The organism is Streptomyces sp. NPDC058619 (assembly GCF_042717785.1).
Classification (GTDB): domain Bacteria; phylum Actinomycetota; class Actinomycetes; order Streptomycetales; family Streptomycetaceae; genus Streptomyces.
In genome coordinates, this window is the sequence record NZ_JBHXQN010000007.1 from 57,672 (window position 1) to 115,006 (window position 57,335).

Below are 57,335 nucleotides of genomic sequence, written 5' to 3' on the forward strand. Positions count from 1 at the left end.
TCTTACCTCCGTCCGCGGTGGCCGGCGCTGCCGACCCCTGCGGTCCCGGCTCGAACGCGATCGTGTGCGAGAACTCCAAACCGGGCACCCCGATGTCCGACTGGTTCGCGCCCAGCGCCTACGGCGACATCAAGGGCTTCAGCGCCCAGATGAGCGTTCAGGCGGGCGAAACAGTCCAGTTCAAGGTCCAGTCGCCGACCGCGTACAAGGTCTCGGTCTACCGGCTGGGCCACTACGGGGGCGACGGGGCGCGGATGCTGTCGACCGCGGCGCAGGCGGCCCAGACGTATCCGGCGAACTTCGCGCCGGGCGCGAACCCGGGCAGCTGCACCACCAAGCCGTCCACGGGCCTGGTCGACTGCGGCAACTGGCCGGTGACCGCGACGTGGAGCGTGCCGGCCGACGCCGTGTCCGGCCTGTACGTGGCCAACTTCGACCAGGCGGACGGCAACGGCGTGATGCCCTATCCGTTCGTGGTCCGCAACGACGCCAGCCACTCCGACATCCTGGTGCAGACCGCCGACCAGACCTGGCAGGCGTACAACAACTACGGCGGCCAGGACCTGTACGACGGCGGCGGGCCCGCCCCTGACGGCCGGGCGTACGAGGTCAGCTACAACCGGCCGATGGACATCGGCGGGGAGAACGGGATCTACGGGTCCGAGTTCCAGATGATCGCCTGGCTGGAGCGCAACGGCTACGACGTCAGCTACATGTCCGGCATCGACATGTCGACCCGTGGGGCCGCGCAGCTGGGCAACCACAAGGTGTTCATGTCCTCGGGGCACGACGAGTACTGGACGCAGGACCAGTTCACGAACGCGCTGAACGCGCGCCGTGCCGGACAGCACCAGACGTACTTCGCCGGCAACGAGGTCTTCTGGAAGACGCGCCTGGCGCCGAGCATCGACGGTGCCGACACCGCCAACCGGACGCTTGTCTGCTACAAGGAGACCAAGCTGTCCTTCCCGCAGCCGAACGGCATCCCCGACCCGAGCGGAATCTGGACGGGTACGTTCATGGACCCGGCCAGCGCGACCGACGGGCGGCCGTTCCAGCCGCAGAACCAGCTGACGGGCTCGCTGTTCAGCGTGAACGGCTACCGCAGTGACGCGATCACCGTGCCGGGCGCCTTCGCGAAGATGCGGCTGTGGCGGGGCACGACCGTCGCGGACCTCACCCCCACCCAGACGGCCACGTTCCCGGCCGGCACGCTCGGCTACGAGTGGGACAGCGACGTGGAGGACGGGCACCGGCCGCCGGGCCAGATCCAGATGTCGTCCACCACGGTGGACATCAACGACGGCAAGCTCCTCCTGGACTACGGCAACACGTACGGCAACGGCACCGCGACGCACAGCCTGGTCGCCTTCCGCGACCCGACCTCCCGCGCGCTGGTGTTCGGGTCGGGCACGGTGCAGTGGTCCTGGGGCCTGACGAACATGCCGACCGGCAATCCGGACGACGCGGTGGTCACCGCCGACAAGCGCATGCAGCAGGCCACGGTGAACGTGTTCGCCGACATGGGCGTCCAGCCCAAGTCGCTGCAGGGCGACCTGGTCGCCGCGACCGCCTCCACGGACACCACGGGCCCGGTCATCACGGTGACGAGCCCGGCGGCGAACGCCACCGTGCCGGCGCTGCGTCCCGTGACCGTCACCGGCACCGCCGGTGACAGCGGCGGCGGCGTGGTGGCCCGGGTGGAGGTCTCCACCGACGGCGGGACCACCTGGAAGGCCACCACGGGCATCGCGTCCTGGAGCTACAAGTGGACCCCGACCGTCCCCGGACCCGCGCAGATCAAGGTGCGCGCGGTGGACGACAGCGTCAACACGGGCACCACGACCACCGTGCCGCTGACCGTGGGCCCCCAGCAGTGCCCGTGCACCGTCTGGCCGGCCGCGGCCGTACCCGGCACGGTCAACGCCGGTGACGGCAGCGCGGTCGAGCTCGGGGTGAAGATCCGCTCGTCGGCGCCCGGCTCGATCACCGGGGTCCGCTTCTACAAGTCCCCCGCCAACACCGGCACCCACACCGGCAGCCTGTGGAGCCGCACCGGCCAGCGCCTGGCCACCGGCACCTTCACCAACGAGACGGCGTCCGGCTGGCAGCAGCTGAACTTCTCCTCGCCGGTCCCGGTCAAGGCCAACACCACGTACATCGCCTCCTACTTCGCTCCCAACGGCGGCTACTCCTTCGACACCACCTTCGCGGCCGGCGACGCGGGGCTGGCCCCGCTGACCGCGCTGCGCTCCGGTACGGACGGCGGCAACGGCGTCTATCGCTACAGCGGCACGGGCGGGTTCCCCTCCACGGCATCGGCCGGCAGCAACTACTGGGTGGACGCGGTCCTGGACACGGCCACCGCGAGCACCACCCCGCCGACGGTGACCTCGACCACGCCGCAGTCCTCGGCGACCGGCACCCCGATCACGTCGGCCGTCAAGGCCACCTTCAGCGAGGGCATCGACGCTGACACGCTGGTGTTCACCCTGAAGGACGCGGGCGGCGCCACCGTCCCGGGCACCAAGGTGCTCAGCGCCGCGAACAGCGCGACCTTCACCCCGTCCGGCGAACTGGGCCTGAACTCCACCTACACGGCGTCCGTCCAGGCCTCCGACCTGTGGGGCAACTCCATGGCGGCGCCGCTGACGTGGAACTTCACCACCAGTGCGAGTCCGCCCGCGGTGACCTGCCCGTGCACCCTGTGGGGGCCCGCCGCCCAGCCGAGCACGGCCAATGTGGGCGACGACACCAACTCGGTGGAGCTGGGGACCCGCTTCCAGTCCGCGGTGAGCGGCTACGTCACCGGCGTCACCTTCTACAAGGGCCCCGGCAACACCGGCGTCCACACCGGCAGCCTGTGGTCCGCCACCGGCACGCTCCTCGCCACCGGCACGTTCGGCAGCGAGACCCTGTCGGGCTGGCAGCAGCTCCACTTCACCACACCGGTCCCGATCACCGCGGGCACCACGTACGTGGCCTCCTACCACGCCCCGAACGGCAGGTACTCGGTGGACGGCGGCTACTTCGGCGCCGCGCACCGCTCCTACCCGCTGGTGGCACCGGCCGACGGGAGCGGCGGCGCCAACGGCCTCTACAAGTACGGGGCGGCCACCGCCTTCCCGACGAACACCTTCGGCTCGGTGAACTACTGGGTCGGCCCGGTGTTCACGACCACGCCGCCGGCCGGCGTCCGGTCGGACGGCTCGACGGAGGTGTCCGGCCGGTGAGCACCGTCAGCGTGGTGATCCCCTGCTACAAGTACGGCCACTTCCTGGCCGACTGCGTCAAGAGCGTCCTGGACGAACAGGAGGGCGTCGACGTCCGGGTGCTGATCATCGACGACGCCTCCCCCGACGACTCCGCGGACGTCGCCCGCGCCCTGGCGGCCGCGGACCCGCGGATCGAGGTACGGGTCCACGAGCAGAACCGGGGCCACATCGCGACGTACAACGAGGGGCTGCTGGAGTGGGCCGACGGGGACTACGTGGCCCTGCTCTCGGCGGACGACCGACTGGTCCCGGGGGCCCTGGTCCGGGCCGCGGCCGTGCTCGACGCGCATCCGGAGGCCGGCTTCTGCTACGGCAGGCCGCTGCGGTTCCGGCACGGCGGCCCGCTGCCGGCGGCCCGCACCCGGAGCACCGGTTCGGTGGTCTACCCCGGCCGGTGGTGGCTGGAGCGGCGCTTCCGGGAGGGCACCGGCTGCATCACCTCACCCGAGGTGGTCGTCCGCACCAGCCTCCAGCGCAAGGTCGGCGGCTACGATCCGGACCTCCCGCACGCCGGGGACATCGAGATGTGGATGCGGCTCGCGGCCCACGCCGACGTGGGCTACGTCCGGGGCGCCGACCAGGCGTTCTACCGCGTCCACGGCGACAACATGTCCACCACGGACTTCGGCGGCCAGCTCGACGACCTGCGCCAGCGCCTCGTCGCCTTCGACTCGGTGCTCGTCAAGTGCGCGGGGCTGCTCCCGGAGGCCGGCCGGCTCTCGCTCGCGGCGCGCACCCGGCTCGCCCGGTACGCGCTGCGCCGCGCCTACCGGGCGTACGACCGGGGCCGCACCGGGGTGGTGCCGGTCGAGGAGCTGGAGGCGTTCGCCGCCGAGTGCCTGCCGGGCTACACCTCGCTCGCCGAGTACCGGGCGCTGCGCCTGCGCCGGCGCGTCGGGGCACGCCTCATGCCGTACCTCCAGCCGCTGGTGCTCTCGGCCGTCGCCGACCGGGGGCGCGAGTGGCTGTGGTGGAAGTCCTGGAAGCGCCGAGGGATCTGATGAACCGCCAGCACCACCGCTCCACCTGCTCCGTCCGGGCCGCCCGGCGTCCCGCTGCCTCAGCGGGACGCCGCGGCGGCCGGGACCCGGTCCTCGGCCGGTCGGTCCGGACCGGCGTCGGCGCTGCGGCGCCGGCGCCGGCTGCGGCGCGTCAGGACCTGATCGGTCCACAGGGCCGCCGCCACGCCGGCGACCGCGGCGAGCAGCGCCGTTCCGGCGAGTCCGCGGCTCTTGGTTCCGGCCTGGGCGACGGCCGTGGGCGGCACGAGGACCGTGACGCTCATCCGCGCCGGCTCCGGTATGCCCTGCTGCGTCTGCATGTCCGTCAGGTGCTTCGTGTACACCTCGATGATCGCGCGCACGGTCTCGTCGGCCGCCATCGGATCGGCCTGCTCCGCCTGGACCTGCAACGAGGGGATCAGGTAGCGCGGGGTGACGCTGGTACCGCTGTTGCGCGGGATCAGCCGGTACGCGCCGTCGACCCCGGCCGTCCTCAACTCGGCGCGGCCCGCGGCCGAGTCCAGCTGCTGCACCGCCGCGTAGGAGACGGCGGCGAGCGGGGGCTGGAGGTTGGCGAGCTGATTCGGCTGGCTCCCGGTCACCGGTGGCTTGAGGACGACGATCGCCGAACTCAGGTACGTCGGGGAGGGGCGCAGCACCTGCTGGGCCCCGAAGGCGGCGAGCGCCATCGCCACGACCAGGACGTACCAGCGCCGACGCAGCGCGCGGACCAACTCACCAGGCGACAAGGGGATTCCTTCCATCGCGGTCGATCCTCGCAGTTCAGTGCTCACATCGCCATCAAATCCCTTATATCGCAGGGGCGTTCATGACCATCGGTGAGATAGGCGCGGTCCTGCGCCGACGCTGGTACGTGATGGTGCCCCTGACCGTCCTGAGCCTCCTCGCGGGCCTGCACCTGTACCGGTCGGTGCCGGTGGCCTACCAGTCGCAGAGTTCCGTGGCGCTGCTGGACTCCACGGCGGTGGCCGAACTGGCCCCCGCCTTCGGCAATCCCATCTCGAACGCCGGCGGTTCGCTGGTCGTGACGGCGGACGTGCTCATCAGAACGCTGTCGGGGACGGACGCGGCGCGCGACCTCCAGGGCCTGGGCGTGACGGACCCCTACACGGTCGGGTTCGCGGCGAACACCTCGGGGCCGATGCTGACGCTCACCGTCACCGGGTTCGACCGGTCGAAGGTGCTGGAGGAGACGAGCACGCTCACCGCCTTCGCCGGGGAGCAGCTCAACGCGTTGCAGGCCGCCGCGAAGGTCCAGCCCGCGTACTTCGTGCAGACCGCCCCCGTGGTCCTGCCGCAGACCCCGGTGCCGCAGCTCAAGAGCCGCTACCAGCAGGTGCTGGGCGTGGTCATCCTGGGCACCACCGCCGGGTTCGCACTGTCCTTCGTCGCGGAGAGCCTGCTGACCGCCCGCCGCCGCAGGCGCGCGGCGGCCCCGGACGCCCGCGGGACCGCCCGGGACGCGACACCGGCACGGCGCCCGCGCAGACGGCCGCGGGGCCGGCCGCTGGACGCGACCGCACTGCTCAGCGGCTACCTGGCGCTGGCCTTCTTCATTCCCTCGAACCTGACCCTGCCGGGCATGGGCGGCGTGGGGACCCCGGCCAACGTGTTCGCGCTCCTGTGCCTGTTCTGGTACCTGGCGACCTGGATCACCGGGCGGATCAGGCCGGCGCCGGGCACCCGGCTGCCCCGGGTGGTGATGTGCCTGCTGACGGTCGCGGTGCTGGCCTCGTACCTGGCGAACGCCTCCCGGGGCAGCTCGCACAAGGAGGTCCTCGCGGCGGACCGCGGACTGATCGGACTGCTGGTCTGGGTGTCGCTGGTGGTGCTGGTCTCCGCCGGCATCCAGTCCCGGGAACGGCTGGACGTCCTGCTGCGCCGGGCCGTGGTGATGGGGGCGGTGGTGGCCGCCATCGGCTACTACGACTTCTTCACCGCCACGAACATCGCCGACCGCATCAGCATCCCCGGACTCCAGTCGAGCGTCGCCCAGATCACCACCCTGGACCGCGGTTCGTTCACCCGGCCGCGCTCCACGACGGCTCAGCCCCTGGAGTTCGGCGGGATGCTCGCCCTCCTGCTGCCGTTCGCCGTGCAGCAGGCCTTCGACCCGGTACGCCGCCACCTGAGCGGCTGGCGCCGCTGGGGGCCGGTGGTCCTGATGGGCGGCGCCCTGCCGCTGACGGTGTCGCGGACCTCGATCATCGGAGCGCTCATCGTGGTCCTGGTGATGGTGGTGCGCTGGAAGCCGGAGCGGCGGTGGGCGGCGGTCGGCCTGCTCCTCGGTTCGGTGGCGTGCTTCAAGGTCGTCGTCCCCGGACTGATCGGCACCATCACCACGCTGTTCGGGTCCTTCCTGTCGAACTCCGACAGCAGCACCCAGGCCCGCACCGTCAAGTACAGCGCGATCGTCCCGTACCTCGACCAGCGCCCGCTGTTCGGGCAGGGCTTCGGCACCTTCCTGCCCGAGCTCTACTTCTTCACCGACAACCAGTACATGCTGACGCTGGCCGAGATGGGATTCCTGGGGCTGGTCGCGCTCCTGGCGCTCTTCTTCACCGGCATCCACCAGGGCGGCGCCATCCGCCGGCTGGCCGACAGCGAGTCGGACCGCGAGCTCGGGCAGGCGTTCTTCGCCTCGACCCTCGTCTCCCTGGTCAGCGCCGCCACCTTCGACGCCCTCAGCTTCCCGATGTTCGCCGGGATGTTCTTCCTGACGACCGCCGCCGGAGGCAGCTACCTCGGCTTCATCCGGCGCGCGACGCCGAAGCCCCGAACCGTGGAGTCCCCATGTCCTCCCGCCACCCCGGCTCCCCCCGTCCCGGGTCCCCGCGCTCCGGAGCCCACGGCCCCGTCCCGGGTCGCGGCGGCCCCGTAGCCGTCCTCGTCGTCACCTGGAACAGCGCCAAGGTGCTGCCGGAGTTCCTCGCCTCCCTCCCGGAGGGCATGGCCGGCCTGGACTGGCGCCTCGTCGTCGCCGACAACGACTCGGCCGACGGCACCGTGGACCTGGTCCGCTCCCTCGCGCCCGACACGACGATCGTCCAGACCGGCCGCAACGCCGGCTACGCGGCCGGGGTGAACGCCGCCCTCGGAGCCGCCGCCGCGTGGGAGGGCGGTTTCGGGGCCGCCCTGGTCTGCAATCCCGACATCCGGATGCGGCCGGGCTGCGCCGAACTGCTCGTGGACGCCCTCGACGCCCCGCTCGACGGCGGCGTCCGCGTCGGGATCAGCGTCCCGCTGCTTTACGAGGAGGGCGGCCGCACGCCCGTGTACTCGCTGCGGCGCGAGTCGCGCGTGACCCGGGCGCTCGGCGAGGCCGTGCTGGGCAACCGCCGGGCCGGGCGCTTCCCGCTCTGGAGCGAACTGGTCACCGACCCGGCCGCGTACGGGCGGGCGACGGTCGCGGACTGGGCGACGGGCGCGCTGATGGCGCTCTCCCCCGGCTGCCTGGAGGCGTGCGGGGCCTGGGACGAGTCCTTCTTCCTCTACTCGGAGGAGACCGACTACTGCCTGCGGGCCCGCGACCTCGGCTTCGTCACCCGGCTGGAGCCCGCCGCCTCCGCGACCCACCTCGGCGGGGACTCGCAGGTCTCCCCGCGCCTGTGGACCCTGCTGACCCTGAACCGCGTACGGCTGTACGGGCGCAGGCACGGGGCCGCGGCGACGGCCGCGTTCCGCGCGGCCGTGCTGCTGCGGGAGGCCTCGCGGGCGCTGCTCGGCCGGCCCGCGAGCCTGGCGGCCGCCCGGGCGCTGGCCGGCCGGTCCGCGCTGCGCGCCACACCCGGCCCCTGACGGGCGGGGCCGGCCCCCGGCCGGGCCGGGCCGGCGTCACCCGGAGGGCCGCGCACCGTCCCAGGCGGTGTAGAAGCTCTCCGGGTTGACGAGGTAGCGCACGGTGGGGCGGGGCAGGTGGCGCACCTCGTACCGGCGGCTGTAGCGGCGGACCAGCTCCCAGTCCTCGCGGGGCAGCACTTCGGGGGTGCGCTTCAGCCGGCTGAAGTACAGGGACCGGTTGCGGCGCGCCACGAAGGCGTTGGTGTCGAGGAAGGCCTCGTGGGCGGCCCGGCGGCGGTCGAACGGCACGGACAGGACGTCCCGTTCGGAGCCGTCGGGCAGCACCCTGCGCAGCGCGGTGTAGACGGCGTCGGGCCCGCCGGCCGACTCCAGCACCGCGAGGGCCTGTTCCAGGTGGTCGGGCTCCCACAGGTTGTCGTCGTCCAGGAAGGCCACGTACCGCGACCGGGTCAGCCGGATCCCCACGTTGCGCACGACTCCGGCGGTCGCCGTGTTACGGGCCAGGGAGACCGCGAACAGCCTTGGGTCGTCGGGGAGTCCGGCCAGTCCGGCGCCGTCGTCCACGACGACGACCACCTGGTCGGCCACCGTCTGGGCGAGCGCCGAGCGGACGGCCGCGCGCAGTGCCTCGGGGCGCCGGTGCGTGGCGATCACGGTGGCGACCAGGGCGGTCGGGGGCCGGCCCAGGGAGGCGGCGAGCCGGGTGGTCTCGGCGTCCTCGAAGCGGCGCAGCCGCAGGGCGGAGGGGGCCAGCAGGACTTTGTTCCTGGCCTCGAAGAGCACCAGCCAGCCGAAGGCCCGCTTGAGCAGGTCCCAGGGGGCGCGGGCGATGCGGCGCATCGTGTCCTCTCGGTTCGGGTGCGGGGTCAGGGCGCGGGTGCGGGCACGACGGGTCTGCCGTCGGACATGCGGTTGCCCCGCCACACGTTCCCGGCGCCGTCCGCGTTCCAGGCGGTCACCGCCCCGTAGGCGCCTGCGGCCGGGTGGTACTGGGTGGAGAACACGTTGTCCGTGACCTGGATGCCGGTCGCGCCGGGGCCGCCGCCGTAGAGGGCGTACGCGCCCCCGGCCAGCCAGTTGCGGTCGACGACGACGGAGGAGACGACCCCGGTGTCGGCGAACAGGCCGACGGCCGCGGTGGCGCCCCGGTCGACGGGGACGGGGTTCAGCAGGGTGTTGTGGCGGACGGTCAGCCGGCCCTTGTTGCCGCCGCCGCTGATCACGGCGTCGGTGTGCTGCCACTCGCCGCCCAGGTTGCGGAACGCGACGATGTCGTGGACGTAGTTGTCGTGCAGGTCGCCCTGCCCCATGGACAGGGCGTTGCCGAACACGGAGATGTCGCACCAGCCGACCTCGACGGAGCTGACGCCCATGTTCGACACCGCGTAGTTCACTCCTCCGTTGTCGGGGCCCTTGCCCGGCAGCGCGGTGATGGTGGTGTGCAGGACCTTCAGTCCGCTGAAGCCGGGGCGCAGGTTGATCCCCCACCAGTTGGTGGAGGTGATCCGGCTGTCGATGACGGTGACGTCGTTCGCGTAGACGTCGAGCGAACCGCGGATGTCCCAGCCCCGGATGACCGTGCCGTCGGTCTTGACGGACATGTTCCCCGTGTCGTGCCGCTCCAGGGGGATGCGGGGGCCGGTGGTCCGGGCGTCGGGGAATCCGCAGGCCCCGGGCGAGGAGCAGGCGGCGGTCGCGGGAGGTGGCTCCCCCGCCCCCTTCGAGGACGTCGTGGAGGGGGCGCCCGGCGTGGCCGTCGGGCTCGCCGTGCCGGACGCGGAGGGGCTCGCGGACGCCCCGGCGGTGGAGCCGGCGGTGGGCGGCCCGGGCGTACCGGTCGTCCCCGGGCACTCCAGGGCGCTGTCCGGGCAGGGCACGGCCGCGGGCTCGCCCGACCCGGTGCGGTCGGCGCGGAACAGGGCCAGGGCGGCGGCCAACAGAACCGCGGCGAGCAGCCACGACCCCAGGACCTTCCGGCGGTGTCTCACGGCCACGGCCGGCTACCCGCGGACCGGGGCGGCGGACGCGGCGGTACCGGGCCGGGTGGTGTCGGACCCGGCGGAGTCCGGGCCGGCGGAGTCCGGGCCGGCGGAGTCCGGGCCGGCGGTGTCGGCGCCCGTCGTGCCGGGCTCCGCCGTGCCCGCCGCCGAGCCCCGGCCGCGCAGGAACGCGCGGCTGGGCAGGACGCACAGGACGTAGCAGAGGGTTCCGGCGGCCCCGGTCGCGAGGAGCGCGAGGACCCCGTCGCCGAGGAGGCGCTCCAGGCCGAGGACCACCGCGGCCATCACCGCGCCGCCGAGGAAGGGCCAGGCGCAGGCCCGCGCGACGGTGCCCAGGCCGATGCCGCCGCGGTGCAGGGCGATCAGGAACACGGGGACCACGACGGCGCCGGCCACCAGGACGTGGCCCTGGGCCACCCCCACGATCCCGGCGGAGCCGGCTCCGACCACCAGCGCGGGGATCAGGAGCAGGAGCCACAGCCCTTGGACGGCGATGAGCGAGCGGCGGCGCCCGATGGCCACCAGGCAGTCGTACGCGAGTTCGCAGACGATGCGGACCAGGCCGAGCGCCATCAGCCAGGGCAGCGCCGCGGCGGCGGGCAACCAGCGCGCGCCGTAGACGAGTTCGACGATCGGGGCGGCGAGGGCGGCGAGCAGCACGCAGAGCGGGACGGTGCCCGTCATCACGACGCCGAGGGCCCGGCCGAATCCGGCCGCCAGCGCCCCCGGGGCGTCGGCCAGTCGGGAGAATCCCGCGAAGGAGACCCGGCGGGCCGCCTCGGAGATGATCCGTACGGGCCAGCCGGAGATGTTGAACGCCAGCACGTAGAAGCCCAGGGCGAGTTGGTCCAGGGTGGAGCCCACCACCATGGTGTCGACGTTGACGACGGCGAGGGCGAGCATGCTGGCCCCGGCGAGCGGGAGCCCGAACCGGAGCAGTGCGCGCGCCTGTTCCCGGTCCCAGCCGAACTTCAGGGTGCCCGGCGCCGCCAGGCAGCAACCGGCGAGCGCGGCCGCGTTGCCGACGACGGAACCCCAGGCGAAGCTCATGGCGCCCCAGCCCTGCACGGCGAGCAGCAGGGTCACGGCGGTGCTGAGGACGAAGTTGAGCCCGTCGACGGCCATCCGCCGGCCCTGCGCGAACTCCCGGGTGAGGAAGCCCGCGGGGATCTGGGAGAGCCCGTCGAGGACGACGCACACGCACATCACGCGCAGCACGCCGGAGGCTTCCGGCGAGCCGAGGACCCGGGCCACGGCGGGCGCCGCCGCGAACAGGGCGGCGTACAGCAGACAGCTGGAGACGGCGCTGAGGGTCAGGACGGTGGGGGCGAAGCGGCGCGGGTCGCCCTCCCAGCGCACGATGGCGAGGGACACGCCGAGCTCGTTCGCGGAGAGCAGGACCAGCAGGACGGTCTGGGCGATCCCGTAGACGCCCCACGCCTCGGGCCCGAGGAAGAACCGGGCGAGGATGATGCCGGTGACGAAGTTGCCGAGGCGCATGACGACGGTGTTGACCAGGCTCCACCGTGCGGCCGTGCCGACCTTCCGGCCGAGTGGGGGCGCCGCCGGGGCGGTGGTCTCCGTGCCCGTTCCGGTTCCGGTTCCGGTTCCGGTGCCCGGGCCGGTCACGGCGACCCGGCGGCATCGGCCGTCACGGGTGCGGCGGCTCCCGACGGTACGGGTCCGGCCTCCCTGGCCGGTGCGATGCCGGCACCTTCAAGTCCGGCCCCCTCGGGCGCGGAGGGGCGGTGCCGGCCGGGCCCGGTCGTCCTGCGCCGCCGGGCCTCGACGAAGAAGGTGGCCACCAGGCTCAGTACGAAGCCCAGCACCCCAGCCATGACCAGGTACTGGAGCCGGGTCTTGGTCTGCGGCTCCGCCTTCTGCGGCGGCACGATCGTGGTCATGCGGATCATGGCCTCCGGGGTCACCGACTGCTGGGTCTGGAACTCCTGCAGCCGCTTCTCCGCGTAGGCGGTGAACAGCTCGTCCGACTTCAGGACGGCGGCCGGGTCGGTTCCGGTGACGCTCAGCCACAGGAACGGCCCCTGGGCGTTGTCGGCGATCTCCGCCTCGTGCAGTCCGGTGACGCCGAGCGCCTTGAGGTCGGCGGCGGCGTCGTCGGAGTTGAGGTTGCGGGCCAGGCCGTCGGCCATGCCGGTGAGCGACGCCTGGGTGCTGAGGAAGGGGTTGCCGTCGAAGGCCACCGTGGCCTTCTTCGAGTTGAGCAGGGTCACCGTGCTCTGTGACACGTACTCCACCGGGACCAGCAGGTACACGCCGGCGGTCAGCGCCGCCGAGAGCAGCAGTCCGGGCAGCAGGACGTACCAGCGCCTGCGCATGACCCGCCAGATCTCCGCGAGATCCATGGTCTTCCCCCTCGCGGCCCCGTCGTCGTCCCCGACGCGCGGCCGCTCTTCATCGCGGTGGTGACACGGCTGTCGCCGTGGTTACGGTCGGTGTGTCCCCGGGCCCGCCGGTGGCGGGACGAGGTCGGTGGGCCGGAGCCGGGTGTGCGCGGGCGGCCCGTCCAGCAGGACCCGCGCGATGCGGTCGCTCGCGCGGCCGTCCCAGAGCTCGGGGCAGCGGGGTGCGGGCGGGTCGTCCAGTACCCGGTTCACGGTGTCGGTGATGCGTTCCGGGTCCGTGCCCGCGAGTACGTTGGTCCCCTCCGTGACGGTGATGGGGCGCTCGGTGTTCTCCCGCAGGGTCACGCAGGGCACGCCCAGGGCGGTGGTCTCCTCCTGGATGCCGCCGGAGTCGGTGAGGACCAGGCGGGCCGAGTCCTGCAGGGCGATGAAGTCGAGGTACCCGGCGGGCGGTACGAGCCGGATGCCGCCGGGCACGCCGAGTTCGGCCAGCCGCTCGGCGGCCCGCGGGTGCACGGGCAGCAGCAGCGGGCAGCGGCCGGCGATCTCGCCGAGGGCCTTCAGCAGGCCGCGGAGGGCCCCGGGGTCGTCGACGTTGGCCGGCCGGTGCAGGGTGACCAGGCCGTACCCGCCCCGGGTCAGCCCGTACCGGTCCAGGACGTCGGACTCCCTGGCCCGGTCGAGGTTGGCGAGGAGGGTGTCGATCATGACGTTGCCCACGACGTGGATCTGGTCCTCGCGGTACCCCTCCGCCCGCAGGTTCGCGGCCGCGTCGGGCGAGGGGGCCAGCAGGTAGTCGCTGACCCGGTCGGTGGCGACCCGGTTGACCTCCTCCGGCATGCTCCAGTCGCGGCTGCGCAGTCCGGCCTCGACGTGGGCGAGCAGCGGGCCGGCCTTCGCGGTCACCAGGGCGCAGGCCAGGGTGGAGTTGATGTCACCGACGACCACGACCGCGTCCGGTGCCAGCTCGTCGAGCAGCGGCTCGAAGGCGGCCATGACCCGCCCGGTCTGCTGGGCGTGGCTGCCGGACCCGGCGCCCAGGTACCGGTCGGGGGCGCGGATGCCCAGGTCGCGGAAGAAGACGCCGTTCATGGACTCGTCGTAGTGCTGGCCGGTGTGGACGAGGACCACCTCGGCGCCGCGGCGCTCCAGTGCGTCCATCACCGGTTTGATCTTCATGTAGTTGGGGCGCGCTCCGGCGACGCAGACGATCCTCGTCACGGTTTCAGAGCACCTCCACGGTCGGACCGGAGACCCGGTTGCGGCAGTCGAGGACGAACGAGGCGTGCTCGGTGACCATCTGGTAGTCGAAGGAGTCGTGGTCGGTGAGCAGGACCACGACGTCGGCGGCGGCGAGCTCCTTGCGGGTCGGCTCGACCCGGACGAGGCGCGCGTCGACCTTGATGCTCTCCACCACGTGCGGGTCGGCCGCGCGGACCTTGGCGCCCATGTCGAGGAGCAGTTGGGAGATGCGCACGGCCGGCGACTCCCGCGCGTCGCCGGTGTTCTTCTTGTACGCCAGCCCGAGCAGCAGGATCCGGGAGCCGTTGACGGAGCGGCGTTTGGCGTTGAGGGCGTCGATGACGCGGCGGGTCACGTACTCGGGCATGTGGCTGTTGATGTCGTTGGCGAGCTCGACGAAGCGGAAGCTCTGGCCGAGTTCGCGCTGTACCCGCCAGGACAGGTACGAGGGGTCGATGGGCAGGCAGTGACCGCCGACCCCCGGGCCGGGGGTGAACTTCATGAAGCCGAAGGGCTTGCTGGAGGCCGCTTCGATGGCCTGCCACACGTCGATGTCGAGGTGGCGGGCGAACATCGCGATCTCGTTGACCAGGGCGATGTTCACGTGCCGGAAGGTGTTCTCCAGCAGTTTGGCTAGCTCGGCCTCCTTGGGCGAGCGCACCGGCACGGTGGTGTCGACGAGGTCGGCGTAGAAGGCCTCGACGGCCTTCAGCGAGGCGGCGTCGACGCCGGAGACGACCTTCGGCGTCTGCTGGAAGCCCCATACGGTGTTTCCGGGGTCGATGCGCTCGGGGCTGTAGCCGAGGTGGAAGTCGACCCCGGCGGTGAGCCCGGAGCCGTCCTCCAGGATCGGCGCGAACAGCTCCTCGGTGGTGCCGGGGTAGGTGGTGGACTCCAGTACGACGGTGGCGCCGGGACGCAGGAAGCGGGCCAGGGTGCGGGCCGACTCCTCGATGTAGCGCAGGTCGGGTGCGCCTTCCTGTAACGGGGTGGGGACGGTGACGACGGCGACGTCGAAGCCGCCGCAGTCCCGGGCGAGTTCGCTCGCCCGGTAGCTGCCGCGCTCCAGCGCGCGGCTCAGCCGTTCGGAGGAGACGTCCTCCACGTACGACTCGCCGGCGGCGAGGCTCTTGACCCGCCGCGCGTCCACGTCGTAGCCGATCACCTGGTGTCCGACTTCGGCGGCCCGGATGGCCAGCGGCAGTCCGACGTATCCCTGTCCCACGACGACGACGCGCATCAGTGACTCCTGTTCGCGGAAGGGGCAGACGGTGTGCGGTGGATGAGCTCGCGGACCGTCATGAGGAGGAAGGCAGCGTTGGTGGTGAGGTAGCGCTTGCCGAGGCGGCGCGGTTCCTGGAGGGTGCGGTAGAACCATTCGAGCCCCATCCGCTGCCAGACCAGCGGAGCCCGCTTGGTGATGCCGGCGAGGATGTCGAAGGACCCGCCGACGCCGTGCACCACGTGGGCGCCGGTGCGCTTGCCGTGGGCGGCGGTGAAGATCTCCTTCTTCGGCGAGGTCATGCCGAGGAACAGCAGGTGGGCGCCGCTGTCGGCGATCGCGTCGGCGATCTCCTCCTGGTCGGAGTCCTCGAAGTAGCCGTTCCGGCTGCCCGCCACGCGCAGGTTCGGGAAGCGGTCGGAGATCTGCCGGAGCATCATCTCCAGGACGTCCCGCCGGGCGCCGAGCAGGTAGACGGGGATGTCCGCCGCCTCGGCCGCGGTGAGCAGGCGCATGAACAGGTCGATGCCCGCGACCCGTTCCGGCAGCCGGACGCCGAGGACGCGGCCGGCCCAGACCACCGCCTGGCCGTCGGCCAGGACGAGGTCGCAGCCGCCGACCGCCGCGGCGAGGCGCGGGTCGCGCCGCATGTTGACCAGCTTGGCTGCGTTGACCATGCCGATCTCGATCTGTTCGCCGCGCCGCACCGCGTCCAGGCAGCGCTGCACGGTCTCGTCCATCGTCAGGGCGTCGAGCGTCACCCCGAAGAGGGAGTGTCGTGAGTTCATCTCTGTGGCCCTCCGAGCCAGGCGAAGAGGAGCCAGCCGAACTCGTACGGGCGGCACTCGCGGTCCACCGCGTCGGGGCGGAAGATCCGGTCGAGCGGTCCGAGGCGTGCCTGCGGGGCGACGCGGGTGGTGAGTCCGCGGGCGGCCCGTACGGCCTTCAGCGGATCGCCGCGGTAGACCTTGCGCCAGGTGACGCCGAGGTTGTCGCGGATCATCGGCTCCCGCGGGGTGCCGTCGGGCCCGGCGGTCTCGGGTACGTCCGTCATCCACCGCAGCCCGCGGCGGATCGCGGCGCCGAAGTCGGTGCCGCCCGCCTCGGCCAGGTCGAACAGGGCGGTCGGCGCCATGGCGTGCTGGTGCACGCTGTAGACGGGGTAGCCCTCCACCACGCCGCCGGTGCGGGCGTCGTAGTGCCACCACCACTGTCCGCCGTCCCCCTGCAGTTCGCAGATCCGGGTGGCGCAGGCGTCGGCGGCCCCGAGGGCCTCCAGGTCGTCGCCGCTCGCGTGCAGCCGGGCCAGCGCCTGGAGCGGATAGGTCTGGTCGGCGAAGCAGGCCACGTGGGAGCGGTATCCGGGGACCAGCCCGGTCCCGGTGGCGTGCGGGAACAGCGGGCTGTCACCGGTCCGGGCCGCCAGCAGGCGGTCCCGTGCGGCCGTGAGGCGGTCCTCCACGTCCAGCGCGTCGCGGGCGGCGGCGAGGGCGGAGAGCACCCAGGCCGCCTCGACCGTGTAGCGCGGCTGGCCGGGGACGTCCAGGGCGGCGACCCGGGCGAGGGCGTCGGACAGCTTGGCGTGGCCGGTTTCGGCGGCCGCCCAGGCGATGAGCGCCGCGTCGCCGAGGTTCTCCACCTCCGGGAGCCGCTCCACCAGCAGTCCCGTGAACTCCTCGGCACTGCGTCCGCCGAACAGGGCGCGCTGCCGTTCCTCGGGCAGGAACCGGGCGCCCAGCGCGGTGATGGCCGCGTACCGGGTGCTGGTCCCCCGCCGCTCCAGGCGGCGGGTGCCGTCGGGCGCGACGGCGGCCGCCCGGGTGAACACGAAGGTCTCGGCTCCGGGCAGGTACATCTCCGGCAGCCCCGCCTCGGCCAGCGCGAGCAGCCGCTCGGCGAGCGCGTGCAGCGGCAGGTTTTCGCGGGCCAGTGCTTCTAATCGTGCGGTGGTCACCGGTTCCCCACCCCGGCTCCCCGTGTACTGCGCGCTCCCCGTATGTCCGAGCCGTTGCGCTCCAACACACCTACCCCCTCTGATCGCTCCTCGGACGGACCTGGCGGTCGTCGTTCCGCGGAGGGGATTGCGCGTGACGGCGCCCGTGCCCGCGGTGGTGTACCACCGATGGCACGAGCCGTCCGACGGCTGCAGTCTGGATCCCCCCAGCGATGCCCGCGGACTGGGGCAGGCGCGACCGGCGGCGTCGGCAGGCGCGGAGATCCGCGCCTGCACACCCGCTGTTCGCGCTGCCCTCGTCGTGTACAACCCCCCACCGAGCAGCGGCTGTTGCCTGCTCAGATCCCGTGTACAGGGACAAGGTATGCCCAAGGATGTTCGTTGATTGCGGTTTTGAGGAAATGCCGAAGACCCAAATTGCCGACGTTCCGTCAGGCCCGTTCGGCGAGTTCGCCGTCCTTCTCGTCGTGCAGCGCCCCGGTGCGCGGACAGGCCCAAACGCCCGGCTCGTCCGCGTCTTCCACGAGGCGGACGCCGGCCCTCCCCACCCAGCCGATCCGCCGGGCGGGCACCCCCGCGACGAGCGCGAAGTCCGGTACGTCCCGGGACACCACCGCGCCGGCCGCGACCAGCGCCCAGCGCCCGACGCGCACTCCGGCCACGCACACCGACCGGGCGCCGAGCGAGGCCCCTTCGGCCACCACGACCCCGGCGGACTCCCAGTCGTCGCCGCGCTTGAGGCGGCCGTCGGGCTCGACCGCGCGCGGGTAGAAGTCGTTGGTGAGCACCGCCGCCGGGCCGATGAAGACCCCGTCGCCGAGCACGGCGGGCTCGTACACGAGCGCGTAGTTCTGGAGCTTCACGTGGTCGCCGATCCGCACGCCCGGCCCCACGTACGCCCCGCGCCCCACGATGCACCCGCGCCCGAGCCGCGCCTCCTCCCGTATCTGCGCCAGGTCCCAGACGGTGGTGCCCTCGCCGAGTTCGGCCGTCTCGTCGACCTGGGAGGAGGGCTGGATACGGACGCTCACAGGGCGGTCCCCTAACGGTTCGCGAGGAGTACGGGCGCACGGAGGTGCGGAGGTGCGGAGGTGTTGACGTACCGCCACACAGGCGTACGACCGCACGGGCATACGGACGGAGCATAGGGGCCACAAGCCTGCCCCGCCCGGCGGATCAACCGACTGTTCACAGACCGGACTTGGCGCGTACGTCACCGCTTCCTCGGACCCCCCGGGCGCGCGGGCGCGCGCGACGGCGCACCGAAGCACGCTCCGGAGTGAAACCCCGCCGGGTGTGGAGCGTTAGACCCTCGGACCGCGCGCCCCGCAGGGCGCCGACCGGCGGTGACGACGAGCACGACGAGTACGAGGAGCGAGATGGCAGACCCGACGACGAGGTCAACGTCCTGATCGGGGTGGTCCTCAACTCCCTCGACGAGGCGCGGGAGATGGAGGCGGAGGCCAACCGCGCCGCACCGCCGGACGGCCCCGCCGCGGCGGACGCGGGCGTCCGGGAGCGCATCGCGACGGCCCGCCGCGCCCTGGACGCCCTGGAAGCCGACCTCGCCGCAGCGGACCCCCACCCGGCGCCGCGCCCCCTGGAGCCCACGCACACGGGCGCGTAGCGTGGGCGGAACTGCCCTGCGGTGAAGCCGGGACGACGGTTGCTGCGGGCGGGAATCACGATGGCCGCGGTCGCGGCCGCTCTCCTGGAGACGGGCCCGGCGGCCGAGGCGGCCCCGCGCAGCTTCAGCGCCGCGTCCGTCCACGGTGGCGGGGCGGGCGCCGTCGGGGCCCAGGTGGTCGGCGGGATGACGTGGCACAACCGGTCGGTGACGCTGACGTCGGTCCGGTTCTACCTGGCCGCCCGCGAGTGCGGCAGGTTCGCCATCGTGGCCTGGCAGGGCGACAGGCCAGTCGACTCCGCCGCCTCCTCGCAGGAGTGTGCGGGCGCGACGGGCCGGTGGATCTCGTACGGCGACATGCCGCTCGACGGCAGCTGGATCGCCGGCGGCATCACCGAGGTGGTGATCGACGTCTACGACGACACCCACACGGGCTACGGGTGGGCGGACTGCACCCGGGCGGGCTCGTCCTGCTACACCTGGCCGCGCTGACGCGGGGTGCGCCGAACCGCCTCGGGGTCACTCCGGCTCCGGCTCCCGTTCCTGCGTCTCCGGGTCCGCATCCGGGTCCGAGCGGTGGATGTCCCAGGACTCGTCCGGACGGCGGGCCACCGTCCAGGCGCCGGTGAGGGCGGTGAAGTCGCCGGCCGCGTCCGTGCCCGGGGGGAACCGGACGCCGTCGAGGCGGACCCGGCCGCGGAACGTCGCGTGGTCGAAGGCCGTCGGCCCCTCGAACACCGCCCCGGAGGAGACCAGTCCGCGCTCCCACACCGCGTACGAGAACACGGCCGGACCGGCGAAGACGGCCCCGCTGAGCCCCGCCAGGCCGCGGAAGAGCGTACGGAAGAAGTCGGCCGGGCCGGCCGCCCGCAGGCCGTTCAGGTCCGCCGAGGCCTCCAGCACCGCCCGCGCGAAGGAGGCCTCGTCGAGGAACGCGGCGTCCGTGAACCCGGCCGGGCCGCCGAAGACCGTACGGCGGAACGCGGCGCGCCGCGCGAACCGGCTCCGGTCGAAGGTGGCGCGGCCCCGGAACACGGCGCCGTCGAAGACGGCCGGACCGTCGAAGACGGCGTCCTCGAACTGCGCGCGCCCCGCGAACACGGCGCGCGCGAAGGAGGCGCGGCCAGCGAACCGGGCCCCCGCCGTGGACCAGTCGTCCACGAAGTGCGCGTGGTCGAAGAAGGCCGGCCCCGGCGCGACCCGTCCCGTGGCCGGGTCCCGCAGCGCGTCCAGCACCCGCCGGAGCAGGCCGTCCTCGAAGGTCGTGCCCCGCAGGTCCACGGGCGTGCCGGGCCGCAGCCCCCGGAGGTAGGCCTCCCGTACGGGCGCTGCCGCGTGGGCCAGGCAGCCCGGCCCGCCGGGCAGGCGGATGCCGGCGCACGCGCGCCCGTCGGCGTCCGTCCGGCCGGCCTTGGCCGGGGCGTCCTCCGGGGCGCGGACACCGCACTCCGGCCAGTTCGCGCCGCCGCTGCCGCGGATCTCGTCGGCCTCGGTCATCGCCTGCCCGAGCTCGGCGGAGTCGCCCGTCCACAGCCAGCCCTCCGGACCGTCGCCCGAGCCCGGGAGCCGGCGCAGCGCGGCGGGCCCGAGCAGTCGGCCGAGCTCCTCGTGGAGGGTCGGTGACAGGGCCAGGAAGGGGCCGTGCCCCGGTGGCCGGGACCCGGCGTTCCACATCCTCCGGGCGGCCGCCGCCACCGCCGTCCCGCTGAAGCCCGCCTCCTCGAAGCCGGCCTCGCCGCCGCTCACGGCCACCGCGAGCAGCGTCGTCCAGGTCCGGTGGCCCCCGTTGACCTCGCGCACCATCGACGGCAGTTCGCCCAGCACCCGGCCCGCCTTGCCCAGCGCTCCCGGGGCGTCGACCACGACCAGCAGGTCCGTGCCGGAGGTCTCGATCACCTGGCCGGCGGTCCCGGTGCGCCGCAGGACCTCGCGCAGGGCCGCGGCGACCGGCGGCCCCGCGGCGCGGCCCGCCGTGTCCCCCTCGACGTCGACGCCCACCGCAAGGTGCAGCGGGGTCCCCGGGTCCCCGGCCGGGGCGGGGGTCCGGGTGTGCGCGTCCAGGACGGCGCGGAAGTCCGGCTGCTCCAGCAGGGCCCGGCCGGACAGGAACACCATGCGGTCCGGCCAGACCCCGTGGACCATGCCGAGCAGGCTCCCGGCGTGCGAGACCGGGCCGCCGCGGTAGTGCGTCCAGGCCTCCGGCTCGGCGGACAGCCGGACGAGCTCCCCGTTCCGGGCGCCTTCCGGCAGGACCACCTCGGCGGTGAGCGCGACCGGGTCCCCGTGGCCGGTGTGGCCGTCGACGCGGACCCGCCCCGCGGACCCGGCCGCCGGGGCTTCCCCGGTCGACGCGCCCGCCGGAGCCGGCGGGTCCGCCCAGGAGGGGGGCCCCGGCCAGGCCCCCGGGTGGACCAGGTCCCGGTCGGCGAGCAGCAGGAAGACGCGGGGGGAGGCCTCGTCGCACCACACCGCGTGACAGGGCGTCTCCCACTCTCCGGCGCGGACCCAGCCGGTGGCGCCCGGCCCGAGCCGGACGTCGCCGACCGTCAGGACCAGCCGGGGCGTCAGCAGCGTGCCGACCTCCTGGGCCTCTCCCCACGGCGACTCCAACCGGACCGTCACGAGCCGCTCGCGCATCCCGCGCTCCGGCGCCGGCGGCCCGGGCCGCGGCTCCCGTGCCGTCGTCCCCGCACCCGGCGCCTGGGGTGGCGTCGGCTGAGCCGCGAACGGCAGCGCTCCGTCGGCCACCGCGCGGCGGCCCCCGTGTCCCGTGGTGACCCGGGTGACGGAGAAGTCCGGGCCGGTCCCCCGGTTGCGGGACATGAACTCCCAGACCCGGCGGCGGACCAGCTCCCGCACGGCGGCCACGTCCCCGCGCAGCTGCGATCCGAGCAGGGCTTCCCGTACGCCGGGCAGGAACTCGAACTCCACCTCTGCGGCGTCCCGTTCGTCGCCCCAGGGCGCGAAGAGCCCGCCGAGGGCGACCTCCGCCAGGTGCCCGTGCTCCGCCCCGCGCAGCAGGGAGCGCCGTACGAGGGTCATCACGGGCAGCGTCAGCGGCACGGCGGCGAGGTGGGCGGCGAGCTGCTGCGCGGTCGGGGAGGCGTTCGCGCGGAAGTTCTCCACCGCCTCCAGGCCGGTGGGCGGGTCGCCGGGCGGCGGAGCCGCCGCCACGGACCCCGGCGCCGCGTCCAGGCGCAGGCAGGCCATGCGCCGCCAGCGCCCGTCTCCGGACACCACCCGCGCCAGCCGGCCCAGGATTCCCGGGGCGAGGCCGACCACCGGGACCACGGCCGCTCCCCCGCCGGGCCGGCCGGCGCGGGCACGGGCGCGGCGTACGGCGGGCACCCGTTGCCAGGAGCGGGTGGCGGCCGCGGGCCGGTCGGCCCGGACGGCGAAGGGGACGGGCCGGACGGCGCCGCGGGTCCAGAGCCGTTCGGGCAGGACGTTCAGCACGGCCACGGCGTTGTGGGCGCACCAGTGCCGGAGCACGCCCTGCAGCGGGGCCTGCCGCCAGCCGGCCGCGACGGTGTCGGAGACGACGAGGATCAGCCGGCGGCCCGCCGGGTCGGACAGTTCGAGGGGGTTGCGGGGCGGGCCGCCCCGGCCGCGGGCGACCATCGGGGTGGCGCCGGGACCGGTGCCCGTCAGCTGCCAGGTGCGTACGTCGCGGAAGACACCGCTGCGGGTCAGCATCCTGCGGAGCTCGTCGACGAGGTCGGCCCAGAGCAGCATCGAGTGGTGGGTGTCGACGACCAGCGCCAGGTCCAGCCAGCGGCTCTCGGCGGGCCGCAGCACCGGGCTGGGCATCATCCTCTCGATGCTGCGCTCCACGGTGAGCTGTTCGTCGAGTTCCTCGCCCGGACCCCCGATGGAGCGCCGGCCGACGGGGCGCAGGGACCGCATCAGCGCGAGCGGGTCGTCGAGGGAGGCGGTGCGCGGCAGCCGCAGGGGCGATCCGCGCCGCCCCCCGCCGGCGTCGTCGGGCCTTTCCCGGACGCCGGGCGCGGCGGCCGGGTAGAGCTGGACGGTCGGCTCGCCGGGTGCGGGCCCGCCGGAGGCCGCAGGGCCCTCCGGCAACGGCGGCTGCCCGAGGGGTGGTTGCCCGACCTGCGCGCCGGTGTCGGGAGCCGTGGGCGGCGGGCCGCCGCCCCCGTCGATCCGGGCCGCGAGCCACAGGATGTCGGCGATCTCCTCCGCCCCGGCGCCGGGGCGGGGGCCGCTGTCCCCGGCGCCGTCGGCGAAGGCGGCGAGGAGCCTCTCGATCACGCGGGGGGCCCGGTCAGGTGCTGCATCACGGTGGCGAGGAAGCGGTCGCGGTCACCGGGGTCCGACCAGGCCCCGGCGAGCCGGAGTTGGATGGCGTTCAGGAGCTGGTCGGTCGCGAGGTCCCCGTCCTCGCCGCGCTCCAGGAAGCTGCGGACGAGCTCCTGGTGCTCGCCGCTCTCCTCGATGTCCACGCCGAGCCGACGGCGCACGATGCGGGCGAGCTTCTCCGGTCCCGGCGGTTCCAGGTGGAGGCGGACGCAGCGGCGCAGGAAGGCGGGCGGGAAGTCCCGCTCGCCGTTGCTGGTGAGGACGACGACGGGGAAGTACCGGCACTGGACGCGGCCTTGGGTGATCCGTACGGCCGCCTCGGGGGCGTCGTCGGTGCCGATGGCGACGGTGGGGTCCTCCTGGGCGAGGCGGGCGAGTTCGGGGACGGTGAAGCCGCCGTCCTCGAAGACGGTCAGGAGGTCGCCGGGCAGGTCGATGTCGCTCTTGTCGATCTCGTCGACGAGCAGGACCCTCGGGCGGTCCTGCGGCAGCAGGGCGGTGCCGAGCGGTCCGAGGCGCAGGTAGCGGGAGATCGAGGGGGCGGCGGGCGTCCCCGCGCGCCCGCCGTCCGGCAGGCCCGCCGCGGCTGATCCGGCCGCCGCTGCGGCTGCTGCCGCTCCGGCTGCCGCCGCGGCCGCTGCTCCCGTCGTCGCTCCGGGGGTGCGCAGCTGCTCCAGCCCGGCCTCCTGGAGCCGCCCGATGGCGTCGTACAGGTACAACCCGTCGCGCAGGACGGTGCGGCTGGTGATGGGCCAGTGCAGTACGGGCCCGAGGCCCAGGTCCGCGGCGATGCTGTAGGCGAGGGTGGACTTGCCCACTCCGGGCTTCCCCGTGATCAGCAGCGGCCTGCGCAGGTGCAGGGCCGTGTTGACCACGTCCTTCTCCGGTTCGTCGGGTACGTACCCCTCCCCGCGCCGGCGGGTCCGCTCCCAGGCCGGTCCCCCGCAACCGGGGGGTGCGTACCCCGGGTCGGGGATCCCGGTGAAGTCCCGCCAGGGCGGCGGGGATCCGGCCTCCAGGCGGGTGCGCCGGTCGGCGCCCGCTCCGGTCCCGTGGTACAGCCACCAGTCCTTCACCACTGCCTCTGCCTCCATCGTCGGTACCGCCGTCGGTCGGTCGTCGGGGGTTCAGGCCAGGGAACGGAGGCCCGGCATGTCGTCGGGATCGTCCCACAGGAGCACCAACCGGTCTCCCCCTGAGCCGGGTTGGAGGGCGCGCGGGGAGCCCGCGACCGCCCCCGCGGCCGCCCGGCGCACCTCCCGCACCCGTGCGGGCAGCGCGAGGACGTCGAGCGCCCCGGGGTCCGGGCGGCCGTCGGGGCCGGCCGGTGCGAGCAGGTCCAGCAGCGGGGGCGCGGGGAGGCCGCCGCCGCGCCGCCACACGGCGACGGGGACGCCGCCCTCGAGGACGGCTTCGAGCAGCCCCGCGTCCGGGGCGGCGGCAGTGTGCCCGAGGACGCAGGCGGGCGCCGCCCCGGCCCCGAGCTCCATCCCCAGCACGTCGGTGACCTCGGCGTCCTCCACGACGCGTACGGCGTCGGGGTGGCGGCCGCCGCGGGCGCACAGCCAGCGCCACTTGGTGTGCCACTCGGCACGGGTGTCGGCGCGCTCCTGCGGGCAGCGCACCACCACCTGGTAGAGCAGGCCGAGCGCACGGCGGCGGCCTGCCGGGCCGCGCGGGACCGGCCACTGGTCGAAGTCGGCGTCCAGCAGCTCGTACGGGACGTGGAACTCGATCCGGTCCACGGCGCCGGGCGGCGCCGCCGCCGCGGCCCCCGCGCCGTCTCCCGGGATCCCGCCGTCCGGCACCCCGCCACCCGGACCCCCGCCGATCAGGGCGAGTTGGCGTACGAGTTCCTCCCGTACGGCGTCCAACCGGACCGCGGCGCCCTCCGACTCCCAGATGTGCGCGGTGCGTTCGCCCCGCAGCCACATCCGGGCCAGGTACCCGTCCCCGCCGCCCGGCGGCGCCTCCAGCCGGACGTGCAGGGCCGATCTGCGCGGCGGCGGCGGGGGCGGGGCGAGCGCGGGGAGGCCGAGCCGCTCCCGGGTGGCCCGCACCCACTCCCGCAGGCGGGCCGCCCACGCCGGGTCGCCGGTCCCGGCCCGGTCGGCGAGGAAGCGTACGAAGGGCACGGCCAGCGGCATCCCGGTGCGGCCGCCCTGGCGTTCGTCGAGGTCCTGGACCACCTCCAGCGGGCTCTCCCCCGGCAGCCCGGCGTGCACGGGCGGCGCGCAGCCGGCCGCCTTGAACGCCCAGGCGTACGCGTCGTGGGCGCTGCGCGGCAGGTCCCGGCCCTCGAAGAGGTCGCCCAGACCGTCCCAGGCCTGCTGGTCGAGGCGGGGCGCCCGGAACCCGGCGGTCGCGGTCGGAGCGTCGCCGCGGCCATGGCCGTGGCCGTGGCCCTTCCCGACGGCCGGGCCGGGGAGGCCCGCGACGTCGGGGAAATCGGGGAAGTCCAGGAAGGAGCACGCCTCCCAGTCCCGGTCGACGATGAACTGCGGCAGCTGCCAGCCCTCGCCGCGCTCGCGCAGATCCTGGAACGTGCGGTGGATCGACCGGGCGGCCCCGGCCAGTCCGGTGACGCCCTCCTGGACGGAGCGCTGCCCGAGCTCGCCGAGGAGCGCGTCGGTGAAGCGCCCGGCGCCGCGTTCGGCGTCGTTCTGCGCGGCCTCCCCCTCGCGGGAGGCGTACAGCCGGAACTGGCGGCGGCCGGGGACGGAGCTCCCGCCGCCGTAGTCGGTGGTGCCGAAGTTCCACCGGGTGTCGCGGGGCGCGTCGACCCGGCAGGAGTCGACGAGCGCGGCCTGTAGTGGGAAGCGGCGGTGCTTGACCATGTCGGTGTGCCACCAGCGCAGCGCCGAGTCGAGGTTGAGGTGGCGGATCTGGCCGGGGCGGGCGTCGGCGCAGGGCAGGATCAGCTCGTGGCGCGGTCCGAGGTAGCCGTGGCCGGCCCAGAAGATCCACAACAAGTCACCGTCGCATTGGGGGAGTTCGTCGAGGAGGGCCGTCCTCGCATTGTCCTCGGTGGCCGGGCGGTGGGCGGCTCTCAGCGCGGCCATGGCCGGGGAGTCCGACCAGTCGAGGGTGTCCGGGTCGTCGAGCGGGGAGAGCAGCAGCCGGACGTTGCCGGCCGGCACCTGGGCGGGGCCGGTCAGCCAGCGGGCGAACCGCAGGGCGTCGCGGGCCGGGCCGCGCAGGTTCCACCGGTGGCTGATCTCGTAGCGCTCCACGCCCGCGACGAGCGCGAAGGTGCGCCGCGGGCCGAGGGACGGGGGGAACCGGTCGGGCCGCACGGGATAGGGACGCACGGGATAGGGACTTACAGGCTCGGGAGGCACGAGATCGGGACGCACAGGCTCGGGACGCACGGGATCGGGCCGGCTCACCCGATCTCCGCCTCGGCCACCGCCTGTTCGATGCGCTCGTAGAGGGAGTCCTGCTTCCAGTAGGCGCTGTGGCAGGCGGGGAAGGGCTGTCGGCTGGTGATCTCGTGGTCGGTGACGCGGGCGTCTCCGGGGAAGACCGGGCCGGCCAGGTAGGAGAGGACGTCCTGGCGGTCGTAGACGTTGAGCCAGCGGGGGAAGCCGTACGGGAGCTTCGCGCCGGGGGCGAGCGCGGTCAGCGCGCCCAGCTCGTGCAGGAAGGGGGCCTGCGAGCCGACGGTGACGAGCAGTTCGGCGCCGGGGACGGGTTCGCCACGGGCGGCGGCGAGGGCGAGGAGGTCGACGAGGGCGATCCCGCCCAGGCTGTGGCCGACGAGGACGACCGGTCCGGGCACGGCGGCGATCTCGACGTGCAGGAACGCGCGCAGGTCGCGGCCGCGGGCCTGGTAGCGCAGGACGTCGCCCAGCGCGGGGGTGGCGCCGACGGTGAGGGAGCCGCGCCAGGCGTTGAGCAGCGGCTGGGTGGTGACCCGCAGCGCGAGCCGGCCGAGGACGGCGGCCGCGCGGGCGCCGGGGACCCGGGCGTCACCGCCGAGGCGGTTGGTGAGCAGCTCGACCACGCGGTCCCGTTCGGCGCCGGTGCAGTAGGCCTCGGCTCCGGCGGCGGCGAGGGCCGAAGCGGTGACGGCCCGGGCGAGGGCGGTGGCCAGCTCGCGGGCCTGCGGCTCCTCTGCGGCGCGTTCCCCGGCCCGGCGGGCCTCGGCGGAGCGGGCGGCGGCCTCCAATGCGCGGGGGTAGCCCTCGGCGAGGCCGGTGTCGCGGAGCAGGGTGCCGAGCTCGTCCAGGTCGGCGGGCCGGGCCGGTAACCCGTCCAGCAGGGCGAGCACCCGGTCTCCGGCGGCCCGTACGCCGGGCATCGCGAAGCCGTCGTCGCCGTCGCCGGGTTCGGTGTCCCAGCCGAGGCCGGTCTCCCAGCCGGTCTCGGCGAGGACGCGCAGCTCGCACAGGGGGTCGGCCACCAGCAGCGCCCACTCGGCGGTCTCGGCGTCCACCGGGTCGGCGAGGAGGCCGGGGTGGAGTGCGTCGGGGTACGGGGCCTCGGGGTACGGGGCTTCGGGGCGCGGGCGCAGTCCGGGTACGGAGCGGCCTCCGGCGCCGAGGGTGGCGCCGAACCGGTCGCCCCAGTAGCAGGAGTCGACGGCCGCGCCGGGAAAGCGGGCCGTCAGCCCCTTCCGGACCAGCGCGAACAGCGTGTCGTGCCGCTCGCGCCGTACGCCCGTGCCGTGGACAAAGAGAAAACGCATCGCCGTCCGCCCCCCTCGTACGATCGTCCCCCGCCCGGCACCTTAGCGCCGTGCGGGGAACCGGGGACCGGGAACGGCGGGTTCAGCGCTTGCGAGCCAGGGTCAGCCCGTCGGCGACCGGCGGCAGCACGGACTCCACCCGGTCGTCGGCGCGCACGCGGGCGTTGGGCTCCCGGATGGCCAGGCGTTGCCCGCGGCGTCGGCGCGGGCGGCTTCGCCCCCGTACAGGGCGTTCTCGGCGAGGAGCAGCCCGCCGGGGCGCACGGGCGGTGGCCGTCCACTCCTCGGAGACGTCGCGGGCAAGGACGGTGCCGCCGGGTGCCGGGCCCCCGCGAGTGCGAGCGTCGAGTACCCGGTGAACGTGCCGACCTCCACGATCCGCCGGGCGCCGGTGAGTTCGGCCAGCAGTGAGGAGCACGCCCTGCTCGCGGGAACGGAGCGTGCGCCGCTCAGCGGCCGGCGAGCCGGACCGGCCTGCCCGGCGGGCTCGCGACCGGCATGGCACGTGTAGGCCGAACAGGGTTTCTGGCCGGGCGATCTCCCGGTGGCGCACGTATCCCTTGATCGTTGAGGGCTTAGGGCTTATGCCGTTCTGCCTCAGTCGCCGCGGTAGGTCAGCAGATCGCCCGGCTGGCATTGAAGGACCTTGCAGATGCTGGTGAGGGTGGTGAAACGGATTGCTTTGGCGTGTCCGTTCTTCAAGATCGAAAGATTGACCGGAGTCACCCCCACTTGGGCAGCCAGATCAGTCAAGGTCATTCCGCGCTCCTCAAGAAGGCGGCCGAGGCCCACTTGGATGTTGTTTGTCTCGGCGGGCATCAGACCGTTCCCTCGAGGTCCTCGCGCATCGCTGCTCCCGCGCGGGTGATGCGGGCGAAGGTAAGGAGTCCCAGCGCCGTCAGAACTGCCAGGTACGGGAGTGACGTCAGTTGCATGACGTTCTCGGCCGAAAAGCTGGCGTCGCCGGTCATCGTTCCCAGAAGGGCGGCTTGGGCTGTGGCCCGCACCAGGTCGGTGATCAGACTGCCGATCAAGAGCCACCAGCCGAGGAAGCGAAGCTTCGACGCGGTCTCGACCCGGTATACGCCGTCCTTGGCAGCTGATGTCAGCAGGCCGTTGAGCAGGGCGAGTCCTCCGATGAGCAGGAGCAGTGAGGGAAGGCTTCCGAGTGCCGTGAGCACCCGCTGTCCGGCGTCGGGGTTGTCGGCGCAGTACTGGGGGATTGCCTGGACTTGCGCTCCACCGGTGGCGTTGAAGACTGGGCCGGCGGTACCGGGAGTCGCCGAGATCCAGTCGGCCGTGATGCAATTGTCCGTGCTCTCCCAGAAGGGGGCGGAGCTGCTGAAGAGGCTCAAGACGAAGCTGGCCAGGAGCAGGCCGATAAGGAGGCGCAGCACGACTGAGACCAGGGTGGAGAGGGGTTCGAGGAGCTTGCGGTCCTGCGTCACGGAAACCACCTTGTCTATCGTTTATCGATATTATCGATAAACGATACTTCTCGGATCGTGTGGCGGGAACCCCCGCGCGGCCGCCGTGCACTCTGGCAGCCTTGCCGGCGGCCCCACGCTCTACGGCCCCAGCGGTGGCCGGGTCCGGTTCTGCGCGGAGCCTCCACGTGCACACGGGGGCTTCGGCCGGCCAGTGGGTGCACGACACCCGCATGAGGGGTTAGAGAAGCCCGGTCTGCCCAGCGGGTGATCATGCCGCTGCGCAGGCCGGGCTCTGCCATTCGGGGGCGAGGTGATTCCTGGCGGCCGCCCGACCGCGCAGGCATCCGTGAGCTGCGCCCGAATGCTCTCCTGGTCGGCACGTGCTACGCAGTCCCCGATCCTCGGATCCGAGCCCTGGGCGCGTCGGCCGGAGATGGGTCAGCCGGAGAAGGCCTGCCCGAACGGAGACACCTAGATGCGCTTGAGGTAGCCGCCCTTGAAGCCGTCTTGGTCGGCCCACATGCGGTGGCGGCAGGACCAGCTGCCGTAGTGAGCGAACTTGGCGTTCCAGACGGTCTCCGAGTGGGCGTTGTTGCCGGGGTCGGCGGAGATCCAGTTCTTGATGGGCTCGTTCTTGAATTCCGAGGCTGGAACCCAGTTCGTGTGACCGGCCCATCCGTTGTGAGCGGCCGTGACCCTGCTGCCGGAAACCCGGTAGTTCACGCCGAGCGTGACCGTCGCGACCTTGACCCCGAAAGGGTGTCGGACACACTGTGCCAGGCGTTCATTTCGCCGGTAGCGCCCATGGGTGAAAGCGCCGGGGAATTCGAAGCCCCCGACGAATTCGAGGTTTCCTTGGAGAGGACGATGTCACCGCCGGCCAGCACCTTCTGCTTTGCGGCGGGGTCGTTCAGCACCTCCATGAACGCCTTGACGTGGTCCGGCTTGTTCAGGTAGTCCATGAACTTGACCTGCTTGGCGTGCGGCAGCGCCTTGAACTGCGTGGCCGTCTCGATGGCTCCGGTCTCACCCTTGACCTCCAGCCAAGCCACGTATGCCTGGGGAGTGGAGGGCAGACCCGACGCTTCTACGGCGCCGGCCTGGGTGAACAGAGCCGCGAGCGTCAGGGCGCCGATGGTCGCGGCGAGGGCCCCGGCCAATGCACGACGGCGTGTCACGTTACTCATTTTTCCCCCAAGCTTGTACTGCGTGATGGATGCGGAAGGAGCACAAGGCCGAATTGGGCCTGTCCGGAGAATGTTTCTCCGGCCCCCTCTTCCTTCCGCATGTAAGCGCCGTCAGCTGCCGGCGCTTGACGGGATGGCAGTCACACAAGCCTCACAGGTCGGGCAACCCCACATTAGTTCTTCTGAGGTTGACTTGAAGGTTCCATCGGTGGCGCTCATTCATGCAGGGAATCATTCAAGACAAAGACCTGTGGATTTTCAGTCATTGGGAAAAGCGAAATATTCCATTCCGTCAGTGGGTGATTTTTCCCGGTTCAGGACTCGTGTCGGAGTACCGGTCGAACCGGGTCGCGGCGCCGCAGCTCAGCTCGACTTCGCCCGTCGGCGCCGTAGCCACAGGGACGTTCCGAGAGCGAGGGCCAGCAGAGCGCCGGCGCCCCCGGCCAGCCACGGGGCTCTCGACGCCGGGCTACCTGCCTGGGGTTGCGCCTCCGCGTCCCGGCAGTCGGGTGCGGCCTGTGTGACCCGGTAGCGGGCCCAGACCTCCTGCGGCTTAGCTGCCTCTTTCCGCTCCACGGTGTAGAGACCGGGCTGTGCATCGCACCGGACCGCGGCTGTAGCCGTGGCCATCTTGGCGCCACGCATCACCACAGGGGCCGTGAAGCCGGAAGACGTCAGCTTCACCTGACCGTCATACGCAGTGTGCGTGTTGTCCTGAGCGGCGATCCGGGCTCCGGCCTGCACGGTTCGCACATGCCAGGGCGTCTGCGGCCACGGCGCGTCAGGGCCCCAGTCCTCCTCCTGCGACTCTTCCGGGGCCTGGGCCGTACGGCGGGCACACTCCTCGCGCGCCTGCTCGTCGGCCGCAGCCACCTCCACGCTTCCCCAAAGCCGGCTGCCACCTGATTCCTCCTGCTCGTCGGCCGGGGGCTTCAGGAGCACCTCATGGGGGCCGGCAACCGCTGCACAGGAGATGGTCACGACGGCCGTGACGGCGGTGTTCCGCATCCTCAGCATGCCGTCCTTGGCGAACGCGCCGGACGTGACCCGGACGCCGTTACGGGCATCAGCGGAAACCCGGGCCGGCGTGGACACGGCCACCCGGTCACCGGGCTGGACGGAGAGCGACGCCCCGCTCGGCAGCGGCTTCGGCACATCCGCGGCCGACGCGGCCGACGCCACGCCCGTCCCTGCCGACAACAGGATGACCAGCATCCCCGCAGCGCTGCGGCCAACTCGGCTCAACCCCATTTGGTGCGTTTCATCCTCTGTTGACGATCTTTCAGACCCGTACATAACCTGCCTGCTCATCGAACTGACGCACCAATACAACTCGCCACGTTGCGTCGTCAGCACGCCCGGAAAGCGCCCTTCCTTGAGAACAAGAACCAGATGGATCACTGCGACCACGCTCACCCTCGCGGCTGCCCTGTTCGTGACTCCGGCCGCCGCAGCCGGACCCAGTCCCACACCGGCTGACTCCTTACCGTCGCCGACCGCCCCACCCACGCCATCCCCCTCCAAGACGCACGTTCAGCCCGAACGGTCAACACCAGTCCCCACCCCAACTCCGCCCCGGCACCGGCAATCACCTCCGGCTACTCCCCCGCCCAGCTCCCCCATCAGCCAGGCAGCGACCTCCGCTCCTGATCCGTCCGGCGAGCTCGCGTTCTGGACCGCAGAGCGCATGGCCCAGGCAAAGCCGATCGACGCCGACCGCGGAAGAGCCTCCGAGACAGCGCGAGGCCTCGCAGCGGCACGACCGGCAGACACTCCCACTGCCAGCCACTTCGAAGGACTCCCCATGGTCGGGACGTTTTTCTACAAGGGCAGCCCCCTCAACGGCGACGCCACCTCCTGCACCGGCAGCGTCGTACGCAGCAAGGGAAAGAACCTCCTGCTCACCGCAGGCCACTGCGGGACCGGTCTCAAAAAGGCTACGCAGCGCATCTTCGTCCCGCAGTACCGTCACGGCCTGGACTCGGGCTCGCAGCCCTCGGGCGTCTTCCCCATCACCGACGTCTACGTGGACCCGCGGTACGTGAACAACACCAAGGGCCCCACCTCCGACCTCGACACCGCCTTCGCCACTGCCGGCCCGGGCGCGAAGGGCCTGGTGGAGAACGTCACCGGCGGACTGACCTTCACCCAGGCATCGGGATACGACCACACCGTGACCGTGGTCGGCTACCCCAGCAGCGCCAAGGACAACCCGACCCACCGGGCCATCACCTGCACCGTTCGCACCAAGCGGCTCCAGCGGTTCCGGCAGATGCAGATGGAGTGCGGCGGCTACTACGGAGGTGTCTCAGGCAGCCCCTGGATCAAGGGATACGACGCCAAGACCCGCAGCGGACAGGTCATCGGCAACCTCGGCGGATACCACGGCGGGGGCAACGACGCCAACGTGGACTGGGTCTCGTACGCGCCCCTCTTCGGCAAGGACGCCCAGGACCTCTACAACGATGCCGCCAACGGCATAGGCCCGGACAAGGTAAAGCGCCCCAACCCGTACCAGCCCCCGAACGACGGCCCAGCACTTCCGGGCAGCGGAGAAACGTGGAAACACGCCAAACAGATCGCCTCCGGAGACTTCAGCAACACCGGACACAGCGACATGCTCGTCATCTGGACCGACGGTGAAGCCACCCTCTACCCCGGCGACGGCAACGGCGGCTTCCGCCCCGAACGCCGGCTCCTGGCCCCCAACGCGGCGTGGAAGGAAGCCGCGACCATCACGGCAGGCGACTTCACAGGCTCGAACCAGTTCGGCCTCATGGTCCGATGGAACGACGGCCGCATGACCCTCCACGGTGACGTGGGATCCAACGGACTCGGCAGCGTCACCGAAATGGCCCCTCCGGATCCGTCTGGAGCCACGCCACCCAGATCGCCGCAGGCCGCTTCAACGCCGCCACCTTCGTCACCGACCTCATGGTGCGCTGGTCCGACGGTGAACTCAGTCTCTACACCAACGTCGGCGCCGGCACCCTTGGCCAGGAATACAAACTCAAGGACCCCAACAGCGCTTGGAAGGACGCCACCCTGCTGACCGCCGGACAATACTCCGGCAACCAGAAATGGGATCTCATGGTCCGCTGGACCAGTGGCGCACTCAACAACTACGTAGGCACCACCACCGCCGGCCTCGGCTCCGAGCAACCGGTCCACGGCCCCAACAAGACCTGGACCCACAGCGTCGTCATGACCACCGGCAACTACACCGGTGACAGCCTCACCAACGACCTGGTCATCCGGTGGAGCGACGGCGAAACCACCATGTACCGCGACACCCGCACCAACAGCCTCGGCAGCGAACAGATGCTGGTCCCTCCGGCATGACAGCAGGTGGGGCGGGCAATGCACTCGAGACCCGCCCCACGATTACCGCGCGCGGCGCTGTTCACTGCCTGCTGTCAGGTACACCCCTCCCCGGCCACTGCATCCTGGCATGGGGTTAGGGTCGGTGCAGCCCGTGCCGATATGGCGTGCGGGTCAGGCCCGGCGCCCGTTTCGATCGGGGGCAGTACCGCCGGGCCGACTCAACGCCGAGGCAGCCGCACATGTCGCGCACCAGTCAATCAGCTGGCTGCGTCGACTGGGGTCTCGACATTGAGGCGCTGCTGAGGGCGGGAGCCGCAGCAGCCCTGGGCGCGATCTGCACCAGCCTTCCGTCCCACACCATGGTCACCGCGGGCAGGATCAGAAGCCCTGCCTCGCCGTCGGCCCAGTCCGTGCCGATACGCCGGACCTGCACGGCCGCGCCTCTCGCGCCGGCCATGTACACCGTGGGGTCGACCTCCCAGCCGTGCACAGCCAGCCACGTCTCCAGCCTGACCATGTCCGACGGCGTCGCTGCACGCGGCCACACGTACGTGCTTTCGATGTCCATCCCAGCCCCCGTCGCGGCCGGATTTCCGGCCGCCGGAGATCCTCCCCCACCGGAGATCCTCCCATCCAGTGCCGACAGGAGGCTGTGCAATTCCGAGGCTTCAAGCAAGACACCCGTACGGTCTCGGGCGGCCATCCGCGGTGGCGGCAGACCAGGGCAGCGCACGACGGGGCGCGTTGCTTCGCCTTTCTGCTTTCGGTTACAGCGTGGCCCAGACCTCGCTACGCGCAGGATCAGTCCGCGCCGACACGGGTGCGCGGGCCAGGACCGGCTTCCCGCGCTCTGGGTACAGTTTGCGGCAAGGGCTGGTGAGGCGTCGGAGCTGGAGACGGAATCGCAGGTCAGCGGGGTGTTGGTGACGGATGAGGCGGATGTTGCAGAGCCCGACGTTGCGGCAGCCCTTCACACTGACCACCCTTTCTGGGTACTCCCGTCGTTCCTCTGCAGCGCTCTGGTGCTCGCAATGTGGGTACTGCGTCGGGAACGGACACGGCACGGGCGGGCGGCCGCCCGGCCCCGGCGAAGACCGCTGCGACGGGCGCGCTAAATGGCGACGACCCCCGTGTTCTGGCAGGCGGTCAGCAGCCAGCGGCCGTCGGGCTGCTTCGAGATCACGTACAGCGGGGCGCCCTCGCTCTCCTCCTCCGGGGCCACGTAGCGCTGACGGACCTTGACGGCCGCGACATCGGGGCGGATGAAGAGCACGTGGACCACCTCGTAGCTGACCTGGCCGTCCCAGCTCGCCGCGGGGAGGACCTTGCGGGTGAACTCCGCTATCGCGTCGAGGCCGATGAGGACCTTGCCGTGAGCCGTCGTCCAGATCGCGTCCGGGTGGAAGAGGCCCAGGAACTCCTCGGGGTCCTTGGTGCGCTGGGAGTGCTCGACGGTGGCGACGAGGTGGTTGATGGCTTCGATGTCTGCCGCGTGGGACGTGGATTCCGTGGTCATGTCGACCAGCGTCACACCTCGAGCACACTTGAGGTCAAGGGGGTAGACGGCCTAGCCGCGCGGGACGACCGTACCCAGCACCTGCGGCAGCGGGTACCAGTCGGACGAGACGATCGAGGCGTGGTGCCCGGCGAGCAGCGCGAGGCGGTCGCGCGCCTGGGCCTCGGTGGGGCGGACGCCGTCGATGGCGGGCGCCACGCTGTGGGCGTCGGTGGCGATCAGCAGGTAGTGGTTGCGGTCGTACCAGCCGGTGTCGATCGTCCCGCCCGCGTACGCACTCGCGTCCCCGTCGAAGACGACGAACCAGGGGCGCAGGGAGGCGTCGGCGTAGCGGGTGCGCGGGTCGCCGGGCTCGGCCCGGTGCACGGCCGGGAACGCGGCCGCCTGGCCGAGCCGGCCCTGGGCGGCGAGGGCGCGCAGGTGCTCGGCGTACTCCCGGTCGGTCCAGAGTTCGTCGGAGCTGTTGCCCTCCTCCAGGGTGCCGGGGATCAGCTCCACGAGGAACTTCCCGGCCAGCCCGGCGCGGCCGGGCCAAGCGCCGGCGCGGGCGGCGGTGTCCAGGTCGGGGTGGCCTGCGGCGAGCTGCCCGGGGCGGTAGACGGCGTCGCCGAGCTTGGCGGTCAGCAGCGCGTCGAGGTCGGCGGGGCCGCGCCCGAGGTTGGCGGCGAAGCCGTCCTTGAGCTCCAGTTTGAGGACGACGGGGCGGTGGCCCGGGTGGGCGTCGTGCCAGGCACGGAGGTCGGAAAGGCATCCGGCGAGGCTCTGGTTGCGGGACTTGGTGCGCAGCTGGCCCGGATGGGCGGCGTTCTCGCAGTTGTTGTCGTTGCCGAAGGGGTTGTCGTGGGAGACCCGCCAGGAGCTGCCGAAGAAGTTGGTCCACACGTCGAGTTCGAGCATCGCGGCGCCAGAGTCCAACGCGTCCGCCAGATATGGGTACTTGGACTTCTCGTAGGCGTTGTGCACCCCGACCCCGGTCGATCCCGCGTACGGGAGGTCCGCGGCGGCGGCCGGGGCGGCACCGGCGGGCGCCGTGCCCAGCACGAGTGCGGCGGCCGCGGCCATCGCCGCCACCGCGCACGCCGTTCGGTTCGACATCCGCTGCGAGGTCCGGTGCGGCATTCCCATGGCGGCTCCAATCGATCGGTACATGACAAGTCGGCCGGAGCGTAGGGGAGCCGGGTGACGCGCGGAAGGACGGGAGGTGACGCATCGGGCGGCTGTGACGACGGACACGCCCCTCCCGCGGAACCGCGGCGCCCGCACCCCCATCGAACGGGTCGGAAAAGAAACGGACGGGTGAACGGGCGGGAGTGCCACACATGTCGAACGAGGTCCGTCGGCGGGCCCTGCGCGCCACCGTGCTCGCCGTCGCCCTCACCGCGCTGCTCCTCGGGGGCGGCTGGTACGTGTGGGAGCTGCGCGGCATCGCGGCCCACCGCGCGGACGGCAACCCGGCCGAGGGCTCCTACCTGCAGGACCCCGAACGCGCCGACCGGACGGCCTTCGCCGTCCTGGAGTCGGTCACCCAGGGCACCCCGGAACCCGCCCCGGACGCCAAGACCTCGGCCGGCGCCGCTCCGGAACGGTGGCGGTCCGGCGGGTGGCAGCCCTCCGACCCCCTGGAGGCCCGGCCCGTAGCCGCCCAGCCCTCGGTCGGGGCGCTGTTCTCCCCCGGCGACGACGCCGACCCCGACCACCACTGCTCGGCGGTCGTGGTCCACTCCCCCGCCGGCGACCTGATCGCCACCGCCGCCCACTGCGTGTACGGCGCCGGCTTCCGCACGAACCTCGCCTTCGCCCCGGGCTACCGGGACGGCACGGCGCCGTACGGCGTCTGGGTGCCCACGCGCATCGACGTGGACCCGCGCTGGAGCGAGGACCAGGACCCCGACCACGACCTCGCGTTCGTCCGCGTGCGCCGGCCCGGCTACCCGGAGCAGCGGCTGGAGGACATCACGGGCGCCGAGACGATCGGCTTCGGGACCGAACTGCCCGCGCCCGCCCGGCTCGTGGGGTACCCGAACGACACCGAGCAGCCGGTCGACTGCCGCACCACCGCCGCCGCGGCCGGCCCGACGCAGCTGCGCCTGGACTGCGCGGACGTCCCCAACGGCACGAGCGGCGGCCCCGTCCTGACCGACGGCCACACCCTGATCGGGGTGATCGGCGGCCGGGACGGGGGCGGCGACGACGAGACCTCGTACAGCAGCCGCTTCGGCGACGCCGCCCGCGCCCTGTACGAACGCTCCACCAAGGGCTGAGCGCCGGGGGCGGGGGTGAGCACTCCGGGAGCGCGACCCCGCCGAGGCGGGTGCCCTGGCCGCCGTCAACTCACTTCTCGATTCGACGGCCTCGCGGCGGCCCTCTGCATCCGGTGCATGGACGAGCTGTGCGACGACATGGTCGCTTCCCTGACCCGCTGCCGCACCGCCCGCACCGCCCGCACCGGCATCCGCACCTGGGTGGTTGTACAGGTACGAGGTGACGTTGCCGGTCTGGTTGTCGAAGTACCAGCCGTTGCCGTTCCCGTCGTACACGTAGTAGCGGTTGCAGGCGCCCAGGTGGAACATCTTCCAGTCCGACGTCGTCGGGTCCCGGACGAGGGCGCAGAGGTTCCCGCTCGCGCAGCCGTACAGGGTCTCCTTCAGGCGCTGCCGCCCTCCCCGAAGTAGACCTGTACCTGGTCGTAACCCGGCGGCGCCGGACGGGCGGCGCCGGGCGCCATGGTCGGGGGCGCCGCGCGGCACCACCACCTCGCAGTTGCAAGGGTCCCGCCGTCGCCCGGGGACCCGGCCGGGCAATCCCGCCGGCCCCCGGCAGCCCCCGCGGGCCGGCGACCGTACCGGCGTCGGTCACGGGACGCCGCTTAGGCTTCCTCCGTGAACGACACCTCACCTCGCATACGGATCCGGCCGGGCACCCTGGCCGACGCACCGGCCGTGCTGGACATGCTCGACTCCGCGGTGGCCTGGATGAACGCGCGCGGCAACACCGAGCAGTGGGGCACGACACCGTACTCGCGCAAGCCCGGCGGGGTGGAGCGGGTCGAGCGGTACCTGGCGGAGAAGTCCCCGCACATCGCCGAGTGGGACGGAGTGCCCGTCGGAGCAATGGTGTTGGACACCGGGCCCAGCCCCCAGCTGCCCATCCCGGCGGCCGGGGAACCCGAGTGCTACGTCCGGCTGCTGGTCACCGACCGGCGGCACGCGGGCCGGGGGTTCGGTGCGGCCCTGCTGGCCCATGCCGCGGAGGAGACCCGGCGCGCCGGTGTGGAGCTGCTGCGGGTCGACTGCTGGGCGGGCGGCGGGGGCGAGCTGGTCGCGTTCTACGCGCGCAACGGTTTCACCCCCACCGAGCCGTTCCTGTCCGGGACGTGGCCGGGGCAGGTACTGGCCCATCGGGTCGGCTGACGGGGCCGCCGCCCTCCCCGACCTCCCGTGGCGACTTGTCCGGTGTGCGTCGGCGCGCAAGGATCGGGGCATGTCCAGCGAGCGTCTCCTGCGCATCCACAGCCCCGAGTTCCAGGCCATGGCCGACAGGGTCCTGCGCGTCACCGAGCTGACCTCCCGCCTGAACGTCCTGCCCTTCGACGACGAAGCGGGCAAGGCAGCGCTGTGGGAGGAGATCCTCGGCGGGCCGCTGCCGCCGAGAACCACGATCTGTCCCCCCTTCTACACGGACCACGGCCTCCGCCTCGACCTCGCCGAGCGGGTGTTCATCAACCAGAACTGCACGTTCCTGGACTACGCCGGCATCCGGCTCGCCGAGCGCGTGATGGTCGGCCCGAAGGTCACGTTCATCACCAGCGGCCATCCGGTAGATCCCGGGGAGCGGCGGCTGTACCTCACCGGCGCGCCCATCGACGTCGCGGAGAACGTGTGGATCGGTGCCGGTGCCACGATCCTGCCCGGCGTCAGCATCGGCCGCGATGCCGTGATCGCCGCCGGCGCCGTGGTTGCCGACGACGTGCCGCCGGCGAGCCTGGTGACCAGCCCCAAAGCCACCGTGAAACGGCGGTGGTGACGACCCCTCCGGCCGGCTCGGCGGCCCCGTCCGGCCAGGGTCTCCCGGCCCTCGGGCAGGACCGCGATCAGGGGGGCGTCTCCGTCGCCCCGGCAGTTGCGCCCGGGCCGCCCGCTCGTTGGGGGGAGAAAGGAAGGAGAACCGCCATGCCGACACGAGGACCCGCCGACCGGCCCACGGCCGAGCTCGACGCCCGCTACAGCTCCGCGCTCAATCCCCGCCCGGGCGCCGACGACGTCGTTCCCACCGAATGGAACCACGCCCGGCGGCAGTTGGAGGCCGCCGAGATCTTCTGGTTGTCCACGGTGCGGCCCGACGGCCGGCTCCACGTCACTCCGGTGATCGCCGCCTGGCACGACGGGGTGCTGTACTTCTCGACCGGGCCGGGGGAACAGAAGGCGAGGAACCTCGCCCGGGACGGCCACTGCGCCCTGACCACCGGCGGGAACGCGCTCACCGAAGGGCTCGACCTCGTGGTCGAGGGCACGGCGGAGCCCGTGGCCGATCCTGCGGCGCTGGAGGAGGTGATCGGGGCGTACGAGGCGAAGTACGGGGCCCACATCACCTCGCCCGAAGGCACCTTCCACGGGATCGGCGACGCCTTCCGGAGGGGTGACGCGGTGGTGTTCGCGGTGGCCCCGGACACCGCGTACGGCTTCGGCCGGGACGACGGGGTCTACACCCACACGCGGTGGACGTTCTGAGCACGGGCCCCGCGATGCCGTAGGGGGCGCGGGCCGGGGGCCCCGGGGGCGTCAGCGCGGCAGGGACGCGTACGAGACTCCGGTGAGCTTCTCGGAGGCGGCCCAGAGCCGTTCCCCGGACTTGTCGTCCAGGGTCCACTTCGCCCGCCAGGAACGGGCCGGGGCGCCCCGCCAGCCGAAGCGCGGGCCGATGAAGTCGTCCGGGCGGACGCCGGGGGCGGTGGCCGCGTAGAGGGTGGGCAGGGCGCCCGAGGCGGCGGGCTGGGCGACGACCGCGTTGCCGAGGGCCGCCACGCGCGAGTTGAGGCTGTGGCCCTCCTCCTTCGCCGCGCCGGCGTGGAGGTTGGTGGAGGCGTACCCGGGGTGGGCGGCGGCCGCGACGATCGTCTCACCGGCGTCGGCGAAGCGGCGGGACAGCTCGTGGGTGAAGAGCAGGTTCGCCGTCTTGGAGCGGCCGTACGCCACCCAGCGGCGGTAGCCGTGCTCGCTGCCGAGGTCGGCGAGGTCGATGTCGCCGAGCACGTGGAAGCCGCTGGAGACGTTGACGATCCGGGCGCCGGGGGCGGCGGAGCGCATCCTCGGCAGGAGCAGCCCGGTCAGGGCGAAGTGCCCGAGGTGGTTGACGCCGAACTGCGTCTCGAAGCCGTCGGCGGTCCGCCCGTACGGCAGCGCCATCACGCCGGCGTTGTTGACCAACAGGTCAAGGTTTCCGTGGCGTTGCCCGTACCACTTCGCGAACTGCCGTACCGAGGACAGGTCCGCGAGGTCCAGCTCGGCGAACTCGACTTCCGCGGCCGGGACTTCGTTGCGCAGCCGGATCACGGCCGCGCGTCCCCGGGCGGCGCTCCGGCAGGCCAGCACCACGACCGCCCCGCACCGGGCGAGCTCACGGGAGGCGGCGTAGCCGATCCCGCTGTTGGCGCCGGTCACGACCGCGGTGCGGCCGCTCTGGTCCGGGATGTGCGTGGCGTTCCAGCCGGGCATGGCCACTCCTTCGCGACACAGGTGGGTTACCTCCGGTAAATCTGGGCCACCCTACTCGGGGCCGGTCGCCGCCGACACCAGCACGTCCCCGGCGGCCACCCGGCTGTACAGCACGGTACGGCCGGTGCGGCGCCGCAGGATCAGCCCCGCCCCGAGCAGCACCTTCAGCTGCCCCGCGACCGCTCCCAGACTCAGCCCGGTGAGCGCCACCAGTTGCGTCGTGGACTTCGGGCTCTCCAGCAGCACCAGCACCCGCGCCCGTACGGGTCCCAGCAGCCGGACCAGCGCCTGCGGGGCGCCGGCGGCCGGCTGGGCCAGCTGTCCCGCGCAGGGGTACACCAGGGCGTGCCGGTCCGGGCCCGCCCACGACACCCACCCGTGCCCCGGCGTCACGGGGACGAACACCAGCCCGGCCCTGCCCGTGAGATCGCGCGGCGGCCGCTCCTGGAGGTTGATCCGCAGCCGGCCCCCGCCGAGCCACGCCATCCCCGGCCGCATCCCGGAGAGCGCCGCCGACCATCCGCCCAGGCTCAACTCCCGCGTGCGCAGCAGGACGTCCGCCTCGGCGATCCGGCGCCGCCGCTCCCAGTCCGGGAGCACGGCCTCGGTCCAGACCCACTCCAGCACCTCGGCGGCGCGCGGTCCGAGCCCCCGGGTGCGGGCGAGGGAGGCGGGCAGCCCGGACGCGGCGCGCAGGTCCGTACGGACCACGGCGTCCGGGGTCGCGCGCACCGACGCCAGCTCCTCCGCGAAGGGGCGGCCGTCGGGCGGCGGGGTCAGGAAGCTCGCGTTCCACACCCGGCCGAGGGCCGCCCGTACGAGTGCGGCGTCGAGCGGATCGGCCGCCAGGCGGGCCCGGTAGTGCGGGAGCCGGTCGGCGAGCCAGGCCCGGTCGCCCGGATGCGCGGCGGTCCGCCGCTCCAGGGCCATCAGCGCGGCCGTGGTCTCGGCGAGCGCGGACACCACGAACCGGCTCCCGGCCAGCGCGTCGGTGTCGATCCGCCACCACCCCATCCCCGCCCCGCTCCTCCCGGCGCCGCCACCGCTCCCGAGCCCAAGCCCGCCCCTGACGGACGGACCCCCGCCGGAAGGACCCCGACGGACCGCCCCTGACGAACGAACCCTGCCGGAGACACCCCGAAAGGGCGACCCCGGCGGGCGGCCCCCGCCAGGCGGACACCGGCGGGCCGCAGGCCACCACGTTTCGCCTCCGCGCGAAACTCTAGGCGACCCGCCGGCCCGCCTTGAGACTCCCCGCATGCCCCGGACCTACCGCGCACTCGCCCGCGTCCCCGAGTTCAGCCCGTTCTTCGCCGCCGCCGCCCTGCGGACCGGCGCCTCGACCATCGGCGGGCTCGCCCTCGGCGTCCTCGTCTACGACCGCACCAACAGCCCGCTCCTGGCCGCGCTCGGCATGTTCGGCCCCTCCCTCGCCCAGGTGCTCGGCGCGACCCTGCTGCTCTCCGCCGCCGACCGGCTGCCCCCGCGGGCCGCCCTCGGCGGCCTCGCCGCCCTCGCGGCGCTCGGCACCGCCCTGCTCGCCGCGCCCGGCCTGCCCCTGTGGGCCGTGTTCGCGGTGCTGCTCGGCCAGGGGCTCGCCGATTCCCTGGCCGGCGGGGTCCGGTACGGGCTGCTCACCGAGATCCTGCCGCCCGACGACTACCTGCTCGGCCGCTCCCTGCTCTCCGTCTGCGGCGGCGCGACGCAGATCGCCGGCTTCGCCGCCGGCGGCCTCCTCGTCGCCGCGCTCTCCCCGCGCGGCGCGCTGCTGGCGGCCGCCGGGCTGGGGCTGGCCGCCGCGCTCACCGTCCGGCTCGGGCTGCGCCGCCGCCCGCCCCGCGCGGTCGGCAGGCCCTCGCCGGGCCTGACCTGGCGCACCAACGCCGCCCTGCTCTCCGACCCGTCCCGGCGCGCCCTGTACCTGGCCCTGTGGGTCCCCAACGGCCTGATCGTCGGCTGCGAGGCGCTGTTCGTCCCGTACGACCCCGCCCACGCCAGCCTGCTCTTCGGCTGCGCCGCCGCCGGGATGCTCGTCGGGGACACCCTCGTCGGGCGATGGCTGCCCGCCCGGCTGCGGGCCCGGCTGGCGGCCCCGCTGCGGCTGCTGCTGGCCGTGCCGTACCTGGTCTTCCTCCTGGAACCCGGGCCCGTCCTGGCGACGGCAGCGGTGACCGTGGCCTCCGTCGGGTACTCGGCGGGGCTGCTCATGCAGGAGCGGCTCGTCGCCCTGCTCCCCGAGGGGACGCAGGGCCAGGCGCTCGGCCTGCACTCGGCCGGGATGCTGACCCTCCAGGGCCTGTGCGCCGCGCTGGCCGGAACCGTCGCCCAGTTCACCTCGCCCGCGGTCGCCATCACCGCCCTCGCCGCGGCCTCCGTCCTGGTCACCCTGGCTCTGGAGCGCAGCCTGCGCCCCAGTAGGCTGCGGGTCCACCCCTCGCACGCCCCTTCTCCCGTTCCCCGAGGTACCGCGCAGTGAGCTCCGTACCAACCCCTTCGCCCGTGACGGTCGTCGGCCTCGGCGCCGACGGCTGGGCCGGGCTCGCCGCCGCCGCCCGGTCCGCGCTCGGCTCCGCCGACGTACTGATCGGCGGGCCCCGCCAGCTGGACCTGCTGCCCGCCGCCGCATGCCCCGGCGAGCGGGTGGCGTGGCCGAGCCCGCTGCGGCCGGCCGTGCCGAAGCTGATGGCGGAGCACGCCGGCCGCCGCATCGCGGTGCTGGCGAGCGGCGACCCGATGTTCTACGGCATCGGCCGCTCCCTCGCCCAGGAGCTGGGCCCCGAAGCCCTGCGGATCCATCCGCACCCCTCCTCGGTGTCGTACGCCTGCGCCCGGCTGGGCTGGCCGGTGGAGGACACCGAGGTCGTCACCGTCGTCGGCCGCCCGGTGGCCCGCCTCGCGTCCGCGCTGTACGGGGGACGGCGGGTGCTGGTGCTGAGCGCGGGCGCCGGCTCCCCCGGTGAGATCGCCGCGCTGCTGCGGGAGCGGGGCTTCGGCCCGAGCCGGATGCGGGTGCTGGAACAGCTCGGCTCCGAGCGCGAGGACGCGTACGAGGGCGTCGCGGACGGCTGGGAGCACCCGGCGCGCGATCCCCTGAACGTGGTGGCCGTCGACTGCCGCCGGGACCCCGCGCACGCGGGCCCTCGGCTCGGCGCGACCCCCGGCCTGCCGGACGCCGCGTACGAGCACGACGGGCAGCTCACCAAGCGGCACGTCCGGGCGGCGACCCTGGCCGCGCTGGCCCCGGCCCCCGGGGAGCTGCTGTGGGACATCGGCGGCGGCTCCGGATCGATCGGCATCGAGTGGATGCGTACGCACCCGTCGTGCCGGGCGGTGGCGGTGGAGCGGGTCCCGAAGCGGGCGGAGCGCATCGCGCGCAACGCGGCCGCCCTCGGCGTCCCCGGCCTGCACGTGGTCGTAGGCGCCGCGCCGGACGCGCTCTCCGGGCTCCCGGCCCCGGACGCCGTGTTCATCGGCGGCGGACTCACCGCGCCGGGCGTCCTCGACACGGTGTGGGCGGCGCTGGCCCCGGGCGGCCGGCTCGTCGTCAACACCGTCACCCTGGAGTCGGAGGCGGTCCTCGCCGAACGCCACCGGCGGCACGGCGGTGACCTGGTGAAGCTCGCCGTCGCGCACGCCGTGCCGGTCGGCGGTTTCACGGGCTGGCGGCAGGCCATGGCGGTCACGCAGTGGTCGGTGACGAAGAGGGCGCAACCGGCGGAGACGGCGGAGACCGCCGGGACGACCGGGACGCAGGAGACGGCGCATACGGCGCGGGCGGCGGAAACGGCCGGGACCGCGCGGACCAAGGAGACGGAGCAATCATGACCGTGTACTTCATCGGGGCGGGCCCCGGCGCCGCCGACCTGATCACGGTGCGCGGCGCCCGGACCCTGGCCGCCGCCCCCGTCTGCCTGTACGCGGGCAGCCTGGTCCCGCGCGAGCTGCTGGCCGAGTGCCCGGACGGCGCGCGGCTGGTCGACACCTCGCAGCTGAACCTGGACGAGATCGTCGCCGAGTGCGTCCGGGCGCACGCGGCGGGCCTGGACGTGGCGCGGCTTCACTCCGGCGATCCGTCGATCTTCAGCGCGGTGGCGGAGCAGATGCGCCGGCTGGACGCCGAGGGCATCCCGTACGAAGTGGTCCCGGGCGTACCGGCCTTCGCCGCGGCGGCGGCCGCGCTCAAGCGGGAGCTGACCGTCCCCACCGTCGGGCAGACCGTGATCCTGACCCGGATCGCCCAGCAGGCCACCCCGATGCCGCCGGGCGAGGACCTGGCCACGCTGGGCCGCAGCGGCGCGCTGCTGGTGCTGCACCTGGCCACCCGGTACGTGGACAGGGTCGTGGACGAACTGCTGCCGCACTACGGCGCCGAGTGCCCGGCGGCCGTGGTGGCGATGGCGAGCCGTCCGGACGAACTGGTCCTGCGCGGCACCCTGGCCGACATCGCCGCCCAGGTGAAGGAGGCGGGGCTGGTGCGCACCGCGGTGATCCTGGTGGGCCGCACGCTGGGCGCGGAGCAGTTCCGCGACAGCCACCTGTACTCCCCCGAGCGCGACCGGCATGCCTGCTGATCCCGGCTGTCACGCGGACCGCCACGTACTGATCCTGGGCGGTACGACGGAGGCCCGTCGCCTCGCGCAGGCGCTGGCCGGCGCCCCGGCCGAACCGGCCCCCGGGGCCGGAGACAGGGGCGGGGAGCCCGTCGCGGCGGGACGGCCGGTCGGGGACCCGGCACCGGGCGGTCCGCCACCCGGCCCGTGGGACGGGACCCGGGTCACGACGTCCCTGGCCGGACGGGTCGCCTCGCCGGTGCTCCCGCCGGGCGAGTTCCGGATCGGCGGGTTCGGCGGCGTCACCGGGCTCGCGGCCTGGATCGTCGCCCACGGGGTCACGCACGTCGTGGACGCCACCCACCCGTTCGCGGAGCGGATGAGCGTCAACGCCTCCGAGGCGCACGCGTTCACCGGCGTCCCGCTGCTGGCGCTGCGGCGCCCCGGCTGGACCCCCGGGCCAGGCGACGCCTGGACGTTCGCGGACTCCCTCGCCGGGGCGGCCGCGCTGCTGCCGGAGCTGGGCGGCGGCCGGGTGTTCCTGACCACGGGCCGGATGGGCCTGCACGCCTTCGCGCACCTGGCCGACCCCTGGTTCCTGGTGCGCTCGGTGGACCCGCCGGCCGGTCCGGCGCCGCCACGGCTCGAAGTCCTGCTGGACCGGGGCCCGTTCACCCTCGACGGCGAGCGGGAGCTGCTGGCCCGGCACCGCATCGACGTACTGGTCACCAAGGACAGCGGGGGCTCCGCCACCGCGCCGAAGCTCACCGCGGCCCGCGAGGCCGGCCTCCCGGTCCTCGTCGTACGCCGCCCCGCGACCCCCCAGGGCGTACCGGAAGCCCACTCGGTCCCGGCAGCCCTCAACTGGCTCGCCCACACCCCGTAACGAGCCCCCGCCCCAACTCCCCTGCCAGAGGCGGGCGGCGGCCTTCGCGCACCACCCGGCCCCGGACGGGGAGCGGCCGTAGCCCGGTCAGCCGTAGCGGCGCGGGGTCCAGGTGAGACGGGAGCCGTCGGGGCGCTCGGTGACCCGGGTCTGCGAGGAGCCGATCAGCAGGATCGTCCGCATGTCGACCTCGGACGGGTCCAGTTCGGCGAGCGTGACGATCCGCACCGACTGCTCCGGGCCGCCCACGTCCCGCGCCACGACCACCGGCGTCTGCGGCGAGCGCAGCTCCAGCAGCAGCTCGCGGGCCTGCGCGACCTGCCAAGTGCGGGTTCGCGAACCGGGGTTGTACAGGGCGAGCACCAGGTCGGCCTCGGCGGCGGCGCGCAGCCGCTCCGCGATGACCTCCCACGGCTTGAGCCGGTCCGACAGGGAGACGGTGGCGTAGTCGTGGCCGAGCGGGGCTCCGGCGGCGGCCGCGGCCGCGTTGGCGGCGGTCACCCCGGGCAGGACCCGTACGGGCACGTCCGCGTACTCCGGCTGCGCCGCGACCTCCAGGACGGCGGTGGCCATGGCGAAGACGCCCGGGTCGCCGCCGGAGACCACGGCCACCCGCTTGCCGCGGCGGGCCAGGTCGAGGGCGAACTCGGCGCGCTCGGACTCCACCTTGTTGTCCGAGCCGTGCCGGATCTGGCCCGGCTTGACCGGCACCCGGTCCAGGTAGGTGGTGTAGCCGACCAGCACCTCGGCGTCGGCCAGCGCCCGCCGGGTCTCCGGGGTGAGCCACAGCGGGCCCGCCGGGCCGGTGCCGACGACCACGACCCCGCCGGGCCCGGACGGCACGCTGCCCGGGTTGCCGATCCGGCTGGGGACGACGGCGACGGCGAAGTACGGGACGGACCCGGGATCGGTGTCGGCGAGGACTCCGGTGCGCTCCCCGGCCATGGTGGCGCGCTCCACGTAGCGGGCCTCGGCGAGCCGGCCGCTGCTTTCCATCGCCCCCAGGACGGCGGGGAAGGTGCGGCCGAGCTTCATGACGACCGCCGAGTCGGTGGCGGCGAGGCGCGCGGCGAGCTCTTCTTCGGGCAGGGTGCCGGGCAGGATCGTCAGCACCTCCTCGCCCTCGACGAGCGGCGTGCCGAGGCGGGCGGCGGCGGCGCTCACGGAGGTGACGCCGGGGATGACCTCGGTGTCGTACCGGTGCGCCAGCCGCTTGTGCATGTGCATGTACGAGCTGTAGAAGAGCGGGTCGCCCTCCGCGAGCACGGCGACGGTCCGGCCGGCGTCCAGGTGCGCGGCGAGGCGGGCGGCGGCGGACTCGTAGAACTCGTCCATCGCGCCCTGGTAGCCGCCCGGGTGGTCGGTGGTCTCGGTGGTGACCGGGTAGACCAGCGGCTCCTCGACGTGGTCCTCGCGCAGGTGCTTCGCGGCGATGGACCGGGCGATGGAGCGGCCGTGCCGGGCGCTGTGGTAGGCGACGACGTCCGCCGCGGCGATCACCTCGACGGCGCGCAGGGTCATCAGGTCGGGGTCGCCGGGACCGAGCCCGACGCCGAAGAGGCGTCCCGCGGCCTGCTCGACCGCGGCGCTCATTCGGCCACGCTCGCAATGGCGTTGACGGCGGCGGCCGCGATGGCGCTGCCGCCGCGGCGGCCCCGCACGATCAGGTGGTCGAGCCCGGAGGGGTGTGCGGCGAGGGCGTCCTTGGACTCCGCCGCGCCGATGAAGCCGACGGGCACGCCGATGACGGCGGCGGGACGCGGAGCGCCCTCCTCGATCATCTCCAGCAGCCGGAACAGCGCGGTCGGCGCGTTGCCGACGGCGATCACCGAGCCCTCCAACAGGCCCCGGTCGCGCCACACTTCGAGCGCGGCGGCGCTGCGCGTGGTGCCCATCCTCGCCGCCAGGTCCGGCACCGACGGATCGGAGAGGGTGCAGATCACGTCGTTGCCGGCGGGCAGCCGCTTGCGCGTGACGCCGCTGGCGACCATCTGTACGTCGCACAGGACCGGCGCGCCCGCCTCCAGCGCGGCGCGTGCCCTCAGCACCACCTCGGGCGTGTACCCGAGGTCCTGCGGGAGGTCGGTCATCCCGCAGGCGTGAATCATGCGCACCGCGACCTGGGCGACCGAGGCGGGCAGCCCGGAGAGGTCGGCCTCGGCACGGATCGTGGCAAAGGACTGGCGGTAGATCGCGGCGCCGTCCTTCTCGTACTCGAACACTGTGTACTCGCTCATCTCTTCACTGCGTCTTCGGAGGTGTTGCGGGCTGCCGTGAGGGCGGCCGCCAGGTCGGGACGGTACGGCAGGGGCTCTCCGTGCACGGAGAGCCGGTAGCCGTCCGCGGTGGCGAGGGCGTCGACCCAGGCGGTCCCCCGCGGGTGGCCGCACCGGCGCTCGCAGCCGGACCAGTGCACGGGCAGGGGCCCGCGGGACGCGTGGACGACGGCGGCCGCGTCGGCGCGCACGTCCGCGAGGGACTTGGCGCAACCGGGCCGCCCCGTACAGGCGGTGACGGACCGCCGGGGGTCGTCGGCGGCGGTGATCAGACCGGCGTCCGCGAGCCCGGCGAGGGCCAGGCCGGCGCGGTCGGCGGGCAGGCCCGGGACGACGATCCCGCGCCAGGGCGTGAGGCGGAGCCGTCCGGTGAGCCCCGCCAGGCGGCGCCACTGGTCAACGGTCAGCCGTCCGAGGGGCGCGAGGACGGACAGCGCGGCGGTCCCGTCGGGGCCGGACACGAGGCCCGGCTCGGGCGCGGCCGGGGCGCCGGCCTGCCGGGCGGGCACGGGCACGGACACAGGCTCCGCGGCGATCCCCTCGGCAGCGAGCCGTACGGTCAACATGGCGCACGACAGGGCGTGTTCGGGGGGCAGCTCGCTCACCCGCCAGGCGCGGGTGCCGGCTTCGCGGGCCGCGTCGAGGAAGTACGCGGCGGCCACGAGAGCGGCCCGGGGGGCGTCCGGCGCGGCGACGAGCACGCCGTCGCGGGAGCCGGCCGTCCACACCACGGCCCGGCCGGGGTCCCGCGCGGTGAGGTTCACGTCCGCGGCGAGGGAGGCCACGTCGCCGCGGCCGTCGTCGAGGGCGAAGAGGAAGCGCCCGGACAGGGCGGCCGCGGCCGGATCGGCGCACAGCAGCCCGTCCAGTTCGGGGACCCAGGGAGCCACGTCGGGCAGCCCGCGCCCGTCGAGGCCGGTCAGCGGCGAGGCGACGACGTTGCGGACCCGCTCGTGGGCGGGGGCGGGCAACAGCCCGGCCGCGGCCAGCAGCTCCGCCAGCTCGCCGCCGCAGCTCGCGCCGAGGCCGCGCAGCTGTACGTTGCCGCGCGAGGTGAGGTCGAGGTGGCCGTCGCCGAGCCGGTGCGCGGCCTCCGCCAGCACCAGGGCTGCCCGGCCGTCGAGCAGCCCGCCCGGGATCCGCACCCGCGCCAGGAACCCGTCGTCGGCCGCGTGCAGCCGCAGCGCGCCGGGGCAGGCGTCACCGCGGTCCCGTACGACGGGTTCGTCGCGCGGCGCGGCGGAGGCGGGCGGGGGCGGGGGCATGGCGGCGAGCATACCCACGATTCCCACCCCCCGACCTGTGTCCGTCACCACCCCACCCCCCGTGACCAGCACCCCCCTCCCCGCCCCGCCCGCACCGGACACCGGCCCCGTCCAGCCCCACCGCCACTTGAGGCACCGAACACCGACCCCACCCAGCCCCGCCGCACCGCCCCACCCAGCCCCGCCGCACCGCCCCGCCGACCCCCGGCCCACCCACCCGCACCGGACACCGGCCCCATCCAGCCCTCCACGCCCGCGCCGCGGGTCCCTGGAGCAGCACCCCGGCACACCCACCCTCACCGGCACCGAACACCAGGCACCGGACACCGGCCCCACCCAGCCCCGCCGGCGTTTGAGGCGCGGGGCCCGGGGCAGCGCCCCGGCAACCCCGCCGCATCGGCCCGCCGCACCGACCCACCCGCCCCCGACGCCCCGGCCCCCCACCCGCGCCCACCCCCTCCCGCCCCCGGCGGACCCGGCAGGACCCGGCGTACCCGCCCCCCACTCCCGGCCAGGGAATACGCCACCTAGGATGACCACCGGCAGGCCACTCGGCCCGCCATCGCCGAGGACGGCGACCTGGGAGGAAGCCCGGTGCGATTCCGGCGCGGTCCCGCCACTGTGAACCCCGCGGAGCGCTCGGCGGGGTGAGTCAGGAACTCCCGCCGCCCTCACTGCCCGGGGCGCGGAAACCCCGAGGAAGGCCTGCCGCCGCATGATCCTGCTGCTGTCGACGTCCGACACCGATCTGCTCAGCGCCCGCGCCGCGAACACGGCGGACGGCCCCGTGCCGTACCGGTTCGCGAACCCCTCCCGCCTTCCCCTCGACGACCTCCCCGGCCTCCTCGACGGCGTCGGCCTCGTCGTCGTACGCCTCCTCGGCGGCCTCCGCGCCTGGCAGGAGGGCCTCGACGTGCTGCTGGCCCCCGACCAGCACCGTCCGGTCGTGGTCCTGACCGGCGAGCAGGCCCCGGACGCACAGCTGATGGAGGCCTCCACGGTCCCGATCGGCATCGCGGCCGAGGCCCACGGCTACCTCGCGCACGGCGGCCCCGCCAACCTCGACCAGCTGGCCCGCTTCCTCTCCGACACGGTCCTGCTGACCGGCCACGGCTTCGAGCCGCCCGCGGCCTCCCCCACCTGGGGCCCGCTGGAGCGCACCGCCGGCCGGACGGACGGCCCCAGGGTCGCCGTGCTGTACTACCGCGCCCACCAGATGAGCGGCAACACCGCCTTCGTGCACGCCCTGTGCGAGGCCGTCGAGGCCCACGAAGCGCAGCCCGTGCCGCTGTACGTGTCCTCCCTGCGCACCCCCGAGTCGGAGCTGCTGGCCGCGCTCCAGGGGGTCGACGCGGTGGTCACCACCGTCCTCGCGGCCGGCGGCACCAAGCCGGCGACCGCCTCGGCCGGCGGGGACGACGAGTCCTGGGACGCGGGCGCCCTCGCCTCGCTCGGCGTACCGATCCTGCAGGCCCTGTGCCTGACCGGTTCGCGCAGCAACTGGGAGGAGAGCGACGAGGGCCTCTCCCCCCTGGACTCCGCCACCCAGGTCGCCGTGCCCGAGTTCGACGGCCGCCTGATCACCGTCCCGTTCTCCTTCAAGGAGTTCGACGAGGACGGCCTGCCCGCCTACGTGGCCGACCCCGAACGGGCCGCCCGCGTCGCGGGGATCGCCGTGCGCCACGCGCGGCTGCGGCACATCGCCCGCCGTGACAAGAAGGTCGCGCTGGTCCTCTCCGCGTACCCGACCAAGCACTCCCGCATCGGCAACGCGGTCGGTCTGGACACCCCGGCCAGCGCCGTCGAGCTGCTGCGCACGCTGATCGCCGGCGGGTACGACTTCGGTCCCGTCGAGGGGATCCCGGGCCTGGTGTCCGGTGACGGCGACGAGCTGATCCGGGCCCTGATCGAGGCCGGCGGCCACGACCAGGACTGGCTGACCGAGGAGCAACTCGCCCGCAACCCGGTCCGCATCCCGGCCGCCGACTACCGGCGCTGGTTCGCGCAGCTCCCCGCCGAGCTCCGCGAGAGCGTCGAGCGGCACTGGGGCGAGGCGCCGGGCGAGATGTTCGTCGACCGGTCCTCGAACCCGGAGGGCGACATCGTCCTGGCGGCCCTGCGCCGCGGGAACCTGCTCATCCTGATCCAGCCGCCGCGCGGCTTCGGCGAGAACCCGATCGCGATCTACCACGACCCCGACCTGCCGCCCTCGCACCACTACCTGGCCGCGTACCGCTGGATCCAGGCGCGCGCCGAGGACGGCGGCTTCGGCGCCGACGCGATGATCCACCTGGGCAAGCACGGCAACCTGGAGTGGCTGCCGGGCAAGAACGCGGGCCTGTCCGCGGCCTGCGCGCCCGACGCCGCCCTCGGCGACCTGCCCCTGATCTACCCCTTCCTGGTCAACGACCCGGGCGAGGGCACGCAGGCCAAGCGCCGCGTGCACGCCACCCTGATCGACCACCTGGTGCCGCCGATGGCGCGCGCGGAGTCGTACGGGGACATCGCGCGCCTGGAGCAGCACCTCGACGAGTACGCGCAGATCTCGGCGATGGACCCGGCCAAGCTGCCGGCCATCCGCGCCCAGATCTGGACCCTGATCCAGGCCGCGAAGCTCGACCACGACCTCGGTCTGGAGGAGCGTCCCGACGACGAGGGCTTCGACGACTTCCTGCTGCACGTCGACGGCTGGCTGTGCGAGATCAAGGACGCCCAGATCCGCGACGGACTGCACGTGCTGGGCGGCGCCCCGACGGGTGCGGCCCGGGTCAACCTGGTCCTGGCGATCCTGCGCGCCCGCCAGATCTGGGGCGGTACGACGGCCCTGCCGGGCCTGCGCGAGGCGCTGGGCCTGGACGAGTCCGCGGCCACCCGCACCTCGGCGGACGCCGTCGAGGAGACGGCTCGCGCCCTGGTCCAGGCGATGGAGGACGCGGACTGGTCCCCGGAGGCCGTCGCGGCGGTCGCCGAGGGGCACTCGGCCGACGTCGCCGCGGTCCTCGCCTTCGCGGCGCACGAGGTGGTTCCCCGCCTCGCGGGCACCGTGGACGAGATCGCCCACGTGGTGAGCGCCCTGGACGGCTCCTTCGTCCCGGCCGGCCCCTCGGGCTCGCCGCTGCGCGGACTGGTGAACGTCCTGCCGACCGGCCGCAACTTCTACTCCGTGGACCCCAAGGCCGTCCCGTCCCGGCTCGCCTGGGAGACCGGCCAGGCCCTGGCGGAGTCGCTGCTGACCCGCTACCGCACGGACAACGGCGAGTGGCCCGCGTCCGTCGGCCTGTCCCTGTGGGGCACCAGCGCGATGCGCACCTCCGGCGACGACATCGCGGAGGCCCTGTCCCTGCTGGGCGTCCGCCCGGTCTGGGACGAGGCCTCGCGGCGCGTCACGGGCATCGAGCCGATCCCGCTCGCGGAACTGGGCCGTCCCCGCATCGACGTGACCCTGCGCATCTCGGGCTTCTTCCGGGACGCGTTCCCGCACGTCATCGGCCTGTTGGACGACGCGGTGCGGCTCGCGGCCTCCCTCGACGAGCCGGCCTCGGACAACTACGTCCGCGCCCACGCCCAGGCGGACCTGGCCGAGCACGGCGACGAGCGGCGCGCCACGACCCGGATCTTCGGCTCGCGCCCGGGGACGTACGGGGCGGGCATCCTCCAGCTGATCGACTCCCGCGACTGGCGCACGGACGCCGACCTCGCGGAGGTCTACACGGTGTGGGGCGGGTACGCGTACGGCCGCGGCCTGGAGGGCCGTCCGGCGCGGGCTGAGATGGAGACGGCGTACAAGCGGATCACGGTGGCCGCGAAGAACACGGACACCCGCGAGCACGACATCGCGGACTCGGACGACTACTTCCAGTACCACGGCGGCATGGTGGCCACGGTGCGCGCGCTGCGCGGCACGGCCCCCGAGGCGTACATCGGCGACTCCACCCGCCCGGAGACGGTCAAGACCCGCACCCTGGTGGAGGAGACCTCCCGCGTCTTCCGCGCCCGCGTGGTGAACCCGAAGTGGATCGAGGCGATGCGCCGCCACGGCTACAAGGGCGCCTTCGAACTGGCGGCGACGGTCGACTACCTCTTCGGCTACGACGCCACGACGGGCGTGGTCGCGGACTGGATGTACGACAAGCTGACGGAGACGTACGTCCTGGACCCGGAGAACCGCGCCTTCCTGGAGGAGGCCAACCCCTGGGCCCTGCACGGCATCGCCGAGCGGCTGCTGGAGGCCGAGTCCCGCGGCATGTGGGAGAAGCCGGACCCGCAGGTCCTCGAAGCCCTGCGTCAGGTGTACCTGGACACGGAGGGCAACCTGGAAGGCGAGGCGGAGTAGCGGCGCCAGGCTGGCGGCATGTGCCGCTCAGCCCTCTCCAACCTCATGCTGATGCGTGGTGAAGGACGAGGACGGCCTCGACCGGGTCGGTGATGCGGTTGGTGCTGCAGCGGAGCTTCCGCAGGAGTCGCCAGCCCTTCAGGGTGGCCATGGCCTGCTCGCCGACGCAACGGATCCTGGCGTGCGTGCTGTTGTGACGGCGCTTCCCTCGCTTGAGTCCGCGGCCCCGGAAGGGGACGCGGACCGGGCGGCCCGCACCCTGGTAGGCCTTGTCGGCCCAGCACTTGAGTCCCGATGTGGCGAGCGCGGCGACAATGCCTTGGGTGCGGGCGGCGATCCGGTCAATCGGCAGGAGTGTCCCCGTCGCGGATCACGAGGGCCAGACCGCTCGCGGCCCGGACCGCTTCGGCCACGCCGGGAGCGGTTGTGCCCAGGACCTGTACCGCACCTTGCGGTTCACTCCGAACGGAACGGCCCCCTCGTCACCTGAAGCGGTGAACTACCCCTTAGGCCAGTCGCATCACGGGTAGGGCACTGCTGATCTCGTGCGGGGGCCGGGCCCAACCGGCCCCGTACCCATGGACGAAGGGCCGACCCTGCCGTGACGCAGCCGTTTCAACTGCCGGATTTCTACGTGCCTTATCCGGCGCGACTGAACCCCCACCTGGAGGACGCGCGGGTACACACCAAGACGTGGGCGCGCGACCTCGGAATGCTGGAGGGCTCCGGCGTCTGGGAGGAGAGCGACCTCGACTCGCACGACTACGCGCTGCTCTGCTCGTACACGCACCCCGACTGCGACAGCGACACGCTGTCGCTGGTCACCGACTGGTACGTGTGGGTGTTCTTCTTCGACGACCACTTCCTGGAGATGTACAAGCGCTCGCAGGACCGCGACGGCGCCAAGGCGTACCTCGACAGGCTCGCGGCCTTCATGCCCATGGACCTGTCCGACGGGTTCCCCGAGCCGACCAACCCCGTCGAGGCAGGGCTCGCCGACCTGTGGGCGCGGACCGTCCCGGCGATGTCCGCGCACTGGCGGGAACGGTTCTCCCAGTCCACGAAGAACCTCCTCGACGAGTCGATGTGGGAACTCGCCAACATCAACATCGGACGGGTGTCGAACCCCCTCGAATACATCGAGATGCGCCGCAAGGTGGGTGGCGCCCCCTGGTCGGCCGGCCTCGTCGAGTACGTCTCCGCCGAGGTCCCGGCGCGCGTGGCGCACTCCCGGCCGCTCGGGGTGCTGCGCGACTCCTTCTCCGACGCCGTCCACATCAGGAACGACATCTTCTCCTACGAGCGCGAGGTCGCCGACGAGGGCGAACTCTCCAACGCCATCCTGGTGCTGGAGACCTTCCTCGGCTGCTCCACCCAGGAGGCCGCCGAAGCCTCCAACGACCTGCTCACCTCCCGCCTCCAGCAGTTCGAGCAGACCGCCCTCGCCGAGCTGCCCCAGCTGTTCGCCGACCACGCGATGGACCCGGCCGAGATCGCGGCCGTCCTCGCCTACGCCAAGGGCCTCCAGGACTGGCAGTCCGGCGGCCACGAGTGGCACATGGTCTCCAGCCGCTACATGAACAAGGGGGCCAAGGCCACCGCGCCGCTCACCCTCCCCTTCCTCCCGGCCGGGCTCGGCACCACCGCGCTCGACCTCCGGTCGGTCTTCACGCGGCGCTCCATGGAGCTGCGCCGGCGCTCCTTCACCCACGTCCCGTTCGAGAAGACCGGCCCGTCCGTGATCCCCGACATCTACATGCCGCACCCGCTGACCCTCAGCCCCCACCTGGCGCACGCGCGCGAGGAGTCGGTGGCGTGGTGCGGGCGGATGGGCATGCTGGACCCCCAGCCGGGCGACCCCGGCTCGGCGATCTGGGACGAACAGAAGCTGCGGGGCTACGACTTCGCGGTCTGCTCGGCGGGGATCGACCCCGACGCCACCCCGGAGGCGCTCGTCCTGAACGCGTGCTGGCTGAGCTGGGGCACGTACGGGGACGACTACTACCCGGTGGTCTTCGCCCAGGCCGGGAACCTGCCCGCCGCGAAGGCCGCCACGGCGCGCCTGATCGCCATGATCCCCGTGGACCACGCCGAGCAGGCCGTCCCGGCGACGGCCATGGAGCGCGGGCTCGGCGACCTGTGGGTGCGTACGAGTGCCGGCATGTCCACGGAGCAGCGCACCGAGTTCCGCGCCACCCTGGTGGACATGCTGGAGGCCTGGCTCTGGGAGGTGGACAACCAGATCCAGAACCGCATCCCGGACCCGGTGGACTACGCCGAGATGCGGCGGAGCACCTTCGGCAGCCGCCTGACGATGTACCTGTGCCGGCTCGGCCACCAGGGCCGGGGCATCCCGGAGGAGATCTACGCCTCCGGCACCATCCGGTCGCTGGAGAACGCCGTCTCGGACGCCGCCTGCCTGATCAACGACATCTACTCGTACCAGAAGGAGGTCGAGGTCGAGGGCGAGGTGCACAACTACGTGCTCGTCACCCGGAACTTCTTCGACATCGACTACCCGCGGGCCCTGCACATCTGCCACGGGCTGATGACGCAGCGCACCGAGGAGTTCGAGCACATCGTGGCGGCCCAGCTGCCGCTGCTCTACGACGACTGGAAGCTGAGCGCGGAGGCACGGGCCGCCCTCGACGCGTACGTGGGCGAGCTCCAGGACTGGCACGCGGGCATCCTCAACTGGCACCAGAAGATCGCCCGTTACCGCCCGCAGGACCTGCACCGGCTGCCCGACGGGCTGTCGACCGGCGTCTGGGGCGCCGACTTCGGCATGTCCGCGGCGCGCATCTCGCTGCCCGCCTGATCCCGGTGGCGGGGGCGGTCCGCTCGCCCGCCCCCCCCACCGCCCCACCGCCCGCCACCGCCCCACCGCCCGTCGCGCCGCACCGCCCGTTCCGCCCCGACCGGCCCGGTCGAGCCGTACGCCTCAGAACTCGTCGGCGGTGTGCGGCAGCAGCCCCGTCCGCAGGGCCGCGTCCAGCGCCGCCGCCGCGCCCGGCGTGTGCTCGGCGACCAGTCCGGCGGCGACGAGCTCGACGGCCCGGGTCCCGCCCAGGTAGCAGGCGGCCAGCTCCCGTACGTCCAGGGCCAGGGGGCGGCGCGGGCCGGATCGTACGCGGCGCCGTCCGGGCCGGCGTCGAGCCGGAACCGCCCGGCGTTCGCGGGGAGCCGCGCGTCGGGCCGCAGCGGGCGCCGGTCGGGGGCGATCCGCAGGGCGAGCGGGCGGGTGGAGTCGATCTCGACGGTGACACGGTGGTGGCGCCGCCGAAGCCGAGTAGATGGCGGCCCCGGAGGCCCAGAGGGCGGCGAGGGGCCGGCCGGCGGCC

General features: G+C 73.5%; 47 protein-coding genes, 1 pseudogene and 1 riboswitch (2 of these 49 cut by a window edge). Of the genes and pseudogenes, 18 read left to right on the forward strand and 30 right to left on the reverse strand.

All coding sequences use genetic code 11. The features are described from left to right. On the forward strand, positions 1–3,233 hold the 3' portion of the coding sequence (locus ACFWTC_RS09615; protein ID WP_383925321.1) for a DUF4082 domain-containing protein. The gene continues 67 nt to the left of window position 1, outside the view; the window shows 3,233 of its 3,300 coding nt (coding positions 68–3,300); its start codon lies off the left edge, out of view; the stop codon is at positions 3,231–3,233. Further along, entirely contained in the window at positions 3,230–4,276 is a 1,047-nt protein-coding gene (locus ACFWTC_RS09620; protein ID WP_383925324.1) for a glycosyltransferase, read from the forward strand. The genes ACFWTC_RS09615 and ACFWTC_RS09620 overlap by 4 nt, the downstream gene beginning before the upstream one ends. Positions 4,277–4,335: 59 nt before the next feature. Here ACFWTC_RS09620 and ACFWTC_RS09625 read toward each other — a convergent pair whose 3' ends face one another. After that, positions 4,336–5,040, reverse strand: a complete 705-nt coding sequence (locus ACFWTC_RS09625; RefSeq protein WP_384026542.1) for a hypothetical protein — start codon at positions 5,038–5,040, stop codon at positions 4,336–4,338. A gap of 65 nt (positions 5,041–5,105) precedes the next feature. Here ACFWTC_RS09625 and ACFWTC_RS09630 point away from each other — a divergent pair, with 65 nt between their 5' ends. Next, a complete protein-coding gene (locus ACFWTC_RS09630; protein ID WP_384026545.1) occupies positions 5,106–7,178 on the forward strand; it encodes an O-antigen ligase family protein in 2,073 nt (690 codons plus the stop codon). Continuing rightward, positions 7,091–8,095, forward strand: a complete 1,005-nt coding sequence (locus ACFWTC_RS09635) for a glycosyltransferase (RefSeq protein ID WP_383925332.1) — start codon at positions 7,091–7,093, stop codon at positions 8,093–8,095. The genes ACFWTC_RS09630 and ACFWTC_RS09635 overlap by 88 nt, the downstream gene beginning before the upstream one ends. Positions 8,096–8,131: 36 nt before the next feature. On the opposite strand, the gene ACFWTC_RS09640 is transcribed toward ACFWTC_RS09635, so the two are convergent. The 9 genes from ACFWTC_RS09640 to ACFWTC_RS09680 all read right to left on the reverse strand — a co-directional run bounded on the left by ACFWTC_RS09640 (position 8,132) and on the right by ACFWTC_RS09680 (position 17,913). Beyond that, positions 8,132–8,938, reverse strand: a complete 807-nt coding sequence (locus ACFWTC_RS09640) for a glycosyltransferase family 2 protein (RefSeq protein WP_384026548.1) — start codon at positions 8,936–8,938, stop codon at positions 8,132–8,134. A gap of 26 nt (positions 8,939–8,964) precedes the next feature. Continuing rightward, on the reverse strand, positions 8,965–10,092 hold the full coding sequence (locus ACFWTC_RS09645; RefSeq protein WP_384026551.1) for a hypothetical protein: 1,128 nt from the start codon (positions 10,090–10,092) through the stop codon (positions 8,965–8,967). 6 nt (positions 10,093–10,098) lie between these two features. Continuing rightward, complete coding sequence (locus tag ACFWTC_RS09650; protein ID WP_384026554.1) at positions 10,099–11,727, reverse strand: oligosaccharide flippase family protein; 1,629 nt, start codon at positions 11,725–11,727, stop codon at positions 10,099–10,101. Beyond that, a complete protein-coding gene (locus ACFWTC_RS09655) occupies positions 11,724–12,464 on the reverse strand; it encodes a chain length determinant protein (RefSeq protein WP_384026557.1) in 741 nt (246 codons plus the stop codon). The genes ACFWTC_RS09650 and ACFWTC_RS09655 overlap by 4 nt, the downstream gene beginning before the upstream one ends. A gap of 81 nt (positions 12,465–12,545) precedes the next feature. Continuing rightward, positions 12,546–13,685: a non-hydrolyzing UDP-N-acetylglucosamine 2-epimerase gene (gene wecB, locus ACFWTC_RS09660; RefSeq protein WP_383925346.1), complete on the reverse strand. Its 1,140-nt coding sequence runs from the start codon at positions 13,683–13,685 to the stop codon at positions 12,546–12,548. Positions 13,686–13,689: 4 nt separating this feature from the next. Further along, positions 13,690–14,946, reverse strand: a complete 1,257-nt coding sequence (locus ACFWTC_RS09665; RefSeq protein WP_383925348.1) for a nucleotide sugar dehydrogenase — start codon at positions 14,944–14,946, stop codon at positions 13,690–13,692. Then, a complete protein-coding gene (locus ACFWTC_RS09670) occupies positions 14,946–15,716 on the reverse strand; it encodes a WecB/TagA/CpsF family glycosyltransferase (protein ID WP_384026560.1) in 771 nt (256 codons plus the stop codon). The genes ACFWTC_RS09665 and ACFWTC_RS09670 overlap by 1 nt, the downstream gene beginning before the upstream one ends. Beyond that, on the reverse strand, positions 15,713–16,882 hold the full coding sequence (locus ACFWTC_RS09675) for a hypothetical protein (RefSeq protein ID WP_383925354.1): 1,170 nt from the start codon (positions 16,880–16,882) through the stop codon (positions 15,713–15,715). The genes ACFWTC_RS09670 and ACFWTC_RS09675 overlap by 4 nt, the downstream gene beginning before the upstream one ends. Positions 16,883–17,313: 431 nt before the next feature. After that, positions 17,314–17,913 carry an acyltransferase gene (locus ACFWTC_RS09680; protein ID WP_383925356.1) on the reverse strand — a complete coding sequence of 200 codons (600 nt, stop codon included), beginning with the start codon at positions 17,911–17,913 and terminating at the stop codon, positions 17,314–17,316. A 263-nt stretch (positions 17,914–18,176) separates the two neighbouring features. On the opposite strand from ACFWTC_RS09680, the gene ACFWTC_RS09685 reads away from it, so the two are divergent. Beyond that, positions 18,177–18,509 carry a hypothetical protein gene (locus ACFWTC_RS09685; RefSeq protein ID WP_384026563.1) on the forward strand — a complete coding sequence of 111 codons (333 nt, stop codon included), beginning with the start codon at positions 18,177–18,179 and terminating at the stop codon, positions 18,507–18,509. Positions 18,510–18,569: 60 nt separating this feature from the next. Next, positions 18,570–19,001: a hypothetical protein gene (locus ACFWTC_RS09690; RefSeq protein WP_383925362.1), complete on the forward strand. Its 432-nt coding sequence runs from the start codon at positions 18,570–18,572 to the stop codon at positions 18,999–19,001. Between the two features lie 27 nt (positions 19,002–19,028). Here ACFWTC_RS09690 and ACFWTC_RS09695 read toward each other — a convergent pair whose 3' ends face one another. The 10 genes from ACFWTC_RS09695 to ACFWTC_RS09740 form a co-directional block, all read right to left on the reverse strand. Next, on the reverse strand, positions 19,029–22,778 hold the full coding sequence (locus tag ACFWTC_RS09695; RefSeq protein WP_384026566.1) for an SAV_2336 N-terminal domain-related protein: 3,750 nt from the start codon (positions 22,776–22,778) through the stop codon (positions 19,029–19,031). Continuing rightward, positions 22,775–23,920: an AAA family ATPase gene (locus ACFWTC_RS09700; RefSeq protein WP_384026569.1), complete on the reverse strand. Its 1,146-nt coding sequence runs from the start codon at positions 23,918–23,920 to the stop codon at positions 22,775–22,777. Before ACFWTC_RS09700 ends, ACFWTC_RS09695 begins: the two co-directional genes overlap by 4 nt. Before the next feature lie 33 nt (positions 23,921–23,953). Continuing rightward, positions 23,954–26,137, reverse strand: coding sequence for a hypothetical protein (locus ACFWTC_RS09705; protein ID WP_384026572.1), 2,184 nt, complete (start codon positions 26,135–26,137; stop codon positions 23,954–23,956). 74 nt (positions 26,138–26,211) lie between these two features. Beyond that, positions 26,212–27,516, reverse strand: a complete 1,305-nt coding sequence (locus ACFWTC_RS09710; protein WP_383925375.1) for a hypothetical protein — start codon at positions 27,514–27,516, stop codon at positions 26,212–26,214. A 102-nt stretch (positions 27,517–27,618) separates the two neighbouring features. Then, on the reverse strand, positions 27,619–27,891 hold the full coding sequence (locus tag ACFWTC_RS09715; RefSeq protein ID WP_383925378.1) for a hypothetical protein: 273 nt from the start codon (positions 27,889–27,891) through the stop codon (positions 27,619–27,621). 222 nt (positions 27,892–28,113) lie between these two features. Next, positions 28,114–28,335, reverse strand: coding sequence for a helix-turn-helix domain-containing protein (locus tag ACFWTC_RS09720; protein ID WP_383925381.1), 222 nt, complete (start codon positions 28,333–28,335; stop codon positions 28,114–28,116). Then, positions 28,335–28,964 (reverse strand): hypothetical protein, encoded by a 630-nt coding sequence (locus ACFWTC_RS09725; protein ID WP_384074135.1) that lies wholly within the window; start codon positions 28,962–28,964, stop codon positions 28,335–28,337. The genes ACFWTC_RS09720 and ACFWTC_RS09725 overlap by 1 nt, the downstream gene beginning before the upstream one ends. 453 nt (positions 28,965–29,417) lie before the next feature. After that, positions 29,418–29,669: a hypothetical protein gene (locus ACFWTC_RS09730; RefSeq protein ID WP_383925386.1), complete on the reverse strand. Its 252-nt coding sequence runs from the start codon at positions 29,667–29,669 to the stop codon at positions 29,418–29,420. Beyond that, positions 29,666–30,124 carry a hypothetical protein gene (locus ACFWTC_RS09735; protein WP_383925389.1) on the reverse strand — a complete coding sequence of 153 codons (459 nt, stop codon included), beginning with the start codon at positions 30,122–30,124 and terminating at the stop codon, positions 29,666–29,668. The genes ACFWTC_RS09730 and ACFWTC_RS09735 overlap by 4 nt, the downstream gene beginning before the upstream one ends. Positions 30,125–30,496: 372 nt before the next feature. Further along, the gene (locus ACFWTC_RS09740; RefSeq protein WP_384026578.1) at positions 30,497–31,534 is read right to left on the reverse strand and encodes a hypothetical protein; all 1,038 of its coding nucleotides are present in this window, start codon (positions 31,532–31,534) and stop codon (positions 30,497–30,499) included. A 403-nt stretch (positions 31,535–31,937) separates the two neighbouring features. On the opposite strand from ACFWTC_RS09740, the gene ACFWTC_RS09745 reads away from it, so the two are divergent. Next, positions 31,938–33,185 carry a trypsin-like serine peptidase gene (locus ACFWTC_RS09745; RefSeq protein WP_384026580.1) on the forward strand — a complete coding sequence of 416 codons (1,248 nt, stop codon included), beginning with the start codon at positions 31,938–31,940 and terminating at the stop codon, positions 33,183–33,185. Between the two features lie 38 nt (positions 33,186–33,223). Continuing rightward, the gene (locus ACFWTC_RS09750; RefSeq protein ID WP_384026583.1) at positions 33,224–33,475 is read left to right on the forward strand and encodes a hypothetical protein; all 252 of its coding nucleotides are present in this window, start codon (positions 33,224–33,226) and stop codon (positions 33,473–33,475) included. Between the two features lie 235 nt (positions 33,476–33,710). On the opposite strand, the gene ACFWTC_RS09755 is transcribed toward ACFWTC_RS09750, so the two are convergent. The 3 genes from ACFWTC_RS09755 to ACFWTC_RS09765 all read right to left on the reverse strand — a co-directional run bounded on the left by ACFWTC_RS09755 (position 33,711) and on the right by ACFWTC_RS09765 (position 36,098). Continuing rightward, positions 33,711–34,025, reverse strand: a complete 315-nt coding sequence (locus tag ACFWTC_RS09755; protein WP_383925396.1) for a hypothetical protein — start codon at positions 34,023–34,025, stop codon at positions 33,711–33,713. Between the two features lie 543 nt (positions 34,026–34,568). Next, positions 34,569–34,973, reverse strand: a complete 405-nt coding sequence (locus tag ACFWTC_RS09760) for an SgcJ/EcaC family oxidoreductase (protein WP_383918914.1) — start codon at positions 34,971–34,973, stop codon at positions 34,569–34,571. 51 nt (positions 34,974–35,024) lie between these two features. Continuing rightward, positions 35,025–36,098, reverse strand: coding sequence for a phosphatidylinositol-specific phospholipase C domain-containing protein (locus tag ACFWTC_RS09765; protein ID WP_383918917.1), 1,074 nt, complete (start codon positions 36,096–36,098; stop codon positions 35,025–35,027). A 194-nt stretch (positions 36,099–36,292) separates the two neighbouring features. Between ACFWTC_RS09765 and ACFWTC_RS09770 the strand changes: the two genes are divergently transcribed. From ACFWTC_RS09770 to ACFWTC_RS09785, 4 genes are all read left to right on the forward strand, one after another. Then, positions 36,293–37,234, forward strand: a complete 942-nt coding sequence (locus ACFWTC_RS09770; protein ID WP_384026586.1) for a trypsin-like serine peptidase — start codon at positions 36,293–36,295, stop codon at positions 37,232–37,234. Positions 37,235–37,852: 618 nt separating this feature from the next. Beyond that, the gene (locus tag ACFWTC_RS09775) at positions 37,853–38,383 is read left to right on the forward strand and encodes a GNAT family N-acetyltransferase (protein WP_384026589.1); all 531 of its coding nucleotides are present in this window, start codon (positions 37,853–37,855) and stop codon (positions 38,381–38,383) included. A 70-nt stretch (positions 38,384–38,453) separates the two neighbouring features. Beyond that, positions 38,454–38,996, forward strand: coding sequence for a DapH/DapD/GlmU-related protein (locus tag ACFWTC_RS09780; RefSeq protein ID WP_383918926.1), 543 nt, complete (start codon positions 38,454–38,456; stop codon positions 38,994–38,996). Positions 38,997–39,142: 146 nt separating this feature from the next. Further along, positions 39,143–39,700, forward strand: a complete 558-nt coding sequence (locus ACFWTC_RS09785) for a pyridoxamine 5'-phosphate oxidase family protein (RefSeq protein WP_384026592.1) — start codon at positions 39,143–39,145, stop codon at positions 39,698–39,700. A gap of 51 nt (positions 39,701–39,751) precedes the next feature. Here the strand turns inward: ACFWTC_RS09785 and ACFWTC_RS09790 are convergent, their stop codons facing one another. Beyond that, positions 39,752–40,684: an oxidoreductase gene (locus ACFWTC_RS09790; protein WP_383918932.1), complete on the reverse strand. Its 933-nt coding sequence runs from the start codon at positions 40,682–40,684 to the stop codon at positions 39,752–39,754. A 51-nt stretch (positions 40,685–40,735) separates the two neighbouring features. Further along, complete coding sequence (locus tag ACFWTC_RS09795; protein ID WP_383918934.1) at positions 40,736–41,698, reverse strand: winged helix-turn-helix domain-containing protein; 963 nt, start codon at positions 41,696–41,698, stop codon at positions 40,736–40,738. Positions 41,699–41,942: 244 nt separating this feature from the next. Here ACFWTC_RS09795 and ACFWTC_RS09800 point away from each other — a divergent pair, with 244 nt between their 5' ends. Genes ACFWTC_RS09800 through ACFWTC_RS09815 form a run of 4 tightly spaced genes read left to right on the forward strand, consistent with a single transcriptional unit; the run spans position 41,943 to position 46,120 of the window. Next, the gene (locus ACFWTC_RS09800) at positions 41,943–43,160 is read left to right on the forward strand and encodes an MFS transporter (protein ID WP_384026595.1); all 1,218 of its coding nucleotides are present in this window, start codon (positions 41,943–41,945) and stop codon (positions 43,158–43,160) included. After that, complete coding sequence (gene cbiE / locus ACFWTC_RS09805; protein WP_384026598.1) at positions 43,157–44,509, forward strand: precorrin-6y C5,15-methyltransferase (decarboxylating) subunit CbiE; 1,353 nt, start codon at positions 43,157–43,159, stop codon at positions 44,507–44,509. The genes ACFWTC_RS09800 and cbiE overlap by 4 nt, the downstream gene beginning before the upstream one ends. After that, positions 44,506–45,255 (forward strand): precorrin-4 C(11)-methyltransferase, encoded by a 750-nt coding sequence (gene cobM, locus ACFWTC_RS09810; protein ID WP_383918942.1) that lies wholly within the window; start codon positions 44,506–44,508, stop codon positions 45,253–45,255. Before cbiE ends, cobM begins: the two co-directional genes overlap by 4 nt. Continuing rightward, on the forward strand, positions 45,245–46,120 hold the full coding sequence (locus ACFWTC_RS09815) for a cobalt-precorrin-6A reductase (protein WP_384026601.1): 876 nt from the start codon (positions 45,245–45,247) through the stop codon (positions 46,118–46,120). Before cobM ends, ACFWTC_RS09815 begins: the two co-directional genes overlap by 11 nt. Before the next feature lie 87 nt (positions 46,121–46,207). Here ACFWTC_RS09815 and ACFWTC_RS09820 read toward each other — a convergent pair whose 3' ends face one another. From ACFWTC_RS09820 to cobG, 3 genes are read right to left on the reverse strand one after another with little or no spacing between them, the layout of a single operon-like run. Further along, a complete protein-coding gene (locus ACFWTC_RS09820; protein WP_384026604.1) occupies positions 46,208–47,713 on the reverse strand; it encodes a precorrin-2 C(20)-methyltransferase in 1,506 nt (501 codons plus the stop codon). Continuing rightward, the gene (locus ACFWTC_RS09825; RefSeq protein WP_383918949.1) at positions 47,710–48,357 is read right to left on the reverse strand and encodes a precorrin-8X methylmutase; all 648 of its coding nucleotides are present in this window, start codon (positions 48,355–48,357) and stop codon (positions 47,710–47,712) included. Before ACFWTC_RS09825 ends, ACFWTC_RS09820 begins: the two co-directional genes overlap by 4 nt. Further along, on the reverse strand, positions 48,354–49,661 hold the full coding sequence (cobG, locus tag ACFWTC_RS09830; protein ID WP_384026606.1) for a precorrin-3B synthase: 1,308 nt from the start codon (positions 49,659–49,661) through the stop codon (positions 48,354–48,356). The genes ACFWTC_RS09825 and cobG overlap by 4 nt, the downstream gene beginning before the upstream one ends. Positions 49,662–50,244: 583 nt before the next feature. Beyond that, positions 50,245–50,323: riboswitch (cobalamin riboswitch) on the forward strand. Between the two features lie 53 nt (positions 50,324–50,376). Between cobG and cobN the strand changes: the two genes are divergently transcribed. Next, the gene (gene cobN, locus ACFWTC_RS09835; protein ID WP_384026608.1) at positions 50,377–53,994 is read left to right on the forward strand and encodes a cobaltochelatase subunit CobN; all 3,618 of its coding nucleotides are present in this window, start codon (positions 50,377–50,379) and stop codon (positions 53,992–53,994) included. A 43-nt stretch (positions 53,995–54,037) separates the two neighbouring features. Here cobN and ACFWTC_RS09840 read toward each other — a convergent pair. Continuing rightward, positions 54,038–54,440 (reverse strand): annotated as a pseudogene (locus ACFWTC_RS09840) (transposase family protein); the annotation flags it as partial. Between the two features lie 155 nt (positions 54,441–54,595). On the opposite strand from ACFWTC_RS09840, the gene ACFWTC_RS09845 reads away from it, so the two are divergent. After that, positions 54,596–56,812, forward strand: coding sequence for a germacradienol/geosmin synthase (locus tag ACFWTC_RS09845; RefSeq protein WP_383918955.1), 2,217 nt, complete (start codon positions 54,596–54,598; stop codon positions 56,810–56,812). Positions 56,813–56,935: 123 nt separating this feature from the next. Here ACFWTC_RS09845 and ACFWTC_RS09850 read toward each other — a convergent pair whose 3' ends face one another. Continuing rightward, positions 56,936–57,335 carry the 3' portion of a GNAT family N-acetyltransferase gene (locus ACFWTC_RS09850; protein ID WP_384026670.1) on the reverse strand. 233 nt of this gene lie beyond the right edge of the window, so 400 of the gene's 633 nt are visible here — the last part of the coding sequence; its start codon lies beyond the right edge, outside the window; its stop codon occupies positions 56,936–56,938.

Coding starts and splice junctions, on each gene's coding strand:
- ACFWTC_RS09665 (WP_383925348.1), bottom strand. CDS start 14,946: ATGCGCGTCGTCGTCGTGGGACAGGGATACGTCGGACTGCCGCTGGCC.
- ACFWTC_RS09770 (WP_384026586.1), top strand. CDS start 36,293: ATGTCGAACGAGGTCCGTCGGCGGGCCCTGCGCGCCACCGTGCTCGCC.
- ACFWTC_RS09670 (WP_384026560.1), bottom strand. CDS start 15,716: ATGAACTCACGACACTCCCTCTTCGGGGTGACGCTCGACGCCCTGACG.
- cobM (WP_383918942.1), top strand. CDS start 44,506: ATGACCGTGTACTTCATCGGGGCGGGCCCCGGCGCCGCCGACCTGATC.
- ACFWTC_RS09630 (WP_384026545.1), top strand. CDS start 5,106: ATGACCATCGGTGAGATAGGCGCGGTCCTGCGCCGACGCTGGTACGTG.
- ACFWTC_RS09635 (WP_383925332.1), top strand. CDS start 7,091: ATGTCCTCCCGCCACCCCGGCTCCCCCCGTCCCGGGTCCCCGCGCTCC.
- ACFWTC_RS09790 (WP_383918932.1), bottom strand. CDS start 40,684: ATGCCCGGCTGGAACGCCACGCACATCCCGGACCAGAGCGGCCGCACC.
- ACFWTC_RS09750 (WP_384026583.1), top strand. CDS start 33,224: ATGGTCCGCTGGACCAGTGGCGCACTCAACAACTACGTAGGCACCACC.
- ACFWTC_RS09640 (WP_384026548.1), bottom strand. CDS start 8,938: ATGCGCCGCATCGCCCGCGCCCCCTGGGACCTGCTCAAGCGGGCCTTC.
- cobN (WP_384026608.1), top strand. CDS start 50,377: ATGATCCTGCTGCTGTCGACGTCCGACACCGATCTGCTCAGCGCCCGC.
- ACFWTC_RS09785 (WP_384026592.1), top strand. CDS start 39,143: ATGCCGACACGAGGACCCGCCGACCGGCCCACGGCCGAGCTCGACGCC.
- ACFWTC_RS09625 (WP_384026542.1), bottom strand. CDS start 5,040: ATGGAAGGAATCCCCTTGTCGCCTGGTGAGTTGGTCCGCGCGCTGCGT.
- ACFWTC_RS09690 (WP_383925362.1), top strand. CDS start 18,570: ATGGCCGCGGTCGCGGCCGCTCTCCTGGAGACGGGCCCGGCGGCCGAG.
- ACFWTC_RS09820 (WP_384026604.1), bottom strand. CDS start 47,713: ATGAGCGCCGCGGTCGAGCAGGCCGCGGGACGCCTCTTCGGCGTCGGG.
- ACFWTC_RS09720 (WP_383925381.1), bottom strand. CDS start 28,335: ATGCCCGCCGAGACAAACAACATCCAAGTGGGCCTCGGCCGCCTTCTT.
- cobG (WP_384026606.1), bottom strand. CDS start 49,661: ATGCCCCCGCCCCCGCCCGCCTCCGCCGCGCCGCGCGACGAACCCGTC.
- ACFWTC_RS09700 (WP_384026569.1), bottom strand. CDS start 23,920: ATGGAGGCAGAGGCAGTGGTGAAGGACTGGTGGCTGTACCACGGGACC.
- ACFWTC_RS09765 (WP_383918917.1), bottom strand. CDS start 36,098: ATGGGAATGCCGCACCGGACCTCGCAGCGGATGTCGAACCGAACGGCG.
- ACFWTC_RS09800 (WP_384026595.1), top strand. CDS start 41,943: ATGCCCCGGACCTACCGCGCACTCGCCCGCGTCCCCGAGTTCAGCCCG.
- ACFWTC_RS09745 (WP_384026580.1), top strand. CDS start 31,938: ATGGTCGGGACGTTTTTCTACAAGGGCAGCCCCCTCAACGGCGACGCC.
- ACFWTC_RS09825 (WP_383918949.1), bottom strand. CDS start 48,357: ATGAGCGAGTACACAGTGTTCGAGTACGAGAAGGACGGCGCCGCGATC.
- ACFWTC_RS09710 (WP_383925375.1), bottom strand. CDS start 27,516: ATGCGTTTTCTCTTTGTCCACGGCACGGGCGTACGGCGCGAGCGGCAC.
- ACFWTC_RS09815 (WP_384026601.1), top strand. CDS start 45,245: ATGCCTGCTGATCCCGGCTGTCACGCGGACCGCCACGTACTGATCCTG.
- ACFWTC_RS09780 (WP_383918926.1), top strand. CDS start 38,454: ATGTCCAGCGAGCGTCTCCTGCGCATCCACAGCCCCGAGTTCCAGGCC.
- ACFWTC_RS09755 (WP_383925396.1), bottom strand. CDS start 34,025: ATGGACATCGAAAGCACGTACGTGTGGCCGCGTGCAGCGACGCCGTCG.
- ACFWTC_RS09760 (WP_383918914.1), bottom strand. CDS start 34,973: ATGACCACGGAATCCACGTCCCACGCGGCAGACATCGAAGCCATCAAC.
- ACFWTC_RS09655 (WP_384026557.1), bottom strand. CDS start 12,464: ATGGATCTCGCGGAGATCTGGCGGGTCATGCGCAGGCGCTGGTACGTC.
- ACFWTC_RS09795 (WP_383918934.1), bottom strand. CDS start 41,698: ATGGGGTGGTGGCGGATCGACACCGACGCGCTGGCCGGGAGCCGGTTC.